Origin of the sequence: Streptomyces sp. McG3 (assembly GCF_018619185.1) — a bacterium.
In the GTDB taxonomy this organism is placed as follows: Bacteria; Actinomycetota; Actinomycetes; order Streptomycetales; family Streptomycetaceae; genus Streptomyces.
Window position 1 is genome coordinate 1 of record NZ_JAAXYC010000020.1, and the last position, 50,627, is coordinate 50,627.

Here is a 50,627-nt window from a genome sequence, read left to right on the forward strand (position 1 = left end):
GTCCACTCCGTATGCGCCGGGCCCTCGGCGTCTTCGGCGTCGTCTGGACCCTGGCGGGTGTGGTCGCCTTCGCCCTCGTCGACGAGCCCCGCTGGGCGGCGCTCTGCGCCGTCCTCTGGCTGGTCGCGGTCCTCGACCTCGTGGTCGTCACCCGCCGCATCCGCCACCACACCCAGCCGCCCCAGCTCGTCCCGGAACCGGCGCCCCGCCGACGTCGCCGGCACCACCCCGGACCCCACCTCGTTGGTCACCAGCACCACCGGCCGCCGGGTCCCGCGCACCGCGGCGACCAGCTCCACGACCCGCTCCCGCAACGCCGCCTCGCCGCCACCGTGCCACCGCTCGTCCTCCCAGGCCTCCACCCGGTCCATCGCGTCGGTCAGCCACAGCGACAGGCAGTCGATCAGCAGCGGCGGCCCGTCCGACCGCAGCAGCTCCGCGATCTCGCAGGTCTCCTCGGTCCGCCAGGCGCCGGGCCTGCGCTCCCGGTGCAGTCCGATCCGGGCCGCCCACTCCGGGTCCCCGTCGCGGCGGCCGCCGGTCGCCACGTACACCACCTCCGGAAACGTCTCCATGCGCTGCTCCGCCTCCAGCGACTTCCCCGACCGCGCGCCCCCCGTCACCAGCACCCGGCGCGGCACGTCCGGCACCGCGGGGTACTCGCCCACCACCAGCGTCGTCCCGTCCGGCACCGCCCGCGCACCGGCCGCCGCCAGCCGCCGCTGGAGCGCCGGTCCCGGCGGGGCGTCGTGGTCCAGGTGGACCGCGATCACCTCGGTGGCCGGCCCGACCGCTCCGGCCGCCCGCAGCCGGGCCACCGCTTCGGGCCGCCCGATGACATCGAGGACGACCATGTCCAGGGGCCGGTCCAGCCGCTCGGGCAGGCCGGAGGGGGCGGCCCCCGGCGGCAGGTACAGCAGCCGCTCGCCCTCCGGGCCGGTCACCTCGTACCCGGTCCCCGGGGAGTCCATCGCCATCGCCCGCACCCGGTGCCCGCTGATCAGCGTCAGGACCTGGCCGTCCGGAACCCGGCCGGCCTGCGGCAGCAGGGCGGGCAGCTCGACGGCCGGCCCGTCGTGCGGGTGCGTCAGCAGCACCTGCCGGACCGCGCCCAGCGAACGCCCCGCACGGGCGGCGGCGAACACCGCCCCGGGCGTGAGGTCCAGCAGCAGCGCGTCGTCGACCAGCAGCGCCGTCGCGGCCCGCGCCCACGGGCCGCGGGCCGAGGCGCAGGCCGCGCAGGGGCAGGAGGGGCGCGGCAGCCCGTCGGGGGCTCCGGTGCCGAGCAGAGTCAGTTCCACACCTTGATCCTCCCGTGTCCCCGCGCGAGGTGCGCGTCCGGCTACGCTTCGGGAAGCAACGTGACTCATGGAGGCTGGCATGGCGTGGACGTGGCGGTTCGAGAAGTCCGACGGTACGGAGACGGAGCCGGTGCTGCAGCCGGAGGAGTTCACCACCCAGGGCGACGCGGAGTCCTGGATCGGCGAGTTCTGGAAGGAGCTCCTGGAGGGCGGCGCCGCACAGGTGACGCTCTTCGAGGACACCACCAAGATCTACGGCCCGATGAGCCTGCAGGCCGACAGCGCCTGACCCACGGACCGAAGCGGGCAGCGGAAGGGCGGGTGGTACGGGAATCCTCCCGTACCACCCGCCCTTCGGCCGTACCGGGCTCTCGGATCCTCTCCCGAGCCCTCAGATCTCCCCGAGCGTGACCTCCGCCGTCCGGCTGTCGCCGTCGCGCGTGTACGTCACGGTCACCTTCTGGCCCGGCTCGTCGCCCGCCAGCGCCTCGGAGAGCGAGGTGATCGTGGTGACCTCGCTCTCCCCGATCTTCGTGATGGTGTCCCCGGGCCTCAGCCCCGCGTCGTCCGCCGCGCCGCCCCGGTCCACGCTGACCAGCGCCACCCCGGCGGGGCGGTAGTTGTCGTCGACGACCGTGCGGCCCGTGATGTTCAGCGCGGCCCGGCCCGAATCGGTGACCTTGCCGTCCTTGATGATCTGGTCGGCGACCGTCTTCACCATCGAGACGGGGATCGCGAAGCCGATGCCAGGCGCCGCGCTGTCGCCCATCTGCGGGTCGGTCGCCGCGAGGGTCGGAATGCCGATCACCTGGCTGTCGAGGTTGACGAGCGCCCCGCCGCTGTTGCCCGGGTTGATCGCGGCGGACGTCTGCACCATGTTGGCGATCGTCGCGCCCGTGCCGCCGCCCGCCCGGCTCTCGCTCACGGTCCGGCCGAGCGCCGAGACGATGCCCTGGGTGACGCTGCTGGACAGGCCGAGCGGTGAACCCATCGCCAGCACGATCTGCCCCACCTCGACCTTCTCCGCGTCGCCGAACCTCGCGGGCTTCAGCCCGTCCGGCACCTCGTCGAGCTTGATCACGGCCAGGTCCTGCTCCGGGTAGGAGGAGACCAGCGTGGCGCTCAGCACCGCCTCCCCGGTGGCGACGCTGACCTTGAACGTCTTCTCGTCGCCGACCACATGGGCGTTGGTGACGATGTGCCCCTTGCCGTCGTAGACGACCCCGGAACCGAGGCCCTCCGAGGCGTCGATCTGCACCACCGACGGCAGTACGTCGTTGATGACGTCCTGGTAGGCGTTCTCCAGGTCGTCGGGGGCGCGTTTCGCCGAACCCTGCGCCGTACCGGACGCACTGGCCTCGGGGGCCGGAGCCGCCGGACCCGCACCGGAGCAGCCGCCCGCCAGGGCGATGGCGCAGACGGCCGCGGACAGGGGAAGCAGCAGCCTGCGCGCCCGGCTGCGGGAGGGGGATACATCCATATCCGGAGTCTGGGGCCCGCCCCGTCCGGGTGCCCGAACTGATGAGCCGAACGGGCCCCGTGGGGCCCGTGCTCCAGATCCTCCCGTTCGGATCGGGCCTGGCTCGCTGGGGCCGGCCCGACCCGGACGAAAGAACTTAGCCGCGCACGCCGCACAGATGCAGCAGCGCCGCCACACCCCGGTAGGGGTCGGTTCGCCCGGCCCGGTCCTCCAGGGTCAGGACCCGCTCCAGCTCCTCGGCCGGCAGCTCGGTCCCGTCCGCCACGTTGTCCGTGAAGACCCGCACCCCGTACCAGGCGTGCAGCGGCGCGGCGATCCCCGCGAGCGTGGCCCGCAGCGCGTCGAGCCGGTCGGCCCGCACGGTGAGGCCGAGGCGGTTGGTGTAGGTGGCGGTGTCGAAGGCGGTCAGGGCCGCGCCGAAGTCACCGGCGAGCCCCGGACGCATCGCGAGCGCGTCCGCGTTCCGTACGAGCAGGGAGAGCAGCCCGCCCGGGGCCAGCATCCGGGCGAGCCCGGCCAGCATCGGGTCCGGCTCCTCGACGTACATCAGGACGCCGTGGCACAGCACCACGTCGAAGCTGCCGGGCAGGAAGTGCACACCGGTGTCCCGGCCGTCGCCCTCGATGAGCCTGACCCGCTCCCGGATCCCGTCCGGCTCGGTCGCCAGGGACTCGCGGGCCGCCGCCAGCATCTCGGCGTCCGACTCCAGGCCGGTCACCGAGTGACCGGCCCGCGCCAGGCGCAGGGCCTGGGTGCCCTGGCCCATGCCGACGTCCAGGACGCGCAGCCGCCGGCCCACCGGGAAACGCCCGGCTATCTGCTCGTCCAGCTGCCGCGCGACGAGCTCCTGACGGACCCGGTTGCGTACGCCGCCGAGACCTGCCAGCCACGCCGAGGAGACCCCGGTGAAGCCGGAGGCCTCCGTGCTCAGGGCCGCTCTCCGCGCTTGACCTGCGGCTTCGGAAGCCGCAGTCGGCGCATCTGGAGCGTGCGCATCAGGCCGTACGCCACGGCTCCGCGCTTCGGCGTGTCCGGGAAGCGCTCGCGCAGCTGCTTCTTCAGGCGCATCGACAGACCGATCGAGTCGATCACGATCAGGATGATCACGCCGAGCCAGAGCAGCAACGAGATGCTCTGGATGTTCTGCACCTGGATCACGCTCAGGATCAGGATGATCACGGCGAGCGGCAGGAACCACTCGGCGATGCAGAAGCGCGAGTCCACGTAATCGCGGACGAAGCGCCTGACCGGGCCCTTGTCGCGGACCGGGAGGTAGCGCTCGTCGCCCGAGGCGAGCGCCTCGCGCTGCCTGGCCAGGTCGGTGCGCCGAGCCTCGCGCTGGCGCTTCATGGCCGCCTTGCGATCGGTCGGCGCACTGGACGCGGCACGACGGCGCTGCGTCTGGGCCTCGCTGCGCTTGGGGGTGGGGCGACCCTTGGGAGCCTGTGGGTCGCGGGGCTGCTGGGAGAGGTCCGCCGTCACCTTGTCGGTGGGGGCCTTCTCTGTCTTGGCACGGCTACGGAACACAAAACCCAAGGGTACGGGGTCGCCGCGCGGGCCCGGAGACCCGGGCGGGAACGATCCGGCAACGGACGGCGTCCCCACAGGTGTCCCGACAGGGCGATACGGGTGTCAACCGCCCGTTCCCGCGCCCGTCACCAGAATGTCCCAGGGCCTCACCTACACCCTGGGCGGGAGTGTTCACGGGGCGCAGTCGTCCTTGGGGAGGAGCACATCGGGACTCGGACAGTGCGGTAATAGAGACAGGGCCCGTACTGTGGGTTCTATCGGGAGTGCTGGAGCTCAGTCCGTCAGAAGGGGGCGCGCGAAGCCCATGAGCGGTGTAATGAAGCGTATGGGGATGCTTTTCCGCGCGAAGGCAAACAAGGCCCTTGACCGGGCCGAGGATCCGCGCGAGACCCTCGACTACTCGTACCAGAAGCAGCTGGAGCTGCTTCAGAAGGTGCGCCGCGGCGTCGCCGACGTGGCGACGTCCCGCAAGCGCCTGGAGCTGCAGCTGAACCAGCTGCAGGGCCAGTCGTCCAAGCTGGAGGACCAGGGCCGCAAGGCGCTGGCGCTGGGCCGCGAGGACCTGGCGCGCGAAGCGCTGTCCCGGCGCGCCGCCCTCCAGCAGCAGGTCACCGACCTGGAGACGCAGCACACGACGCTGCAGGGCGAGGAGGAGAAGCTCACCCTCGCGGCCCAGCGCCTCCAGGCCAAGGTCGACGCCTTCCGCACGAAGAAGGAGACCATCAAGGCCACCTACACGGCGGCCCAGGCCCAGACCCGGATCGGCGAGGCCTTCTCCGGCATCTCCGAGGAGATGGGCGATGTGGGCCTCGCGATCCAGCGGGCCGAGGACAAGACGCAGCAGCTCCAGGCGCGGGCCGGCGCCATCGACGAGCTGCTCGCCTCCGGCGCCCTGGACGACCCGACCGGCACGGCGAAGGACGACATCGCCGCCGAGCTGGACCGGATCTCCGGCGGCAGCGATGTGGAGCTGGAGCTGCAGCGCATGAAGGCCGAGCTGGCCGGCGGCTCCTCGTCCTCGCAGCAGGCCATCGAAGGCGGCGCACAGGACGGTGCGCAGCCGTCGCAGCAGTCGTCCCCGCACAAGTTCGACAAGCAGTAAGGCAGCGTCATGATCGTACGGATCATGGGGGAGGGCCAGGTCAAGCTGGCCGACAGTCACCTCGTCGAACTGAACGAGCTCGACGACGTCCTGCTCAAGGAGATGGAGAGCGGCGACGGCCCCGGCTTTCGCACGACCCTCCACGCGCTCCTGGACAAGGTGCGCGAGCTCGGCACTCCGCTGCCGGACGACTCCCTGGAGCCGTCCGAGCTGATCCTGCCGGCGCCCGACGCCACCCTCGAAGACGTACGGGCCATGCTCAGCGACGACGGGCTCATCCCCAACTGAATCCCACGGGCCGGCCCCGGCGGGCCCATGGATCGCCGCACCAGCACCCCGCACCCCTGCCCTGCGCCCGGTCCGCCGGACGCGGGGCAGAGGTGCTCCGGGCCCACCGCGGGGAAGGCTCCCGCCCCCGACCGGGGGCCGCGTACCGTAGCTGGACGTGACCACCCTCTCGTCCGGCTTCGCGCGCGCCCGCCGCTGGCTCCGGGACCATCCCCTCGCGTTCGACGCGACCCTCGCCCTCGGCTCGCTCGTCGCGATGATCGCCGGCTCGTTCGCCGACCCGGGCACCGGACACGGGCCGACCTTCGGCACCCGCACCCCCGAGCCGTTCAGCGTGCTCCTGATGGTCCTCGCCGCCGTGGCCCTGGTCCTGCGGCGACGGCGTCCGATGGCGGTGCTCGCCGCCACCGGGGTCCTCTCGGCCACCGAGTACATCCTGATGGACCCGCCCGCCCCGGTCGTCATGAGCACGGTCATCGCCCTCTACACCGTCGCCTCGCGGACCGACCGCCCCACCACCTGGCGGGTCGGGCTGCTGACGATGGGGGCGCTCACGGCGGCCTCCATGTTCTTCGGCTCGACGCCCTGGTACAGCCAGGAGAACCTCGGTGTCTTCGCCTGGACCGGGATGGCCGGGGCCGCCGGGGACGCCGTACGCAGCAGACGCGCGTTCGTCGACGCCATCCGGGAACGCGCCGAGCGGGCCGAGCGCACCCGCGAGGAGGAGGCCCGCCGCCGGGTCGCCGAGGAGCGGCTGCGGATCGCGCGGGACCTCCACGACGTCGTCGCCCACCACATCGCCCTGGTCAACGTCCAGGCCGGGGTCGCCGCCCACGTCATGGACAAGCGCCCCGACCAGGCCAAGGAAGCACTCGCCCACGTCCGCGACGCCAGCCGCTCCGCGCTCAACGAACTCCGGGTCACCGTCGGCCTCCTGCGTCAGCAGGGCGACCCGGAGGCGCCCACCGAACCGGCCCCCGGGCTCGCCGTCCTCGGCGAGCTGGTCGACACCTTCCGCAACGCCGGGCTCCCCGTCGAGGTGGCCGGCTCCGACCACGGGAACCGGCTGCCCGCCGCCGTCGACCTGGCCGCCTACCGGGTCATCCAGGAGGCCCTGACCAACGTCCGCAAACACGCGGGCGCCGGGGCCAGGGCCGAGGTGAGCGTCGTACGCGTGGGCGCCACCGCCGAGGTCACCGTGCTCGACAACGGCCGGGGGTGCGGCGCCCGACGGCCCGGGGCCGACGACGATCTGGAGAGCGGCGGTCACGGCCTGGTCGGCATGCGCGAACGCGTCACCGCCCTCGGCGGGGCCCTCACCGCGGGCCCTCGGTACGGCGGCGGATTCCGGGTCCATGCGATCCTTCCGGTCGAGGCCCGCAAGGGTGAACCGGAGCGGCCGGGCACAGCGGGCGGAACGAGGCTCTGCCGATGACCCAGCCGACACCGGCACCGGAACCGACGACCGTGCCGCGGCAGGCTCCCATCAAGGTGCTGCTCGCCGACGACCAGGCGCTGCTGCGCAGCGCGTTCCGGGTGCTGGTGGACTCCGAGCCGGACATGGAAGTGGTCGGCGAGGCCGCCGACGGGGCCCAGGCCGTCGAGCTGGCCCGGGCCTCGGGCGCCGACGTGGTGCTCATGGACATCCGGATGCCGGGCACCGACGGACTCGCCGCCACCCGCATGATCAGCGCCGACCCGGAGCTGTCCGCGGTGCGGGTGGTCATGCTCACCACCTTCGAGGTCGACGAGTACGTGGTCCAGTCGCTGCGCGCCGGAGCCTCCGGCTTCCTCGGCAAGGGCGCGGAGCCGGAGGAGCTCCTCAACGCCATCCGGATCGCCGCGGCCGGCGAGGCGCTGCTCTCGCCCGCCGCGACCAAGGGGCTCATCGCCACCTTCCTGGCCCAGGGCGGCAGCTCGGGGGAGGGGCCTGACAGCGCGGAGTACGCGGAGCGGCTGGCGGCGCTCACCGGCCGCGAACGCGAGGTGCTGGTGCTGGTCGCGGGCGGCCACTCCAACGACCAGATCGCCGAGCGGCTCGCGGTCAGCCCGCTCACCGTCAAGACCCATGTGAACCGGGCGATGGCGAAGCTCGGAGCCCGGGACCGGGCTCAATTGGTGGTAATCGCCTATGAATCGGGCCTGGTGCGTCCCCGGGCGGACTGACCGGGTGGAGTTCCGGCGTACTGCGGCGTACTCCACCTGCGGTATGCGCGGCATAAGAAAGCAGCCCGGGGGGCGACGTTTCGGCGGCGCGGAGCGGAGATCGTAGGACTGGGCTGGAGGTGCAGGTCCCTGACGTTTTCCCCCTCCCCGCCCTCTGCCGCGTACGCCACAGAAGAGAGACCCACCCATGTCCTGGCTGTCCAGATTCAGCCTCGCGCAAAGGGCCCTGATCGGGCTGATCTCGATTGTCGCGCTGGTCTTCGGCGCGATAGCGATCCCGCAGCTCAAACAGCAGCTGCTGCCCACCATCGAACTGCCGATGGTCTCGGTGCTGGCGCCCTACCAGGGTGCGTCCCCCGATGTGGTCGAGAAGCAGGTCGTCGAGCCGCTGGAGAACTCCCTCAAGGCCGTCGACGGCGTCGAGGGCATCACCTCCACCGCCAGCGAGGGCAACGCCCTCATCATGGCGACCTTCGACTTCGGCGACGAGGGCACCAAGCAACTCGTCGCGGACATCCAGCAGGCGGTCAACCGGGCCCGCGCCCAGCTGCCCGACGGTGTCGACCCGCAGGTCGTCGCCGGTTCCACGGACGACATCCCGACCGTGGTCCTCGCCGTCACCTCCGACAAGGACCAGCAGGTCCTGGCCGACCAGCTCGACCGCACGGTCGTCCCGGCCCTCCAGGACATCGAGGGCGTCGGCCAGGTCACGGTGGACGGCGTGCGGGACCTCCAGGTCTCCGTCGTCCCCGACGACAAGAAGCTCGCCGAGGCCGGCCTGAACGCGGGCGCGCTCGCCCAGGCCCTCCAGGCGGGCGGCGCGACCCTGCCTGCCGGCTCCTTCTCCGAGTCCGGCAAGAGCCGCACCATCCAGGTCGGCGGCGCCTACACCTCGCTGAAGCAGATCGAGGACCTCCAGGTCGTCGCCAAGGACCCGGCGGGCGGCGCGCCCGGAAAGCCGGTGCGCGTCGGCGACGTCGCCGAGGTGAAGCAGGAGCCGTCCACGGCGGTCTCCATCACCCGCACCAACGGCAGGCCGAGCCTCGCCGTGATGGCGACCATGGACAAGGACGGCAGCGCCGTCGCCATCTCGGACGCCGTCAAGGACAAGCTCCCCGACCTCCGCGAGGACCTCGGCAAGGGCGCGGAGCTCACGGTCGTCTCCGACCAGGGCCCCGCCGTCTCCAAGTCGATCTCGGGCCTGACCACGGAGGGTGCGCTCGGCCTGGTCTTCGCGGTGATCGTGATCCTGGTCTTCCTCGCCTCGATCCGCTCGACGCTGGTCACGGCGGTCTCCATCCCGCTCTCGATCGTCCTCGCGCTGATCGTCCTCTGGACCCGCGACCTGTCCCTCAACATGCTCACGCTCGGCGCGCTCACCATCGCCATCGGCCGGGTCGTCGACGACTCGATCGTGGTCCTGGAGAACATCAAGCGTCACCTCGGCTACGGCGAGGAGCGCCACGCGGCGATCATCACCGCGGTCAAGGAGGTCGCCGGAGCGGTCACCTCCGCGACGCTCACCACCGTCGCGGTCTTCCTGCCCATCGGGCTGGTCGGCGGCATGGTCGGCCAGCTCTTCGGCTCGTTCTCGCTGACCATCACCGCGGCGCTGCTGGCCTCCCTGTTGGTCTCGCTGACCGTCGTTCCGGTGCTGTCGTACTGGTTCCTGCGCGCGCCCAAGGGCACCCCCGAGGACGCGGCGGAGGCCCGCCGCCTCGCCGAGGAGAAGGAAGCGGCGAGCAAGCTCCAGCGGATCTACGTCCCGGTCCTGCGCTTCGCGACCCGCCGCCGGGTCACCAGCCTCGTCATCGCCGTCGCCGTGCTCCTCGGCACCTTCGGGATGGTCCCGCTGCTCAAGACGAACTTCTTCGACGCCGGTGAGCAGGAAGTCCTGAGCGTCAAGCAGGAACTCACCCCCGGCACCAGCCTGGAAGCCGCCGACGAGGCGGCCCGCAAGGTCGAGAAGGTCCTCGCGCAGGACAAGGGCGTCAAGGACTACCAGGTCACCGTCGGCTCCTCCGGCTTCATGGCCGCCTTCGGCGGCGGCACCGGCGCCAACCAGGCCACCTACCAGGTCACCCTGAAGGACGCCGCGGACTACGAAAACGCCCAGGACCGCATCGACGAGGCCCTCGGCAAGCTCGACGGCATCGGCGACACCACCATCGCCGCGGGCGACGGCTTCGGCTCCCAGGACCTGAGCGTCGTGGTCAAGGCCTCCGACGGGGACACCCTGAAGAAGGCGGCCGAGGCGGTCCGCGCCGAGGTCGACACCATCAAGGACGTCACCGACGTCCAGAGCGACCTGGCGCAGAGCGTTCCGCGCATCTCGGTCACCGCCAACGACAAGGCGGCCGCCGCCGGATTCGACTCCGCCACGCTGGGTGGCATCGTCGCCGGAGCCGTACGCGGCACGCCCGCCGGCACCGCGACGCTGGACGACACCGAGCGCGACGTCGTCATCCGGACCTCCGCCCCGGCCGCCACCATGGCCGAGCTGAAGGCCCTGCCGCTCGGCCCGGTCAAGCTCGGCGACATCGCCGACGTGAAGGTCGTCCCCGGCCCGGTCTCGATGACCCGGATCGACGGACAGCGCTCGGCGACGATCACCGCCAAGCCCGTCGGCGACAACACCGGCGCGGTCAGCACCGATCTCGCCAAGAAGATCGACGCCCTGGACCTCCCGGACGGCGCCACCGCCACCATCGGCGGCGTCACCGAGGACCAGAACGAAGCCTTCGCGCAGCTCGGCCTCGCCATGCTGGCGGCCATCGCGATCGTCTTCATGCTGCTGGTGGCGACCTTCCGGTCGCTCGTCCAGCCGCTGATCCTGCTGGTCTCGGTCCCGTTCGCGGCGACCGGCGCGCTGGCCCTCCTGCTCATCACGGGCACCCCGCTGGGCGTCCCCGCGATGATCGGCATGCTGATGCTCATCGGCATCGTGGTCACCAACGCGATCGTGCTGATCGACCTGATCAACCAGTACCGGGCCCAGGGCCTCGGCATCGTGGAAGCCGTCATCGAGGGTGGTCGCCACCGCTTCCGCCCGATCCTGATGACGGCACTCGCGACCATCTTCGCCCTGCTCCCGATGGCGCTCGGCGTCACCGGCGAGGGCGGCTTCATCTCGCAGCCGCTGGGCGTCGTGGTGATCGGCGGCCTGATCAGCTCCACGCTGCTGACCCTGCTGCTGGTGCCGACGCTGTACGCGATGGTCGAGCTCCGCAAGGAGCGCCGCGCCAAGAAGAAGGCGGCCAAGCGCGCCGCGAAGACGGGCGCACCGCACCAGCCGGAGCCGGAGGAGGCCCGGGAGGCCGAGCCCGCTCAGGCCTGACCCGAGGCCATGGCACGCAGGCCCGGCGTAACGAACGCGCAGGCTTGAGCCATGGAAGGAAGGGGCCTGTCCCACGCACCCGCGTGGGACAGGCCCCTTCCGCGTACGGCAGCTCTCAGGCCTCCCCGCCCAGCGCCCGGATGATCCGGTGCCACGTCTTCCCCCGCTGCTCGGGGAGCCGGACGCTGAGGGCGGTGGTCTCCCGCACCAGCCGGGCGCGGGTCTCCTCGGAGGCCTTGTGCAGGAGCGCGGCCAGGTCGTCCGGCTCGAAGCCCTCGGTGGCCCCCGCGAGCACGAGGGCCACCTGTGCGTGGGTGAGCGAGGAGAGCCGGTCGCCGAAGACCTGGCCCTCGATGCCCCCGCCGTGCATCAGCGCGACACCGTCCCCGGCCTCCAACGCCCGGTCCACGTAAGCCTGGAGGGCCTCGCGGTCCTCGACCAGGCGGTACGCGGCGTCCAGACCCTCGGCGCGGCCGATGTCGAGCATCGCGACGTGGGCCAGCGGGGTGTCCTCGGGCGGCCGGACGGCCAGCAGACGCGGGTGCTCCTCCAGGTAGGCCCGTGACTCCGTCCAGTCCGCGCACTCCAGCCACTGCGCCAACTGCTCCTGGAGGATCAGCGGATCGTAGGCGGCGGTCACCCCGTGGACGAGGACGGCCTCACGGAGCAGGGCGTGCCGCCGCGCACCGTGCGGGTCCAGGACGGCCAGCTCGTCCAGGGCCGTCGCCGCCTCCTCGCCGCCGAGGGTTTCGGCGTGCTCGGACCAGAAGTCGCGTGACCGGGGCCAGTCGGGTGCGAACATCCACGCACCGACGAGGTCCAGCGTCCCCGGCGACAGGGCGAGCCAGTCCGGCACGGGCGTGAAGGTCTCGTCCTCCCAGGCCGTGTGCACCGCCGCGATGTCACCGTAGGCGCGCAGTGCCTGCCGGGCCCGTACGGTCACGGTGTCCGCACCGACGGTCCTCTCCGCGTCCTCGTCGAGCCAGTTCACCAGCTCGGTCACCCCGGTCGCGGGCCAGGGGGCCGGGCAGCGCAGCAGGAAGGCGCTCCGCTCCACACTCAGACGCCGGGCGGTAGCCGGTCCGGCCCCGGCGAACTCCTTGACGGTCTCGTCGAACTCCTCGATCGCCGCCGCGTGCTCGCCGGTACGGGCGAGCGCCCGGGTCAGGTCGTCGAGGGCGGAGACCAGGGCGGCATCGGGGGCGCCGGGAGCCTCCAGCGCCAGGGACCGGTGGAGGGCCACCGCTTCCCGGAACGCCTCCACCGCCCCCTCGGCGTCCCCGTTCAGCTCCACGTACGTGCCGAGCATCTGGAGGGAGTCGGCCAGATCGGCCAGGACGGCGTCCCCCTGTTCGCGCAGGAGGCCGACGGCCTCCCGCACCGGGGGCAGGGCCTCCTGCGGGTCACCGGTGCCGGCCAGGCTCCGGGCAAGGGTGCGCAGCGCGGCGGCGAGGCCGGGGCGGCGGGCCGCGGGGTGACGGGCGGCCGACTCGCGGCACAGCGCGACGGCTTCCTCCGCCACCCGGAGGCCCGCCCCCGCGTCACCGGCCTTGTCGAGGTGACCGGCCAGGCCGTCGAGCGCCGTCGCCAGCTCCGGGCGGAAGACCTCCGGTTGCCGTGCGGCGAGCGCGCGGAAGCGGCCGCACGCCTCCCGGGCCGCTTCGATCGCCCCGGAGGCGTCGCTCACGGCCGCGCGGTGGTGGCCGAGGGCGTGGAGAGCCGCGGCGAGCCGGGGGAGGAAGGCCTCCGGATCCTCCTCGGCGAGGCCCCGGAGGAGACCGACCGCCTCCTCGGCGTGGGGCACGGCCTCCACCACCTCCCCGGCGCCGCCCAGCCGCGTGGCGTAGTTCAGGAGATACGCGGCGAGCGCCGGGACGGACGCGCCCGGCTGCTCCTCCTCGACCAGCTCGCGCTGGAGCCGCACGGACTGCTTCGCGAACGGCACGGCCGCCGCCCGGTCCCCGGTGTCGGCGACGCGGTCGCCCAGGGAGCCCATGGCCAGGGCCAGCTCCGCCTGGAAGCCGCCGGGGCGCTTCATGCCGAGTTCGGCGTAGATCCGCGCGGCCTCCTTCGCCGGGGGCAGCGCGCCGGTGCGGTCCCCGGCGGCGGAGAGCAGGTCCGACAGCCGGTGCAGGGCCCCGGCCAGCGCGGGCAGCCCGCTGGCCGGGTCCTCCTCGGCGGCGGCCCGCCGGGCGCTCACCTCCTCCCGCGCCCGCGCCAGCTCCGCGCGCGCCGACACGTCGGAGGCGGGGTCGTCCTGCCGGACCTCGTGCCCCGCGCCCGCTCCGCCCTCCTCGTCGCCGACGCCCGTCCCGCGGTCCTCGTAACCCATGCCCGCCCCACCGTTCTCGCCGTTCGTTCCGGTCGGCCTCATCGGGCCTCATCGGTCCCGCCCGCGCGAAGAAGCGCTGCGGTGAGTAGCAGCGTAGTTACGCGGTGGTGTCATCGGCCGCCGTAGGGGCGAACCGGCCCGACCGGAACGTTTCTGCCCGCCCGTCCCGGGCTGAGCGTCCGGGCCGCTGCCTCCCGGGCGTACGGGAAAGCCCCGGTACGCCGATCTGTGGCGTACCGGGGCTCCGGCGGGGAACGGCGTCCGTTACGGCAGCGCCAGCATCCGCTCCAGCGCGAGCTTGGCGTACTTCTCCGTCTCCGGGTCGACCTCGATCCGGTTGACCAGCTTGCCCTCGGCCAGCGACTCCAGGGTCCAGACCAGGTGCGGCAGGTCGATGCGGTTCATCGTCGAGCAGAAGCAGACCGTCTTGTCGAGGAAGACGATCTCCTTGTCCTCCGCGGCGAAACGGTTCGCCAGCCGCTGGACCAGGTTCAGCTCCGTGCCGATGGCCCACTTCGAGCCGGGCGGGGCCGCCTCCAGGGCCTTGATGATGTACTCCGTCGAGCCCACGTAGTCCGCGGCGGCGACGACCTCGTGCTTGCACTCCGGGTGCACCAGCACGTTGACCCCGGGCATCCGGGCCCGGACGTCCTCGACCGACTCGACCGAGAAACGGCCGTGGACCGAGCAGTGCCCGCGCCACAGGATCATCTTCGCGTCGCGCAGCTGCTCGGCGGTGAGGCCGCCGCCCGGCTTGTGCGGGTTGTAGAGGACGCAGTCCTCCAGGGTCAGGCCCATGTCCCGCACGGCCGTGTTGCGGCCCAGGTGCTGGTCGGGGAGGAAGAGGATCTTCTCGCCCTGCTCGAAGGCCCACTCCAGGGCCCGCTTCGCGTTCGACGACGTACAGATCGTGCCGCCGTGCTTGCCGGTGAAGGCCTTGATGTCGGCGGAGGAGTTCATGTAGGAGACGGGCACCACCTGGTCGGCGACCCCGGCCTCCGTCAGCACGTCCCAGCACTCGGCGACCTGCTCGGCGGTGGCCATGTCGGCCATCGAGCAGCCGGCCGCCAGGTCGGGCAGGACGACCGCCTGGGAGTCCGTGGTCAGGATGTCCGCGGACTCCGCCATGAAGTGGACACCGCAGAAGACGATGTACTCGGCCTCCGGGCGCGCGGCCGCGTCGCGGGCCAGCTTGAACGAGTCGCCGGTGACGTCCGCGAACTGGATGACCTCGTCGCGCTGGTAGTGGTGGCCGAGGACGAACACCCTGTCCCCGAGCTTCTCCTTCGCGACGCGGGCGCGCTCCACCAGGTCCGGGTCGGACGGGGAGGGCAGGTCGCCGGGGCATTCGACGCCGCGCTCGCTCCTCGGGTCGGCCTCGCGGCCGAGCAGCAGCAGCGCGAGCGGTGTCGGCTGTACGTCCAGGGGCTGGGCCGTGGTCACGTCACGCACCCTTTCTAGTCTGCGAACTCAAGATCACTCCGCGAGTCATCCGCGAAGAGCTTCGGCGAACTCGCCTTTTCGTCTATTTGACGCTATCTATCATAGCCGCTTCGTGTCACTTTGACGATGCCGATAGCGTCGATGTGACGCATCCCCCGGGCGGCCCGGTGTGCGAGCATGAAAAGGAACAGACAAGCGCGTGGCCCGGAATGTTTCCGCGGCCGAGGCGGTTGAACCGTCGGCAAGCAGTCCGTACAACCCGGGAGAGAAGCAGATGTCCGTATCGGACGAGACCACCACCGTGAGCGACGGCATCCTCCTGTCCGACGCCGCCGCCGCCAAGGTCAAGGGCCTGCTGGAGCAGGAAGGCCGCGAGGACCTGGCGCTGCGCGTCGCCGTCCAGCCCGGCGGTTGCTCGGGCCTGCGCTACCAGCTCTTCTTCGACGAGCGTTCCCTCGACGGTGACGTCGTGAAGGACTTCGACGGCGTCAAGGTCGTCACCGACCGGATGAGCGCCCCGTACCTGGGCGGCGCCTCCATCGACTTCGTCGACACCATCGAGAAGCAGGGCTTCACGATCGACAACCCGAACGCCTCCGGCTCCTGCGCCTGCGGCGACTCCTTCAGCTAAGCGCTGAGAGCGGGAACACACAGCGCACGGAGGCGGCTCCGGGAATCATCCCGGGGCCGCCTCCGTGCGCATGTCCGCTCAGCCGCGCGGCACCGCACCGCCCGACGCCGCGTCGATCACCGTGCGGTCGCCCAGCGGCTTCTCCAGTGTCACCGTCCGGGTCAGCTCCTTGGCGATCATGATGCAGGCCTTCTTGCCCTCCTGCGGCTTCTCCGTCACGGAGATCGCCACCTGGCCCGCGCTCTCCTTCGCGCTCGCCGTGTACGTGCTGCACACGCCGCCCCAGAACGTCACCTCAAGGGTCCGCCCGTCCGCGCCGTACGACGTCACCTTCCGGTCCCCGGAGGGTGCGGGCGTCTCCGGCTTCTCGATGAACTCCGGGTCCACGGCGACCTGCGTGACCGTGTTCTCCGGGCCGCCCGGGGCCTGGCGGACCGTGAACAGCCAGGACGGCACCAGCGTCTGCCGGCCGTCCACGTGGTTCAGCGCGAGACCAAACACCGCGTCCTCGACCGTCTGCTCCACCGGCGCCCGCTTGCCGTTCGACGGCACGCACTGGGGGTCCGAGGGCTTCGGCTCGCCCTGGTGCGGTACGGGAGTGGCGCAGCCGCCGACGTCCCGGCCGGCGTCGCCCCCGCCCCGGCTCGCCGCGTTCAGCTGCTTCAGCGCCTCGTCCGCGCCGACCGCCGGGTAGGTGTCGCCCTTCTCCAGCGCCTTCAGATGTCCGCTGCCGCCGGTCACCTTGCCGTCCGGGCCCACCTGGACACCGGTCGACCAGCCGTAGGTCGGGAGCCCGTCGATCCTCGGATCGGCGTTCACCACGCGGACGTCGCCCATCAACTGGCCCGCGTTCAGCGCCGCGTCGTCCTGCCCGGCCGCCTTGAGCACCGGGACCGCGGCCGCCTTCGCCGCCTTCTCGCTCACCGGGTCGCCGCCCGGCTCCGAGGCCCCGTTCGCGCACATCGTCCCCGGCTCACAGGGCTTGGCCGGGGTGGTGCGGGCGAACGTCCAGGTGCCCGGGGCCTGCTTCGCCACCTTCAGGAGCGCCCCGGGGCCGTCGTCGTCGCCGACCACCCAGGACGTGCCCTCGGTGCGCGGCGAGCCCGGGATGCCCAGCGCCTTCGCCAGCCGGGCGACGTCGGCCGACGCGACCGTGCCCTTCGCATGGTGGACCGCCGCCTCGTCCGGGCCGTCCGGGAGGTCGCCCGCGGCCCGGTAGGTCACGGGCGGGCCGCCCGGGTCCGGTTCGCCGGGTGCGATGCCCGGGGGAGGGGTGTCCGAGGCCGAGGACGTGCCGCCCGGGCCGTCTCCGGCGGGAGCGTCCAGGGCCAGCGGCAGGGCCTCGCCCCGCGGCGACGAACCGCTGTCCGCCGCGCCGCCGTCGCCCGCGGCGGTCGAGGCCCAGTACGCCCCACCGCCCCCGGCCAGCAGCACGGCCGCGGCCACCGAGGCCACCGCGAGCGGCGGACGCCGCCGCCGGGGGCCGGTCACGTCGTTGTCGGGTCGCTCGGTGCTCACCGGATCGCTCCTTCGACTGCGTTGCCGTCGCGGTGCCTGCCGCGTGTCCCCGGACGGGGACACCGGTGGGACGGAGCGGAGGAGCGTGCGGTTCCCGCGACCGGGGCCGCCCGGACCCGGGCACCGTACGGTGCCCGTCGGAGGCCGTACGGAAAAGGCCGAAATATGATGTCGGCCGGTCCGGCCCGCCGTCCTCAGTCGCCGTACTCGGACATCGCGTCGATCAGCCGCGCCGACGAGGGCGGAACCGTCACCCCGTTGATCAGGGACGGCTTCACCGGGACGGGGGCGCTCTTCACGGCCGCCGTCCAGTGCGGCGCCATCCGCGCACAGTCACCGCGCAGTGCGGCCAGGCTCGATTCCGACTCGGGCAATGCGGTGTGCTTCGACATATCCGCACCGTAACCACGGTCGAGCTCAGGTAGAAAGACCTACTATCGGGTAGTTTTCCCTTTTCCTGGCCGTCGCCTCACCCGGTAGCGTGAACTGTCACGTCGTCCCGGAGGGCGCACTCACGGCCCTTCGCCTTCCGCAGGAGCAGCCTCCCCGTGCGTATTGCAGTCACCGGCTCGATCGCCACCGACCACCTCATGACCTTCCCCGGCCGCTTCGCCGACCAGCTGGTCGCGGATCAGCTGCACACGGTCTCCCTCTCCTTCCTGGTCGACAACCTCGATGTCCGCCGGGGCGGTGTCGCCGCCAACATCTGCTTCGGGATGGGCCTGCTCGGCACCCGCCCGATCCTGGTCGGCGCCGCGGGCTCGGACTTCGACGAGTACCGCGCCTGGCTCGACCGGCACGGCGTCGAGACCGGCTCGGTCCGCATCTCCGAGGTACTGCACACCGCCCGCTTCGTCTGTACCACCGACGCCGACCACAACCAGATCGGCTCCTTCTACACGGGCGCGATGAGCGAGGCCCGCCTCATCGAGCTGAAGAGCGTCGCCGACCGCGTCGGCGGCCTCGACCTCGTCTCCATCGGGGCCGACGACCCCGAGGCGATGCTCCGCCACACCGAGGAGTGCCGCTCCCGGAACATCCCCTTCGCAGCGGACTTCTCGCAGCAGATCGCGCGGATGGACGGCGAAGAGATCCGCATCCTCCTCGACGGCGCCACCTACCTCTTCTCCAACGAGTACGAGAAGGGGCTCATCGAGTCCAAGACCGGCTGGAGCGACGAGGAGATCCTCGCGAAGGTCGGCCACCGCGTCACCACCCTCGGCGCCCGCGGTGTCCGGATCGAGCGGGTCGGCGAGCCGGTCATCGAGGTCGGCTGCCCCGAGGAGGACACCAAGGCCGACCCCACCGGCGTCGGCGACGCCTTCCGGGCCGGCTTCCTCTCCGGCCTGGCCTGGGGCGTCGGTCTGGAGCGCGCCGCCCAGGTCGGCTGCATGCTCGCCACCCTGGTCATCGAGACGGTCGGCACCCAGGAGTACACCCTGCGCCGCACCGCCTTCATGGACCGCTTCACCAAGGCGTACGGCCACGAGGCCGCCACCGAGGTCCGGCAGCACCTGGCGTGATCAGCTGAGCCGGCGGACCACATAGGCCGAGCCGCGGTCCGCCGGCTCCTCGCCCACGTACTCCTGGCCCCGCATCTCGCACCAGGCCGGGATGTCCAGCCGCGCCGCCTCGTCGTCGGCGAGCACCGTCACCGTGGCGCCCACCGCTACCTCCCCGATCACCTTTGCGAGCTCGATCACCGGGATCGGGCAGCGACGGCCCAGCGCGTCGACCACCGGGGACGCGGCGGGACCGGGGGAGTGGGGTGCGGATACCGGGGCGCCGAACCGCTCGCGCACCTCGCCGACCACCCCGGGCAGGACCTCCAGGAAGCGGTCCACGTCCGCCCCTGCCGTGCCCGGCGGCAGCGACACCCGGACGTTCCCCTCCGAGAGCACCCCCATCGCCTTGAGCACATGGCTCGGAACCAGGGTGCTGCTCGTGCAGGACGAGCCGGACGACACCGAGAACTCCCTCCGGTCCAGCTCGTGCAGGAGAGTCTCCCCGTCGACATAGAGACAGGAGAAGGTGACCAGATGCGGCAGCCGCCGCTCCGGATCACCCACCACCTCGACATCGGGCACCCGCTCGGCCACGACGGTCCGGATCCGGTCCACCAGGGCCCGCAGCCGCCCCGACTCCGTCGCGGCCTCGCTCCGTACCGCGCGCAACGAGGCCGCCGCCGCCACGATCGCCGGCAGGTTCTCGAACCCCGCCGCCCGCCCCGACTCCCGCTCCCCGGCCGGGCCTTGAGGCGCGTAACGCACCCCCTTGCGGACCGCGAGCAGCCCGACCCCGGCCGGGCCGCCCCACTTGTGCGCGCTCGCCGTCAGCAGCGACCAGCCCGCCGGGACCGGCCCCCAGCCGAGCGACTGGGCCGCGTCCACCAGCAGCGGCACCCCGGCGTCCGCGCAGCGCGCGGCGACCTCGGCGACGGGCTGCTCGGTGCCCACCTCGTGGTTGGCCGACTGGAGGCAGGCCAGCGCGGTGTCCGCCCGCAGCGCCCCGCCGTACACCGCCGGGTCCACCGCCCCCGTGCGGTCCACCGGGACCTCGGTGAACGAGCCGCCCGCCGCCTCGTGGGCCGCCGCCGAATGGAGCACCGACGAGTGTTCGACCGCCGAGAGGGCCAGATGGCGGCCGACACGCCGACGCCCCGAAAGAGCCCCGGCAATTCCCGCGTGCACCGCCGTCGTCCCGGACGAGGTGAAGACCAGTTCGTCGGGGCGGCATCCGACGGCCTCCGCGGCGGCCTCCCGGGCCGCGTCCAGGAGCAGCCTGGCCCGCCGCCCCTCCCGGTACAGGCGGGCGGGATCGGCCCAGCCCTCGTCGAGCGCGGCAAGCAGCGCCTGGCGTGCGACGGGGTGCAGGGGGGCGGCGGAGGCGGCATCGAAGTAGGGCACCCCGCCACGCTAGCCCGCACCCGGCCCCACCTCGCCGGTGGCCGTTCCTCCCGGACGGGCGAGTGGCCGTCAGATGGGGGCCGGAGGCCCGGATTCCACCCCATGGGCGTGTCGGGCGGCGCGTTGGGCACCCTCCCCGCGCGACCCTAAATAGCGTCCAGTAGGGTTTGGTCCGCATAAACATCCAAACCCCTGCCCGCGTCAGGGCCGGCGACCGACCAGAGACATACGGGCGCGCCGACCGTGCGGGCGAGACTCTCGGGAAGGCGCTACGTGAGTCCCAACGGCTCCGACCGCTCGTCGCGGCGCCCGATGCGGCGGAAGCTGCCGCAGGTGCTGACTGCGGGCCTGGTCCTGGCGACGGCCTCCGGTTGTTCATACAACTGGGAGGATTTCCCCCGCCTCGGAATGCCCACTCCGGTTACGGAAGAGGCCCCTCGGATCCTCTCCCTCTGGCAAGGCTCGTGGGCGGCAGCGCTCGTCACGGGTGTCCTTGTCTGGGGACTGATCCTCTGGAGCGTCTTCTTCCACCGGCGTAGCCGGACCAAGGTGGAGGTACCTCCGCAGACCAGGTACAACATGCCCATCGAGGCGTTGTACACAGTGGTCCCCCTCATCATCGTCTCGGTGCTCTTCTACTTCACCGCGCGTGATGAGTCGAAGCTCCTCGAGCTCTCCGACAAGCCCGCCCACACCATCAACGTGGTCGGCTTCCAGTGGAGCTGGGGCTTCAACTACATCGAGAAGGTGGATGGCCAGCCCGCTGCGGGCCCCGAGATCCCCAAGGAACTCGACGCCATCCCCGACCGGTTCCACAAGGACTTCCCCGAAGGCGCCGGCGGCGTCTACGACGTGGGCATCCCCGGGACCCGCAACCCGCAGAACGGCAACCCGGGTCCGACCCTGTGGCTGCCGAAGGGTGAGAAGGTCCGCTTTGTCCTCACTTCGCGTGACGTCATCCACTCCTTCTGGGTGGTGCCGTTCCTCATGAAGCAGGACGTCATCCCGGGCCACACCAACGCGTTCGAGGTGACTCCCAACCGGGAGGGCACCTTCATGGGCAAGTGCGCCGAGCTCTGTGGCGCCGACCACTCCCGGATGCTCTTCAACGTCAAGGTCGTCTCCCCGGAGCGTTACCAGCAGCACCTCAAGGAGCTGGCTGAGAAGGGTCAGACGGGCTACGTGCCGGCAGGCATCGCGCAGACGGACCCGGCCAGGAATGCGGAGAAGAACCAACTGTGAGCATCCTCAACGAATCTCAGGGTGCCGCTCCGGCAGACGACTCGTACGAGGACGAGCTGCCCGTGCGGCGCAAGCAGCCGGGAAACATCGTCGTCACGTGGCTGACCACCACTGACCACAAGACGATCGGTACGCTCTACCTGGTCACGTCGTTCGTGTTCTTCTGCATCGGCGGACTCATGGCGCTCTTCATGCGCGCCGAGCTGGCCCGTCCGGGCACGCAGATCATGTCGAACGAGCAGTTCAACCAGGCGTTCACGATGCACGGCACGATCATGCTGCTGATGTTCGCGACGCCGCTGTTCGCCGGATTCGCGAACTGGATCATGCCGCTGCAGATCGGCGCGCCCGACGTGGCGTTCCCGCGGCTGAACATGTTCGCGTACTGGCTGTACCTCTTCGGCTCGCTCATCGCGGTGGCCGGCTTCCTCACCCCGCAGGGTGCGGCGGACTTCGGCTGGTTCGCCTACTCCCCGCTCTCGGACGCGGTCCGGTCGCCGGGCGTCGGCGCCGACATGTGGATCATGGGTCTGGCCTTCTCCGGCTTCGGCACGATCCTCGGCTCGGTCAACTTCATCACCACGATCATCTGCATGCGCGCACCCGGCATGACGATGTTCCGCATGCCGATCTTCACCTGGAACGTCCTGCTGACCGGTGTGCTGGTCCTGCTGGCCTTCCCGGTCCTCGCCGCCGCGCTCTTCGCGCTGGAGGCGGACCGAAAATTCGGTGCGCATATCTTCGACGCGGCCAATGGCGGCGCATTGCTCTGGCAACACCTCTTCTGGTTCTTCGGCCATCCAGAGGTGTACATCATCGCGTTGCCATTCTTCGGAATCATTTCCGAGGTCATCCCGGTATTCAGCCGCAAGCCGATGTTCGGCTACATCGGCCTGATCTCCGCGACGATCGCCATCGCCGGCCTTTCCGTGACGGTGTGGGCGCACCACATGTACGTCACGGGCGGTGTGCTGTTGCCGTTCTTCTCCTTCATGACGTTCCTCATCGCCGTGCCGACAGGCGTGAAGTTCTTCAACTGGATCGGCACGATGTGGAAGGGGTCGTTGTCCTTCGAGACACCGATGCTCTGGGCCGTCGGCTTCCTGATCACCTTCACCTTCGGTGGTCTGACCGGCGTCATCCTCGCCTCGCCCCCGATGGACTTCCACGTCTCGGACTCGTACTTCGTCGTCGCGCACTTCCACTACGTCATCTTCGGCACCGTGGTCTTCGCGATGTTCTCCGGATTCCACTTCTGGTGGCCGAAGTTCACCGGCAAGATGCTGGACGAGCGGCTCGGCAAGATCACGTTCTGGACGCTGTTCGTGGGCTTCCACGGCACGTTCCTGGTGCAGCACTGGCTCGGTGCCGAGGGCATGCCGCGTCGTTACGCGGACTATCTCGACGCCGACGGCTTCACCGCGCTGAACACGATCTCGACGATCTCCTCGTTCCTCCTCGGCCTGTCGATGCTGCCGTTCTTCTACAACGTCTGGAAGACCGCGAAGTACGGCAAGAAGATCGAGGTCGACGACCCGTGGGGTTACGGCCGTTCGCTGGAGTGGGCGACCTCCTGCCCGCCGCCGCGGCACAACTTCCTCACGCTGCCGCGGATCCGTTCCGAATCCCCGGCGTTCGACCTGCACCACCCGGAGATCACGGCGCTCGAACAGCTCGACCACCTCTCCGAGTCGGACAAGGCCCTCGCCGGCGGCAAGGAGGCAGGCAAGTGAAGATCCAGGGACAGATGTTCATCTGGCTGAGCGTCTTCATCCTCGCCATGGCCGTCGTGTACGGCGTGTGGTCCAAGGAGCCGGTCGGCACCACGGCCCTCTTCCTGGCCTTCGGGCTGTCCATCATGATCGGCTTCTACCTGGCCTTCACGGCCAACCGGGTCGACGCCATGGCCCAGGACAACAAGGAAGCGGACGTCGCCGACGAGGCGGGCGAGCTGGGGTTCTTCTCCCCGCACAGCTGGCAGCCGCTCTCCCTGGCGGTCGGCGGAGCCTTCGCCTTCATGGGCGTCATCTTCGGCTGGTGGCTGCTGTACTTCTCCGCCCCCCTGCTCCTGATCGGCCTCTTCGGCTGGGTCTTCGAGTACTACCGGGGCGAGAACCGCACCCAGTGACACCGCACCCCGTGACACCGCTCCCCGGGTGACACGCGCTACACCACGAAGGGCCCGCGTCGCCGACAGCGACGCGGGCCCTTCGCTCGTTTGCAGTCACTGAACGCGCTGGAACGGATGAATCTTCTTAGCGTGGACGGCATGAACCACACGCCGCGCATCCGCACCGTAGTGAGCTGCACCCTGCTGGTCGTGACCCTCGCCGCGGGTGCGACCGCCTGTGGCTCGCCCGACGGCCACCCGCTCTCCACGAAGCCTTACGACGCGGGCGACCAGGTCTCCTTCAACGGCCCCTCCAAGAAGGAGAAGGCCGACCCCGACAAGCCCCTGGAAGTCACCGTCAAGGGCGACGACGGGCGCATCACCGACGTCAGCGCCGTGGACACCGGCGGCCGGCACCTCGCGGGAGAGCTCTCCGCCGACGGGAAGCGCTGGCGCTCCACCGCCCCGCTCGCGGCCGGCACGGGATACACCGTCAGGGTCGCCACGGAGAACGGCGACGGCGCCCCAGGCGTCCGTACGCTCTCCTTCGACACCTCATCGCCCAAGCGGTTGCTGAAGGTCGCCTTCGGCCCGGAGGCGGGCACCTACGGCGTCGGACAGCCCATCACGGCGGAACTCAGCGCTCCGATCACCGACAAGGCGGCCAGGGCCACCGTCGAGCGCGCCCTGAAGGTCCGCTCCACCCCGGCGGTCACCGGCTCCTGGTACTGGGTCGACGACAAGAAGCTGCACTACCGCCCGAAGGAGTACTGGCCCGCGAACGCCACCGTCGAGGTCCGCTCCAACCTTGCGGGCATCAAGGTGACCAACGCGCTCTACGGGGCCGAGGCCAAGCCCCTGAAGCTCACCACCGGCGACCGGATCGAGGCCATCACCGACGCCGCGGACCACACCCTGACGGTGCTCCGCAACGGAGAAGTGATCAACACCATTCCGGTCACCACCGGCAAGCCCGGCTTCTCCACCCGCAACGGCGTCAAGGTGGTGCTCGCCAAGGAGCAGTTCGTCCGTATGCGCGGGGAGAGCATCGGCATCGCCGCCGGCTCGTCGGAGTCCTACGACCTGCCGGTCTACTGGGCCACCCGGGTGACCTGGAGCGGCGAGTACGTCCACGCCGCCCCCTGGTCCACCGGCTCCCAGGGCAACGCCAACGTCAGCCACGGCTGCACCGGCATGAGCACCGGCAACGCCGAGTGGTTCTTCGACACCGTGCGCGAGGGCGACATCGTCAAGGTCGTCGGCAGCCAGGGCGAGGAGATGGACCCGTTCGGCAACGGGTTCGGCGACTGGAACCTCTCCTGGGAGAAGTGGCAGAAGGGCAGCGCCCTCCACGAGGGGGCGCCGGACAGCCCGCAGACACTCCAGGCCGCCCGGCTGCGTCCCCACGTCTGATCCGGGCCGGGAAGGTGCCGTACGGCGCCGGAGGCCCCTCAGCGGGCCGTGGGGGCCTCTCAGGCCTCCACGGCGAGCCGCTGCCGCAGCAGCGCCGCCAGCGCGTCGGCGAACTCCACCGGGTCCACCGGGAGCGTCACGGCGGCCTCCGCCCGGCTCCAGGTGGCCAGCCACGCGTCCTGCGGGCGGCCGATCAGCAGGAGCACCGGCGGGCAGCGGAAGATCTCGTCCTTGATCTGGCGGCAGACCCCCATGCCGCCGATGGGGGCCGTCTCCCCGTCCAGCACGCAGACGTCGACGCCGCCGTTGTCCAGCGCCGCGAGGACGGCCGGGAGCGTCGCGCACTCCAGGAACTCCACCGGTGGAACGTCCGCGGCAGGCCTGCGACCGGCTGCCAGCCTCACCTGCTCGCGGATGTTGGCATCGTCGCTGTAGACCAGGACCGTGGCGGTCGCCTGCATTGTTCCTCCGTGACATCGACGTCGTCGGGGCTCTCGGGGCATGAACCGATGCGCGGATCGTACTCCGCCCGACCGGCCGTCAGCACCGGTAATGACGACCTTCCGATGGGCCGTTCGGCGCAGGGTGCGACCCCTGCAGACGGTACGGACACACCGAACGGCACCCCCCGGGGTGAGGGCGGGATAAGCGACCGACATAATGTCGGTCGTGGCGACAGCAACGACAGTAGAAACCGGGCACGCGCACCCGTCGGTCAATCGGCCGAACCTCACCAGCGTCGGAACCATCATCTGGTTGAGTTCCGAGCTGATGTTCTTCGCGGCCCTCTTCGCGATGTACTTCACCCTGCGATCGGTGATGGGACCCGATTACTGGAAGGAGATGTCCGATCATCTGAACTTCCCGTTCTCGGCGACGAACACCACGATCCTGGTGCTCTCCTCACTCACCTGCCAGCTCGGTGTTTTCGCAGCCGAGCGGGGCGATGTGAAGAAGCTCCGCACCTGGTTCATCATCACGTTCGTGATGGGTGCGATCTTCATCGGCGGCCAGGTCCTGGAGTACACCGAGCTGGTCAAGGACGCGGGGCTCTCCCTGTCGTCCGACCCGTACGGCTCGGTGTTCTACCTGACCACCGGCTTCCACGGTCTGCACGTGACAGGCGGTCTCATCGCCTTCCTGCTGGTCCTCGGCAGAACGTACGCGGCCAAGAGGTTCACCCACGATCAGGCCACCGCCGCCATCGTCGTGTCCTACTACTGGCACTTCGTCGATGTCGTATGGATCGGCCTGTTCGCAACGATCTACATGATCAAGTAACCGGGCTCGCACCCGCCCACCATCGACGCAGAAGATCCTGACACCGGGGTAATCCGTGAAAAAGCTCTCCGCACGACGACGCCATCCGCTGGCGGCGGTCGTCGTACTACTCCTCGCGCTGGCGGCTACCGGGGGGCTGTACGCCGCGTTCGCGCCTGCGGGCAAGGCGCAGGCCGATGAAACCGCCCAGTCCCTCGCCATCGAAGAGGGCAAGAAGCTCTACGCCGTAGGCTGCGCCAGCTGCCACGGAACCGGCGGTCAGGGCACCACCGACGGGCCGTCCCTCGTGGGCGTGGGCTCCGCCGCCGTCGACTTCCAGGTCGGTACGGGCCGTATGCCCGCGCAGCAGCCGGGCGCCCAGGTACCGAAGAAGAAGGTCATCTACACCCAGGCGGAGATCGACCAGCTCGCGGCGTACGTCGCGTCGCTCGGCGCCGGTCCCATCACGCCGACCGACAAGCAGGTCGACCCCGCGGGCGCGGACGTCGCCAACGGTGGCGAACTGTTCCGCACCAACTGCGCCCAGTGCCACAACTTCACCGGTAAGGGCGGAGCCCTGACGGAGGGCAAGTACGCCCCCGACCTCGAAGGCGTGAGCCCGAAGCACATCTACGAGGCCATGCAGACCGGCCCGCAGAGCATGCCCTCCTTCCCCGACACGACGATGCCGGAGCAGGAGAAGAAGGACATCATCGCGTACATCGAGACCGTGAACGGTGACGAGACGGAGAGCCCCGGCGGCCTGGCCCTCGGCGGTCTCGGTCCGGTCAGCGAAGGTCTGTTCGCGTGGGTCTTCGGACTCGGTGCGCTCGTCGCAGTCGCCGTTTGGGTCGCGGCCCACACCGCTAAGGCCAAGAAGTCATGAGTAGCCAACAGATTCCAGAAGACAACCTGCCTGTGGTGCAGGAGACCGCGCACGGCGCGGTGGAGCGTCACGACGACCCGTTCGCCGACCCGGGACTGCCGGCCCACCAGCCGCGCATCCAGGACCTCGACGAACGCGCCGCGAACCGCTCGGAACGCGCCGTCGCGTTCATGTTCACCCTCTCGATGCTGGCGACGGTGGGCTTCATCGCCTCCTACGTCATCTTCCCGGTGGACAAGATCGTCTACATCTGGCCCTTCGGCCATGTGAGCGCGCTCAACTTCTCCCTGGGGCTCACCCTGGGTGCGGCGCTCTTCTTCATCGGCGCGGGAGCCGTCCACTGGGCGCGCACCCTGATGTCCGACGTCGAGGTCGCCGCCGACCGCCACCCGATCGAGGCCCCGCCCGAGGTCAAGGCGCAGGTCCTGGCCGACTTCAAGGCCGGTGCCGAGGAGTCCGCGATCGGTCGGCGCAAGCTGATCCGCAACACCATGTTCGGTGCGCTGGCCCTGGTGCCGCTCTCCGGAGTGGTCCTGCTGCGCGACCTCGGTCCGCTGCCGGAGAAGAAGCTCCGCACCACCCTGTGGGCCGAGGGCAAGCAGCTCATCAACATGAACACGATGAAGCCGCTGCGCCCCGAGCACATCACCGTCGGGTCGCTGGCCTTCGCCATGCCCGAGGGGCTCGACCCGGAGTCGCACGACTTCCAGACGCAGATGGGCAAGGCCGCCCTGATGATCGTCCGCATCGAGCCGGACGACATCAAGGACAAGCGCCAGCGTGACTGGGCCCACGAGGGCATCGTCGCGTTCTCCAAGATCTGCACCCACGTCGGCTGCCCGATCAGCCTGTACGAGCAGCAGACGCACCACGTGCTCTGCCCGTGCCACCAGTCCACCTTCGACCTCTCCGACGGCGCTCGCGTCATCTTCGGTCCGGCCGGCCACCCCCTTCCGCAGCTGCGGATCGGTGTCAACAGCGAGGGCAACCTCGAGGCGCTCGGCGACTTCGACGAGCCCGTCGGTGCTGCCTTCTGGGAGCGCGGATGAGTACTCCGACAAAGAACCCCTCCGCCGCCGGACCGGCGAGCGGGCGCAAGGCTCCGGCCGGCGAGCGGGTGGCCGACTGGGCGGACGGCCGGCTGGGCATCTACGGCCTGGCCAAGGCCAACATGCGCAAGATCTTCCCGGACCACTGGTCCTTCATGCTCGGTGAGGTCGCGCTCTACAGCTTCATCATCATCATCCTCACGGGTGTGTATCTGACGCTGTTCTTCCAGCCGAGCATGGGCGAGATCGTCTACCACGGTCCGTACGAGCCCATGCAGGGCATCCGGATGTCCGAGGCCTACGCCTCGACCCTGAAGATCAGCTTCGAGGTCCGCGGTGGTCTGCTCGTCCGGCAGATCCACCACTGGGCCGCGCTGATCTTCCTGGCCGCCATGTTCGTGCACATGATGCGCGTCTTCTTCACGGGCGCGTTCCGCAAGCCGCGCGAGATCAACTGGCTCTTCGGCTTCCTGCTGTTCGTGCTCGGCATGTTCACCGGGTTCACCGGCTACTCCCTCCCGGACGACCTGCTCTCCGGTACGGGTGTCCGCTTCACCCAGGGCGCGATCCTGTCCGTGCCGATCGTCGGTACGTACATCTCGATGTTCCTGTTCGGCGGCGAGTTCCCCGGCCACGACTTCGTGGCCCGGTTCTACTCGATCCACATCCTGCTGCTGCCGGGCATCATGCTCGGCCTGCTGGTGGCGCACCTGATCCTGGTCTTCTACCACAAGCACACGCAGTTCGCGGGTCCCGGCCGGACCAACAAGAACGTCGTCGGCATGCCGCTGCTGCCCGTGTACATGGCGAAGGCCGGAGGGTTCTTCTTCCTCGTCTTCGGCGTCATCGCGGCCATCTCGGCCATCGCCACGATCAACCCGATCTGGGCCATCGGCCCGTACCGGGTCGACCAGGTGTCCACCGGCGCCCAGCCCGACTGGTACATGGGCTTCGCCGAGGGTCTGGTCCGTGTGATGCCGGGCTGGGAGATCAACCTGTGGGGCCACACGCTCGCGCTGGGTGTGTTCATCCCGCTGGTCGGCTTCGGCGTGGTCCTCACCGCGATCGCGGTGTACCCGTTCATCGAGTCCTGGGTCACCGGCGACAAGCGCGAGCACCACATCCTGGACCGCCCGCGCAACGCCCCGACCCGTACGGGCTTCGGCGTCGCCTGGATCACGGCCTACTTCATCGGCCTCGTCGGCGGTGGAAACGACCTGTGGGCCACGCACTTCCACCTGTCGATCAACTCGATCACCTGGTTCGTCCGGATCTTCTTCTTCGTCGGACCGGTCATCGCGTTCATCGTCACCAAGCGGATCTGCCTCGGCCTCCAGCGCCGCGACCGGGAGAAGGTGCTGCACGGTCGCGAGACCGGCATCATCAAGCGCCTGCCGCACGGTGAGTTCGTCGAGATCCACGAGCCGCTCAGCCCCGGGCAGCTGCACACGCTCACGGCGCACGAGCAGTACCAGCCGCTCGACCTCGGCCCCGCGGTCGACGAGAACGGCGTCAAGCGCAAGATCTCCCCGGTGCAGAAGCTGCGCGCCAAGCTCAGCAAGGGGTACTTCGCCGACGGGAACCAGATCCCCAAGGCCACCCCCGAGGAGTACAAGGAGATCAGCGAGGGCCACGGCCACCACTGATCACCTGAACCGATCGCCACCGTGAGAGCCCCGTCCATTCGATGGACGGGGCTCTTCGCGGTCCGCCCGGCTGGATAGGGTGGAGCCATCTTTCCTGACCGGCTGTGGACCCTGGAGCGGACCATGAACGTTGTGACCCCGAACGGCGGCGACAGCGTGGCGGACCGTTCCTGGCCCGGCCTCCTGAATCCCCTCCTGCGCGGCGAGAACCTCAGCTCCGAGGAGACCGCCTGGGCCATGGACCGGATCATGAGCGGCGAGGCCACCGACGCGCAGATCGCCGGGTTCGCCGTCGCGCTGCGGGCCAAGGGCGAGACCGTCGACGAGGTCACCGGGCTGGTCCGCGCGATGTACGCCCACGCCAACACCATCCAGGTGCCGGGCCGGACCGTCGACATCGTCGGCACCGGCGGCGACCTCGCCAAGACGGTCAACATCTCGACCATGTCCGCGATCGTCATCGCCGGCACCGGCGCCAAGGTCGTCAAGCACGGCAACCGGGCCGCCTCCTCCGCCAGCGGCTCCTCCGACGTACTGGAGAAGCTCGGCGTCAATCTGGAGCTGACCCCGCAGCGGGTCGTCGAGGTCGCCGAGGCGGCGGGCATCACCTTCTGCTTCGCCGTGAAGTTCCACCCCGCCCTGCGCTACGCCGCCAAGGCCCGCAAGGAGCTCGGCGCGCAGACCACGTTCAACATCCTGGGCCCCCTCACCAACCCGGCCCAGGTCCGCGCCCAGGCGGTCGGCGTCGCCGACGCCCGGATGGCGCCCATCGTCGCGGGCGTGCTGGCCGACCGGGGCAACTCGGCCCTGGTCTTCCGCGGTGACGACGGCCTCGACGAGCTGACCACCACCGCCACCTCCCGGGTCTGGGTGGTACGCGACGGGGCGGTCCGCGAGGAGCCCTTCGACCCGCGCGACGTGGGGCTGCCCATCGTCCCCGTCGAGGCACTGCGCGGCGCCGACGCCTCGTACAACGCCGATGTGGCCCGCCGGCTGCTGGACGGCGAGGGCGGCGCGGTACGGGAGGCGGTGCTGCTCAACTCGGCGGCGGCCCTGGTCGCCCTGGACCCGGGCCCCGGCACGCTGACCGAACAGCTCGCGGCGAAGATCCTCGTAGCGGCCGAGGCCATCGACTCCGGCGCCGCCAAGCGGGCCCTGGAGCGCTGGGTGGCGGCCAGCAACGCCTGAGCGCGTGACGGGACGCCTCCGGCCCCGCACGGTGTGACCCAGGGCGCAGTCCGGATGCCGGACTGCGCCCTTGCGCGTGTGCACACGTATGGCAAGATGCTGCGCAGGTCATGAGTGACAGCGACTACGGCCCCGGCCCGCTGTCCGGCAACCCTCCGTCCGTGGCGGGGTGCCCCGGGTGAAGACCAGGCCGCAGGCAGCGAGGTCTGCGGCAAGCGCGGGCCCCTCGGCATCCAGCGGATGCCAGCCCCCGGGGTCCTGGTCCCTAGGGAGTCTTCTGTGAGCAAGCGAATGCGCTAGGGCTGACCGCCCTCCTTCCGCGCACCCTTTTCCTTCCCCCTCCCTGCGCTGCCGCGTACTGCCGGCGCATGGATTTCGCCTGCCTTTTACGGGAGTTCGCCATGTCTGTCCCCACCGCTGCCCTCGACTCGTCGGTTTGTGCCCCGCTGCCCGTTCTGGGGCAGAACGTCACGGTCCCGCTCGTCACCGGCGGTGAGGTGACCTACGCCGCGCTCGACTACGCCGCCAGCGCCCCGGCCCTCCAGCGGGTCTGGGACGACGTCGCCGCGTACGCCCCGTACTACGGCAGCGTCCACCGCGGCGCGGGCTACCTCTCGCAGCTCTCCACCGACCTCTTCGAGAGCAGCCGCCGCACGGTCGCGGAGTTCCTCGGCTGCCGCGCCGAGGACCAGGTGGTCTTCACCCGCTCCACGACCGACTCCCTCAACCTGCTGGCCGCCGCGATCCCCGCCGACTGCCAGGTCTTCGTCTACGAGACCGAGCACCACGCGTCCCTGCTGCCCTGGCGCGACGCCCAGGTCACCTACCTCAACGCGCCCCGCACCCCGGCCCAGGCCGTCGAGACCCTGGAGCGCGCGCTCGCCGAGCGCGACCCCTACGGCCCCGCCCTCGTCTGCGTCACCGGCGCGTCCAACGTGACCGGCGAGCTGTGGCCGGTGAGGGAACTGGCCGCCGCCGCCCACGCGCACGGCGCCCGGATCGTCCTGGACGCCGCGCAGCTCGCCCCGCACCACCCCGTGGACATCGCCGAACTGGACGTCGACTGGGTCGCGTTCTCCGGCCACAAGCTGTACGCGCCCTTCGGCTCCGGCGTCCTGGCCGGCCGCGCCGACTGGCTCCAGGCCGCCGAGCCGTACCTCGCCGGCGGCGGCGCGTCCCGCAAGGTCGCCCGGCGCGCCGACGGCGGCGTGGACGTCGACTGGCACACCACGGCCGCCCGCCACGAGGCCGGTTCGCCCAACGTCATCGGCGTCTACTCCATCGCCTCCGCCTGCAAGGCCCTGTCCGAGGCCGGCTTCGAGAGCCTGGTCGCCCGGGAGCAGGGGCTCGTGGGCCGGGTCCGCGAGGGGCTCGCCGAGGTGCCCGAGGTGCAGGTGCTCTCGCTGTTCGGCGACGACGCCCCGCGGGTCGGCGTCATCTCCTTCGTGGTGCGCGGCTGGAACAGCTCGCACTTCGCCGCCGCCCTCTCCGCCGAGTACGGCATCGGCGTGCGCGACGGCCTCTTCTGCGCCCACCCGCTGGTGCGCACCTTGCTCGGCAGTGACCCGCAGGACCCGGGCGAGTGCGGCGCGCCGGAGGCCGAGCCGGGCGAGCGGTCCCTCAACGCGATCCGCGTCAGCTTCGGCGCCGGTACGCCCGACGAGCACATCGAGCGGTTCCTGCGCGCGGTCTCCGAGCTGGTGAGCGAGGGAGCCCAATGGAAGTACCGCACCGAGGACGGCCGTTGCGTCCCCGACCGGGGCGAAGCGGCCCAGGTCTGAGACACGTTCCGGTGAGACACCTCGGCCGGGGACGGGCAGCGCGCCCGTCCCCGGCCGAGGTGTCTCACCGGTGTGTCCCGGGTCCGTCGTCAGGCCTTCGTCAGGCCCTACGCGTCGAGCCCGATGGCGAAGGCCGCTTCCAGGTCGTGCTGGGAGTACGTACGGAACGCCACGTGGGTGTCGGTGCCCTCGACGCCCGGGATCTTGCTGATCCGGCCGGGAATGACATCGGCGAGGTCGTCGTGCCTGGCGACCCGGACCATGGCGATCAGGTCGTAGGTGCCGGTGACGGAGAAGACCTCGCTGACGCTGTCCAGCGCGGCGATGGCCTCGGCGATCTCCGGAATCCGGTCCACGCTGGTCTTGATGAGCACGATCGCGGTGATCACGGCTGGCTGTCTCCCTCGGTGGCTGGAACCTTCACTCTAGCCCTCCGCCCATGAACCACCCAGGCGTACAGGAACCCGGCCGCGAAGCCCGCCACATGGGCCAGGTACGCCACCCCGGGACCGCTGCCCGCCCCCTGTGCCGCCGCCCACTGGAGCCCGAACCAGAAGACCAGCACGATCCAGGCGGGGAAGCGCAGCGGCAGGAAGAAGAGGAACGGGAACAGGCTGGTCACCCGGGTCCTGGGGAACAGGTGGAGGAATGCGCCGAGCACCGCGGAGATCGCCCCCGACGCACCCACCAGCGTCTGCGCGGAGTCCGCGTGCGCCGCCGCGTAGCAGACCAGGGCCACATAGCCGCAGCCGACGTAGAACAGGGCGAACCGCACCCGGCCCATGCGCTCCTCGGCCATCGCGCCGAACACGTACAGGAACAGCAGGTTCCCCAGCAGGTGCAGCCAGCTGCCGTGCACGAACAGCGCGGTGAACGGTGTGATCAGCGCATGCGCGGAGCCCTCCCACAGCTCGGCGGGGATCACTCCCCACCGCTCGAAGTACGCGGCCTGCGCGGCGAGGAGCGCGTCCTCGCTCCGGTGGGCGGCGCCGCCGAATCCGGAGAGCGGGCTGATCAGGAAGATCACACCGCAGACGGCGATCAGCCCGTAGGTGACCGGGGCGCCGCTCGACGCCGCCGCGTCCCGGATCCTCCCCGCCGTGGTCCGCCAGTCGGCCTGCCGCCCATCGATCATGTTCAGAGCATGACGTACCGGTGGAGAACGGGACGGAGCGCCTCGCCGTGCCGATGCCTATACGCGAGGCCGTAGGGTTACGCCAGGACTTCCGCAGTTCGACGGCGCACCGCGAGATCCTTGACGTAGACAGGTGGAGACGCGGCGGCGCGCCCGGCGCGGGCTTCTGGCGACGACGAAAGAGGACCCAACGATGACGACGGTTCCCCTGCCGACCGACTCGACCCGCTGGCGCTGCACGTTGTGCGGCAATCTCACGCGCTTCGACGTGACCCGCTCCTCCAAGGTCGTGGAGTACGTGCACCTCGACCTGGCCGGTGAGTCGAGTGTCGAGGAGCGGGAGGTCGTCAGTGAGACCATCGAGTCGGTCCGCTGTCGTTGGTGCAACGCGGTGGACCAGATCGAACTGGTGGACAGGCCGGGTGCCGCTTCCTGAGGAAGCGCACCCATCACACATCTATGGGGTGACGGACGGTGGATCAGCCGACCAGCGGCGCCGGACCGGCCGATGAGGCCGACGGCGGCGCAGAGGCGCTCGGCCGTCCGCTGCCCGAGGGTGTGCGACGGCGGGTGATCGCGCTGGTCTCGGACGCCTTCGGCGGACTGACCGTCGCCGAACTGCCCGCCCAGCTACGACAGTACGCCCGGTTCACGCCGACCCGGCGGGCGAAGTTCGCCGGGAACGCGATGGCCGCCGCGCTGGAGAGCGACGCCCTCTTCCGGCAGCGCATCGGTGAGCGGCTCGCCCAGTCCCAGCCCGAACTGACCGGCGCCCTGGAGGCGGGTTCGCCGCCCGCCGCCGCCGATCCCCTCGATGTGGCCGCGGCCGCCTACGTGCTGCGCCCGGTCGGCTGGGTCAAGCTGGTCGAATCGGCCGGCGAGGAGGTCCAGCGCGCCGACGCGGAGCGGGCCGACGAGGAGACGCGGCGGGAACTGGATCACCTGCGCGAGGAGCTGGAGCGGGCCCGCGCCCATACCCGCGCCGAGACCGAGCGGCTGCGCACCGAGCTGGAGGCGGCCCGCAAGGAGGCCGAGTCGCTGCACCGCAAGCTGCGCAGCGCCCTGAGCGAGGTCAAGCGCGGCGAGGCCGCCCTGCGCCGCGGCGCCGCCGAGGCCGACACCGTACGCGCCGAGTCGGCGGCCCAGCTCTCCGCCGCGGAGAGCGAGTCGCGCCGGCTCAAGGGGCGGCTGGGGGAGGCCGAGGCGGCCCTGGAGGCGAGCCGCCGGGCCGCGCGCGAGGGCCGCTCGGTGGAGGACATGCGGCTGCGGCTGCTCCTGGACACCGTGCTGGACGCGGCCTCGGGGCTGCGGCGGGAGCTGGCGCTTCCCCCGGCGACGACGCGTCCCGCCGACACCGTGGACGCGGTGGAGCCCGGCCGGATGTCACCCAAGGACATTGCGGCCAGGGCCCTTTCGGAGACCGATCCGGCGCTGCTGGACCAACTGCTGGCGCTGCCGCAGGCCCACCTCATCGTGGACGGCTACAACGTCACCAAGACCGGCTATCCCCAGATGCCGCTGGAGAAGCAGCGGTTGCGGCTGCTGGGCGGGCTCTCGGTGCTCGCCGCGCAGACCGGCGCCGAGATGACCTGTGTCTTCGACGGGGCCGAACTGGCCGCCCCGGTGCTGCTGGCCCCGCCCCGGGGCGTACGGGTGCTGTTCAGCAAGGCCGGGGTCACGGCGGACGAGCTGATCCGTCAACTGGCCCGCGCGGAACCGCCGGGGCGGCCCGTGGTGGTCGTCTCCACCGACCGGGAGGTGGCGGACGGCGTGGCCAAGGCCGGTGCGCGACCGGTCGCGTCCGTCTTGCTCCTCAAGCGCCTTTCGCGCGTCTAGCGGGATATGCGCGACATGTGTGGCATGCCGGATTTCTGGGAACGTACCGTCAAGTCACCGCTACACGCGGTGGGGTGAGAGTAAAGAAGTGCCTGGTGTGACGAGAAAAATCCTGTGAGGATTTGAACTGATCACAAGATGGTCACTAGGGTCATGCCTCGAACCTTCGCACGGTTGATCACCCATTGGGGGTGACGGCGAAGGAACCGCCGAGTCCGTCATGTGCACGGAGCCGGGGAATCTTTCCCCCACAGCCCGGTAGGCGGCTCTGAGGAAGAAGGAGCTCGCCTTCGTGGCGTCCCACCGTCGTCCCAAGCAGCCGAGCCGCACCCGTGTGACCGTGCTCACCGCGACCGCCGCCGCGGCCGTGGCCCTGACCTCCCAGGCCGCCCACGCCGACCCCAAGCCGAGCAAGAGCGAAGTCAAGGCGAAGGTCGACAAGCTCTACCACGAGGCCGAGGCGGCCACCGAGAAGTACAACGGGGCCAAGGAGCAGCAGGACAACCTGAAGAAGGAAGTCGACGCGCTCCAGGACAAGGTCGCCCGCGGCCAGGCCGAGCTCAACACGCTGCGCACCGAACTCGGTTCGATCGCCACCGCGCAGTACCGCTCCGGTGGCATCGACCCCTCCGTGGCCCTCTTCCTCGCCTCGGACCCGGACAGCTTCCTCGACCAGGCCTCCGCGCTCGACCAGCTGACGGTCAAGCAGACGGAGTCGCTGCAGAAGATCCAGTCCAAGCAGCGCACCCTCGCCCAGCAGCGCAAGGAAGCCCAGGACAAGCTCGGCGACCTCGCCGACGTCCGCAAGGCGCTCGGCGAGAACAAGAAGAAGTACCAGGGCAAACTGGCCGACGCCCAGCAGCTGCTCAACACGCTGACCCAGGCCGAGCGCGCCAAGATGCAGAAGGACGAGCAGCGCGCCAGCCGCGCCGCCAGTGACCGGGTCGAGCTCGGCAACGAGTCCCCCGCGTCCGGTCGTGGAGCCGCCGCCCTGGCCGCCGCCGCCACGCAGATCGGCAAGCCGTACGTCTCCGGCGGCTCGGGCCCCAACTCCTACGACTGCTCCGGGCTGACCCAGTGGGCCTTCGCCCAGGCCGGCGTCTCCATCACCCGGACCACGTTCACCCAGCACAACGACGGCACGAAGATCGGCCGCAGCCAGCTCAAGCCGGGCGACCTGGTCTTCTTCAACAACCTGGCGCACGTCGGCTTCTACGCCGGCAACAACCAGATCCTGCACGCCCCGAAGCCGGGCACCGTCGTCCGCTACGAGTCGATGGACTACATGGGCACCTTCCAGTTCGGCGTCCGCATCTGACGTCACGGCACGCCCGCGCGGCACGCCCGAACGAGGGAATCACCGCGCACCACACTGACGCCCCGCCCCGCCGGAGACCAAGGTCACCGGCGGGGCGGCGGCGTCTGCCCCCTCTGCCGCCACCGGCGCGGTCTTTTGCCGGTGCGTAGTCGCACGATTACTGTCTGGCTGCCGCGCAGCTCCCGGTCTCCGTCCGCCCGTCCCGGGCGGCAGGGGCTGCGCACTACCGCGTCAGCGGAAGGGAGTGCGGCTACCTGTGGTGTCCCATCGCCGTTCCACACAGTCCGGCTTCACCAGAGGCGTCCGGGTCACGGTCATCTCGGCGGCCGCCGCCACCGCGGCCGCGACGCTGACCGGGGCCCCGGCGAGCGCCGACCCGAAGGACACCCGGGAGAGCGCCAAGGCAGCCGTCGACCGCCTCTACGGGGAGGCCGAGCAGGCAACCGAGCGCTACAACGAGGCCGGGGAACGCGTGGACCGGCTGCGCGGCGAGGCGGACCGCTCCCAGGACGCCACGGCCCGGGGTCAGGAACGCGTCAACCGGATGCGCGACGCGCTCGGCGCGATGGCGGGCGCGCAGTACCGCACCGGCTCCATCGACCCGGCGCTCGCCCTGCTGCTCTCCGCCGACCCGGACACCTACCTGGAGCGGGCCGCCGCCCTCGACCGGGCCGGCGCCCGCCAGGCGATGACCCTGGACAAGCTGCGGCACGCGCAGCGGGGGCTCGCCCAGACCCGCGCGGAGACGACCCGCGCCCTGACCGAGCTGGAGCGCAACCGGGCCGCCGTCACCCGTCACAAGAAGGCCGTCGAGTCCAAGCTCCGCGAGGCCCGCCGGCTGCTGGACTCGCTGCCGCCCGAGGAGCGCGCCACCTTCGACCGGGCCTCCCGCTCCGGCCGCGAGGGAGCGCCCGACCTCTCCGGCGTCGCCCCCGGCTCGGCCCGCGCGATGTCCGCCGTGGCCGCCGCCCACCAGGCGCTCGGGAGACCCTACGTCTGGGGCGCCAACGGGCCCTCCGGATTCGACTGTTCCGGCCTGATGCAGTGGGCCTATGCCCAGGCCGGAGTGAGCCTGCCCCGCACCTCCCAGGCCCAGCGCCACGCGGGCCGCATCGTGCCCCTCTCCCAGGCGCAGCCGGGGGACCTGGTCGCCTACCGCGCGGACGCCAGTCACATCGGCATGTACGTCGGCAACGGCCAGGTCATCCACGCCCCCTACCCGGGCGCCCCGGTCCGCTACGATCCGGTCGGCATGATGCCCGTCTCCTCGGTGACCCGGATCTGACCGTACGATCGGCAGGGTGGCCGTACGAGGACGTGACGCGCGAGGGGGACGCCCCCGGGGACGACGGCGTGCGGCGGGCAGTCTGCTCGCCGTGCTCCTGACCGCGTCCGCCTGCACGGCCCCCGCCGACACGGACACCCACCTCACCACCGGCGCCCTCGACGCCACCCTGGAACGCCGCGCGGCCGCCGTCCTCGCCCACGACCCGGCGGGCTACGTCGAGGGCCTCGCGCCGGACGCCGCGAAGCTGCGGGCCGCCCAGCGCACCGAGCTGGACCGGCTCGCCGACGTGCCCCTGAAGTCCTGGACCTACGACGTCAAGGACATCACCCAGCAGGACGGGCAGTGGGCCACCGCCGACGTCGAGCTGCGCTACCGCATCGACGGGTACGACACCGCCCCCGTCGCCACCCGCCGCGTCCTGGAGCTGATGCGCGACGGCGAGCGCTGGTACATCACCGCCGACCGGCCCGCCAAGGGCGCCTCCGGGCAGCTGTGGCAGCAGGGGGACGTCGAGGTCGTCGAGGGCGAGCACAGCATCGTCCTGGGCGTCGGACGGCCGGAGAGCGAGCTGCGCCAGGTCGCCGACACCGTGGACCTCGCCGTGCCGGCCGTCTCGGACGCCTGGCCGGGGCCCTGGACCCGCCGGGTGGTCGTCCTCGTCCCGGACTCCGTCGAGGACATGGCGGGGCTGCTGGGCTCGCCGGAGGCCAGCTACCGGGGCATCGCCGCCGTCACCACCGGCGAGGTCGGCGGCACCGGCGAGCGCCCGGCCATCGCCGACCGGGTGATCGTCAACCCGCAGGCGTACGCCACCCTGGGCAGCTTCGGGCAGCGGATCGTCCTGACCCATGAGACGACCCATGTCGCCACCCGGACCAGCACCTCCACCGCCACCCCGGTCTGGCTCTCCGAGGGCTTCGCCGACTGGACCGCCTACCGGGGCGAGGACCGTGCCGCCGACACGATCGCCCCCGAGCTGGCCGAGGCCGTCCGCAGCGGCCGCACCCCCGCCGGACTCCCCGCCGACCCGGACTTCGGCTTCGACGGCGACCCGGCGAAGCTCGCGGGGGCCTACGAGGGCGGCTGGCTGGCCTGCGAGCTGATCGCGGAGCGCTGGGGCAAGGAGAAGCTCATCGCCTTCTACGAGGCCGTCGGCGCGCACGACGGGCGCGAGGGGGCGGTGGAGCAGGCGCTGAACGCTGTGCTCGACACCACCCCCGAACAGTTCACCGCCGACTGGCGCGACTACCTCGCCACCCGGCTCGGCTGACCCCTGCCCGCGAGAAGGCCGCCCCGGGCGCGCGGCCTCCCCGGCACCGTCGACCGCCACAGCCGCCGCGCCGCGATCAGCGAGGCCGCGACCAGCAGCCCGTTCCGTACGAGAAGGAGCGTCACGCCCCACGCGTCGCCGGCCACCACATGGCCGAAGCCGACCGGGAACTCCAGCAGCGTCACCCCCGCCGCCACCAGCACCAGCACGGCCGGGAGCGTCATCGCCGCCCCCCGGAAGACCAGGCACACCGCCGCGAGCCCGACCAGCCACACCAGGTACTGCGGGCTGATCACCCGGCTGGTGACCGTGAACAGCAGCACCGCGGTGAACGCCGCCTCGGCCGGGGTGTGCGCGGCGAACGTCCGGGCCCGCAGCCGCCACAGCAGCAGCCAGCCCAGCGCCAGGACGCCGAGCCCCAGCGCCAGCGTCGACACCAGCTCCACGTACGGGCCGAGGAACTCCAGCGAGCCGTAGCGCAGCTCCACCCGCCCCTCCCAGCCGAACCGCCGCGCGACGTGGAAGACCAGCGCCCCCAGGGACTCGATCTCGGTGCCCCGGTCACGCTGGAAGGCCAGGAACGCGAACGCCCCCGGCATCCACAGCGCGAACGCCGCCGCGAGTCCCGCCGCCGTCAGCGCCGCCGACGTCCACGCGGCCCGCGTCGGAGGCCCCTTGCGCACCCCGACCAGCAGCAGTGCCGGCCATCCCTTCAGCAGCGCCCCGAACGCCGCCAGCGCCCCCAGCGCACGGGGCCGGCGCACCCCCGCCAGCAGCGCCGCCACCGCGACCGCCGTCACCATCAGGTCGTACCGGGCGTAGACGGTGGGCCCCAGCAGCGCCACCCCCGCGATCCACACCCAGGCGCCCGCCTCCCCAGGGGGTGTCCCCGGCCACCGCCCCGCGTACAGCAGCAGCCCCAGCACCAGCGCGTCGCAGAGCAGCACCAGCACGAAGAAGGCGGTCGCGTACTCCAGGAACGGCAGCAGGGCGGGGGAGAGGATCGCCAGGGCGGCCCCGGGCGGGTACTGCCAGGTGACGTCGTCCAGCGGATACGTGCCGGTCAGCAGCACCTCGTACCAGCTCCGGTAGATCACCGACACATCCACCGTGACGTCCGGGCCGGGCACGGTGACCACCTTGAACACGCAGGCCAGCAGCCATGCCCGGGTCAGCGCCCACAGCGCGTACGGCCACGGTCCGGCGCCGATGGGTCCTCGTCCCGTCATCGACGTCATCGCCGCCTCTTCGTCGCTCGTGTCCGGCCGGGTTCCCGGCGGCTCATGATGCCGTCGGGAGAGTGCGTCAGCGGTGAAGCGCGGCCGTTCGGTACTGTCGGCGACGATGGACAAGACCTTGATCGTGACCAACGACTTCCCGCCCCGCCCCGGTGGCATCCAGGCGTTCCTGCACAACATGGCGCTGCGCCTGGATCCCGACCGGGTCGTCGTCTACGCCTCCACCTGGAAGCGCGGCGAGGAGGGCGCGGCGGCCACCGCCGCCTTCGACGCCGAGCAGCCGTTCCCCGTGGTCCGCGACCGGACGACGATGCTGCTGCCGACCCCGCGCGTCACCGGCCGGGCGACCGGTCTGCTGCGCGAACACGGGTGCACCTCCGTCTGGTTCGGAGCCGCCGCCCCGCTCGGCCTGATGGCCCCCGCGCTGCGCCGCGCGGGCGCCCGGCGGCTCGTCGCCACCACCCACGGCCACGAGGCCGGCTGGGCGCAACTGCCCGCCTCCCGACAGCTGCTGCGCCGGATCGGCGATGCCACGGACACGATCACCTACCTCGGTGAGTACACCCGCTCCCGGATCGCCGGGGCCCTCACCCCCGAGGCCGCCGGGCGCATGGTCCAACTGCCGCCCGGCGTCGACGAGAAGACCTTCCACCCGGCGTCCGGCGGGGACCGGGTCCGGGCCCGTCTCGGGCTCTCCGACCGCCCCGTGGTCGTCTGCGTCTCCCGCCTGGTGCCGCGCAAGGGTCAGGACACACTGATCCTGGCCATGCCCGCGATCCTCGCGCAGGTCCCGGACGCCGTGCTGCTGATCGTCGGCGGCGGACCGTACGCCAAGGACCTGGAGCGCCTCGCGGCGGAGACGGGGGTCCAGGACTCGGTGCGCTTCACCGGCCCGGTGCCCTGGGCCGAACTGCCCGCGCACTACGGGGCCGGGGACGTCTTCGCGATGCCCTGCCGCACCCGGCGGCGGGGGCTCGACGTGGAGGGCCTCGGGATCGTCTACCTGGAGGCGTCCGCGACCGGGCTGCCCGTGGTGGCCGGCGACTCGGGCGGCGCCCCGGACGCGGTGCTCGACGGCGAGACCGGGTGGGTGGTGCGCGGCGGCAGCGCCGAGGAGTCGGCGGACCGGATCGTGACGCTGCTCGGCGACCCGGAACTGCGGCAGCGGATGGGGGAGCGGGGCCGGGCCTGGGTCGAGGAGAAGTGGCGCTGGGACCTGCTGGCGGAGAAGCTCACGACCCTGCTGTGAACACGCCGTACGACTCAGGGGCCCGCACCGGCTTCCGGTGCGGGCCCCTCCGTACGCGTAACACCGCTCAGGCGCGGTAGATCGACTCCACCTCGTCCGCGAAGTCCTTCGCCACCACGTTCCGCTTCAGCTTCAGCGACGGCGTGATGTGGCCCGCCTCCTCGGTGAACTGGGCGGGCAGGATACGGAACTTGCGCACCGACTCGGCCTTGGAGACCGCCGCGTTCCCGTCGTCCACCGCCCGCTGGACCTCGGCCACCAGCTCCGCGTCCTCGCGCAGCGACAGGGCCGTCGAGCCGGCCGGCTTGCCGTGCTCCTCGGCCCAGCGGCTCAGGAACTCCTCGTCCAGCGTGACCAGCGCGCCGATGAACGGACGGCCGTCGCCGACCACCATGCACTCCGCGACCAGGGCGTGCGCGCGGATGCGGTCCTCGATCACCGCGGGGGCGACGTTCTTGCCGCCCGCCGTCACGATGATCTCCTTCTTGCGGCCGGTGATCGCGAGGTAGCCGTCCTCGTCGAGCGTGCCGATGTCCCCGGTGTGGAACCAGCCGTCGGCCAGCGCCTCGGCCGAGGCCGACTCGTTCTTCCAGTAACCGGTGAACAGGTGCTCGCCGTGCAGCAGCACCTCGCCGTCGTCCGCGATCCGCACGACCGAGCCGGGCAGCGGCTGGCCGACCGTGCCGATCTTCGGCCGGTCCCACGGGTTGAACGCGGTCGCCGCGCAGGTCTCGGTCAGGCCGTAGCCCTCCAGGACCGTGAAGCCGATGCCCCGGTAGAAGTGGCCGAGCCGCTCGCCCAGCGGCGCGCCGCCCGAGATCGCGTACTCGCCCCGGCCGCCGAGGACGGCGCGGAGCTTGCCGAAGACCAGCTTGTCGAAGAGCCGGTGCTTGAGCTTCAGCCCCAGCGCGGGGCCCTGCGGGGTGCTCAGCGCCCGGCTGTAGGCGATCGCCGTGTCGGCGGCCCGGTCGAAGATCTTGCCCTTGCCGTCGGCCTGCGCCTTGGCGCGGGCCGCGTTGTAGACCTTCTCGAAGACCCGGGGCACGCCCAGGATCAGCGTCGGCCGGAACGACGCCAGCTCGTCCGTGAGGTTCTTGATGTCCGGCACACAGCCGAGCTTGATCGGGGCCATCACCGAGGCCACCTCGACCAGCCGGCCGAAGACGTGCGCGGCGGGCAGGAACAGCAGCACCGAGCACTCGCCCGTACGGAAGAGGGGCTTCAGCCGCTCCACCACGTTGCCGCACTCCGCGAAGAAGCTGCGGTGGGTCAGCACACAGCCCTTGGGGCGGCCCGTGGTGCCCGAGGTGTAGACGATCGTCGCCGGGTCGTCGGCCTTGGCGCTGCGCGTGCGCAGGTCCATGGTCTCCTCCGAGACCTCGGCCCCCGCCCTGCCCAGCGCGTCCACCGCGCCCGCGTCGATCTGCCAGACGTGCTCCAGCTCCGGGAGCGCGTCCCGTACGGAGGCCACGGAGGCGGCGTGCGCGTCGCTCTCCACGAGCACCGCCACCGCCCCGGAGTCACCGAGGATCCACTGCACCTGCTCGGCGGAGCTGGTCTCGTACACCGGCACGGTCACCGCGCCCGCGCTCCAGATCGCGAAGTCCAGCAGCACCCACTCGAAACGGGTGCGCGACATCAGGGCGACCCGGTCGCCGGGCTGCACGCCCGAGGCGATCAGACCTTTGGCGGCGGCTCTCACCTCGGCCAGGAACTGCGTGGCGCTGACGTCCGTCCAGACGCCGGCCACCTTGCGGCTCATCACCGCGACTTCGGGATGCTGAGCGGCATTGCGGCGGATGAGATCCGTCAGGTTGCCGTCCGTCGGGACCTCGTACAGGGCCGGAAGGCTGAACTCGCGCAAGACTGCTGCTCCTCATCGGGCTCCGGTGCCACGGCTCTGTGTGACGCACCGGCTGCGGTCCAAGATTGGCGGGTGCTCAGTGGGGTGAGCACGACTGGACTGCCCGGACGTTACCCACCGGTACTCGGTTCCGGATAGGGGGTTCCGGCCAGATGTCTTATGCATCACACATATAAATGGCCCTTTCGCGCACAGTAGTCCACTGTCATCCCGACGTGGAAGTAACCGCAGGTCCGGACGGTCTACCAGCAGCGGAAGCGGCACCCTAGGGTGATCCCATGCGAGGCAGCGAACCGGACAGCCGGGGCCGGGCCGGGGGATCGACCCGGATTCACGTCGTCAGCGACGTACACGGGAACACCGAGGCCCTGGCCCGCGCCGGGGACGGCGCGGACGCCCTGATCTGCCTCGGTGACCTGGTGCTCTTCCTCGACTACGCCGACCACTCGCGCGGCATCTTCCCCGACCTGTTCGGCAGGGAGAACGCCGACCGCATCGTCGCCCTGCGCACCGCCCGCCGCTACGACGAGGCCCGCGCCTTCGGCCGCGAGCTGTGGGCGGGCCGCGACCGCAACACCGAGATCCTCGGCGCGGTGCGCAAGCAGTACGCCGAACTCTTCGCCGCCTTCCCCACTCCGACGTACGCCACCTACGGCAACGTCGACGTCCCCGACCTCTGGCCCGAGTACGCCCGCCCCGGCACCACCGTGCTCGACGGCGAACGCGTCGAGATCGGCGGCCGGGTCTTCGGCTTCGTCGGCGGCGGCCTGAAGACCCCGATGAACACCCCGTACGAGATCAGCGACGAGGAGTACGCCGCCAAGGTCGAGGCGCTCGGCCCGGTCGACGTCCTCTGCTCGCACATCCCGCCCGAGGTCCCCGAGCTGACGTACGACACCGTCGCCCGCCGCTTCGAACGCGGCAGCCGCGCCCTGCTGGAGGCGATCCGCACCACCCGCCCCCGGTACGCGCTTTTCGGCCATGTTCACCAGCCGTTGGTCCGCCGGATGCGGATCGGGACCACCGAGTGCGTCAACGTCGGCCACTTCGCCTCGACCGGAACACCCTGGGCGCTGAGCTGGTGACCGCGGGCGGCCGGGGCGTGGACCGGAGCGCCCCGGGCACGCGATAGCCTGCACAGCGGCAGGCTCCTGCCGAACGCGACCGGTTACACCGCACTGGAGGGCCACGGCGATGGCTGAACACACCAGCTCGAGCATCACGATCGAGGCGGCACCGGCCGACGTCATGAGCGTGATCGCGGACTTCGCCCGCTACCCGGAGTGGACCGGCGAGGTCAAGGAGGCCGAAGTCCTCTCCACCGACGACCAGGGCCGCGCCGAGCAGGTCCGCCTCGTCCTGGACGCCGGAGCGATCAAGGACGACCACGTCCTCTCCTACACCTGGACCGGCGCGAACGAGGTCAGCTGGAGCCTCGTCAAGTCCCAGATGCTGCGCTCCCTGGACGGCACGTACGCCCTCGCCCCGCTCGGCGGCGGCGAGCGCACCGAGGTCACCTACAAGCTCGCCGTCGACGTCAAGATCCCGCTGCTCGGCATGATCAAGCGCAAGGCCGAGAAGGTCATCATCGACCGCGCCCTCGCCGGTCTGAAGAAGCGCGTCGAGTCCGCACCGGGGAACTGAGGGCCGTGCGTACGGTCCTGGTCACCGGCCCCGGCGGCGCGGGCCGCACCACCGTCGCCGCGGCCACCGCGCTGGCCGCGGCCGCGAGCGGCAGCCGGACCCTGCTGATCTCCGCCGAGGCCGCACCCGGCTTCCCGGCCGCGTCGGAACCGACCAGGGCCGCCGACGGCCTCGACCACGCCCGCGTCGACTCCGGCGAGCACTTCCGCGCCGAACTCACCGAGCTCCAGCAGCGCGCCTCCGGCGTCCTGGACCTGCTCGGCGCCGGCCGGCTCGACGGCGAGGAGCTCACCGAACTCCCCGGCTCCCCGCAGCTCGCCCTGCTGCACACCCTGCGCCGGGCCGCCGAGGGCGACTGGTCCGGCTACGACACCCTCGTCGTCGACCTCCCGCCGCTCGCCGAAGCCCTGGCCCTGCTCGCCCTGCCGGAACAGCTGCGCCGCTACCTGCGCCGGCTGCTCCCCGCCGAACGCCAGGCCGCCCGCGCCCTGCGCCCGGTCCTCGCCCAGCTCGCCGGGGTCCCGATGCCCGCGCAGTGGCTGTACGAGGCCGCCGCCCGCAAGGACGCCGAGCTGGCCGCCGTCCAGGCCCTGATCGAGGACGGGGCCACCACGCTCCGCCTGGTCGCGGAGCCGGGACCCGCCGGCGAGGACGCCCTGCGCGCCGCCCGTACCGGCCTCGCCCTGCACGGACTGCGCGCCGACCTGCTGGTCGCCTCCCGGGTGCTGCCCCGGCACTCGCCCGACCCCTGGTTCGCCGCGCTCGCCGCCCAGCAGGAGAAGTGCCTGGACCACTGGCACCAGGAGATGGCGCCGGACCTCCCCGTGCACGAGGCCGCCCACCTGGGCCGCGACCCGCAGGGCCCGGACGACCTGGCCGCGCTGGAGATACCCGCCCCCGACGACCGGACGCCCGGCCGGGCCGAGGACCCCTGGTGGATCGAGGAGGACCCGGCCGCCGAGGACGGGACCCTCACCCTCACCTGGTGCCTGCCCCTGCCCGGGGCCGCCAAGGAGAACCTGCGCCTGGTCCGCCGGGGCGACGAACTGCTCCTGACCGTCGGCCCCTTCCACCGGATCGTGCGGATCGCCTCCGCGCTGCGCCGCTGCACCGTCTCCGGCGCGGCCCTGGCCGACGGGGTGCTGCGCGTGCGGTTCACGCCGGATCCGGCCCTGTGGCCGCGCACCTCCTGAACGGTCCGCGGCCATTCGGGTAACGTCGGTAGTACGTGTACCGCAGGCCGACCGTCGGCCGCCCCGCGTCGCAGGAGTCCGCCATGAGTGAAGCCACCGATCGTCCCGTCGACGGCGACGCGTGGGCCGACGCCTGCGCCGAGGACCTCGCGGCCGAGAAGGCCCGCCGCCGAGCCCAGTACGGCCCCCAGCCCGGATCCGCCGCCGAGGAACTGCGCAAGCTGGTCGACGCGGTCGCCGACAAGGTCTCCTCGCTCCAGACCCCGCTGCTGGGCACCGCCGCCCAGGGCGCCGTGCAGCAGGCCATCCGGCAGGCGAAGTCCGCCGTCGAACCGGTCATCGAACGCAATCCCCAGCTCTTCGACCACCTCGCAGCCGCGGGCAGCGAACTGCTGGCCGCCTATCGCTCCGCGGTCGAGGGCCAGGAGAGCCGCTGGACCCGCACCACGGAGGGAGCGTCGGGCGCCGCACGTCCCGCGGACCCCTCGAAGAAGGCCGCCGACGACCCGTCCGACCCCCGCGACGAAGGCCCTTCCGGCACCGAACGCATCGACCTGGACTGACCGGACGACCGGCCTGGACCGACCGGACGACCAGCCGGTACCGACCGGACACATCGGCCGGGACCGACCGGCCCCGGCCGGGCCGGGCCACGCCTCGGGTACGGTTGCCCCTAGCGGGGCTCGACCGAAACTGAGGGATTCATGGGACTCACCATCGGCGTCGATATCGGCGGCACGAAGATCGCGGCTGGAGTGGTCGACGAAGAGGGCCGGATCCTCTCGACGTTCAAGGTGGCGACCCCGCCGACGGCCGAAGGCATCGTCGACGCGATCTGCGCGGCGGTGGCCGGCGCGAGCGAGGGACACGAGGTGGAGGCCGTCGGTATCGGCGCCGCCGGCTACGTCGACGACAAGCGCGCCACCGTGCTCTTCGCACCGAACATCAACTGGCGTCACGAGCCGCTCAAGGACAAGGTCGAGCAGCGCGTCGGCCTGCCCGTCGTCGTCGAGAACGACGCCAACGCCGCGGCCTGGGGCGAGTATCGGTTCGGGGCCGGCCAGGGTCACGACGACGTCATCTGCATCACGCTCGGCACCGGCCTCGGCGGCGGCATCATCATCGGCAACAAGCTGCGCCGCGGACGCTTCGGCGTGGCCGCCGAGTTCGGCCACATCCGGGTCGTCCCGGACGGACTGCTCTGCGGCTGCGGCAGCCAGGGCTGCTGGGAGCAGTACGCCTCCGGCCGCGCGCTCGTCCGGTACGCGAAGCAGCGCGCCAACGCCACCCCCGAGAACGCCGCCGTGCTGCTCGGCCTCGGCGACGGCTCGGTGGACGGCATCGAGGGCAAGCACATCAGCGAGGCCGCCCGTCAGGGCGACCCGGTGGCCGTCGACTCGTTCCGTGAGCTGGCCCGCTGGGCCGGCGCCGGACTGGCGGACCTGGCCTCGCTGTTCGACCCGTCCGCGTTCATCGTCGGCGGCGGCGTGTCGGACGAGGGCGAGCTCGTCCTCGACCCGATCCGCAAGTCGTTCCGGCGCTGGCTGATCGGCGGCGAATGGCGCCCGCACGCCCAGGTGCTCGCCGCCCAACTCGGCGGCAAGGCAGGGCTCGTGGGCGCGGCCGACCTGGCCCGCCAAGGCTGAGCCACCCGGCTCCGTCCGTACACGACGCACGCCCGTCGCCGCCCTCCGGGGCAGCGGCGGGCGTCCGTCGTATCGTGGCCCGCATGGTCCTGACGCCACTGCCCGTCTCCCGTACCGAGCCGGACGGTTCAGCCGTCATCAGAGTGCTGAGCTACAACGTCCGGTCGATGCACGACGACACCGCCGCGCTGGCCCGCGTCATCCGCGCCTGCGCACCCGACCTGGTCCTCGTCCAGGAGGCCCCGCGCTTCTTCCGCTGGCGCAAGGCCGCGGCCAGGCTCGCGAAGAGCAGCGGCCTGGTGGTGCTGAGCGGCGGGGCCACCGCCGCCGGACCGCTGCTGCTGTGTTCGCTCCGGGTGAGTGTCGAGCGCACCGAGGACGTCCTGCTGCCGCTCACCCCCGGTCTGCACCGCAGGGGCTTCGCCACCGCCGTGGTGCGGATCGCCGGGGCCAGGCTCGGGGTGCTGAGCTGCCATCTGAGCCTCCAGCGCGACGAACGCCTCGCCCAGGCCGGCCTGTTGCTGGAACGGCTGGCGGCGATGGGCGTGGACCACGCCGTGGCGGGCGGCGACCTCAACGACGTACCGACCGGGAAGGCGTTCCGGCACCTGGCCGGGCCCCTCCAGGACTGCCGGGCCGTCGCCCCGTGGGGCGGCGAGCTGACCTTCCCGCCCGACGAACCCCGCAAGCGCATCGACGCCGTCTTCGCGACCCCGGGGATCGAGGTGCTCGGCTGCGGTGTGCCGAGCGGGCTGGACGGCGTGAGCGAGGACGACATGAGGGCGGCCACGGACCATCTGCCGGTCCTGGCCGCCCTCAGAGTGCCTGGCGCCTGACGATCGCGCCCTACACCACCGCGCCGCGCCCCGGATCGCCGTAGGTGTCGTCATCGTCGTCGTGCGGCATCCGGGCCACCAGGGTGGCGAAGCCGCCGAGGAAGCCGCCGACGCAGAGCGTGGTGAGCCACCACGTCATCTCCCAGCGGAACATCACCGCGATCAGCATCAGGACCGGCCCGCCGATCACCGCGAGCCAGGCGAACTTCGCCGTGACGTCGGCCTCCGGCAGCGGAGGCGGCTCCGGGGGCACGAAATGGCCCTCGTCCCCGTCGTCCGGCTCGCCGACGCCGTCGTCCTTGGACTCGGGCACCTCGTAGTCGCGGGGGCCGGCGACACCGGGCGCGAAGACCACGGAGCTGCCGAGCGGCTTCTTCTCCGGCGGCTTCGGGGGCGTCTTGCCCGACCCCTTGTCCGCCGGATCACCGGCGGAGCCGTCCTTCGGCCCCACCACATTGCGCTGATCGTCCTCCAGCAGGGCCAGGTCCTCGATGGACTTGAACGGCTTGGCGCCCGGCGGGTCCGGCGGCTCCTCCCCGTACCCCTCGACGATCGCGGCCCACGCCGCGTCCTCGTCGATCGCCCGCTCCTGCTCCGCTCCCTCCGCCCCCGCCGGCTTCGTCCCCTCCGGGACGGCCGCGGGCTCCGTGGGGCGCGGTTCGCGCTCCTCGTCGCTGCCTGTGCGTTCCGCGTCGTGCTCAGCCACCGGACGTGCTCCCCTTCATCCCGACGCTCGGTGCGAGACGGCCGATGAACCGGTAGCTCTCATCGAAGATCCGCTCCGCATCATGGTCCAACGTCGCCACGTGGTAGCTCTGTTCCAAGAGGATCTCCGAGACGTCCGTGGAGGAGATCCGGCTCAGGATCCGCGCGCTGTCCGCGGGCGGCACGACATGGTCCTGCGGGCTGTGCAGCAGGACCACCGGCTGGGTCACCTGGGGCAGCTCCCCGTCGACCAGCCGGAAGAACTTCCGCACCGAGTGCGCGGCGTGCAGCGGCACCTTGTCGTAGCCCACCTCGTGCGAACCCGGCAGCGCGATGTCGTCGGCCAGGCCCTTGGTCGTCCGCACCAGATGACGGGCCACCGGCAGGGCGTACGCCGAGAGGCCGTGCACCTTGTTGGCCGGGTTGACCAGCACCAGACCGCTGATCGCGTCCCCGTGCTTGGCCGCGAGCCGCAGGCTCAGCGCGCCGCCCATGGACAGACCGAAGACGAAGACCCGCTCGCACCTCTCCCGCAGCAGACGAAGCTCCCGGTCCACCTCCGCGTACCAGTCCTGCCAGCCGGTGACCGCCATGTCCTCCCAGCGGGTGCCGTGGCCCGGCAGCAGCGGCAGCGAGACCGTCAGCCCGCGCTCGGCGAGATAGTCCGCCCAGGGGCGCAGCGACTGCGGCGATCCGGTGAAGCCATGACAGAGGAGGACGCCGACCTCTCCGCCCTCGTGGCGGAACGGCTCGGCTCCAGGGAGGACCGGCACCAGGGTCTCCTGTTCGTGGGACG

At 71.5% G+C, this 50,627-nt stretch carries 45 protein-coding genes, 2 pseudogenes and 1 riboswitch; of the genes and pseudogenes, 31 read left to right on the plus strand and 16 right to left on the minus strand.

The window, feature by feature from the left end:
• Nucleotides 1-11: 11 nt before the first annotated feature.
• Nucleotides 12-134: pseudogene (locus HET64_RS38740) on the plus strand (DUF6343 family protein); the annotation flags it as partial.
• Between the two features lie 21 nt (nt 135-155).
• On the opposite strand, the pseudogene HET64_RS05565 reads toward HET64_RS38740, so the two are convergent.
• Nucleotides 156-1,301, minus strand: a pseudogene (locus HET64_RS05565) (bifunctional adenosylcobinamide kinase/adenosylcobinamide-phosphate guanylyltransferase); the annotation flags it as partial.
• A gap of 79 nt (nt 1,302-1,380) precedes the next feature.
• Between HET64_RS05565 and HET64_RS05570 the strand changes: the two are divergent.
• The gene (locus tag HET64_RS05570; protein WP_215102922.1) at nt 1,381-1,590 is read left to right on the plus strand and encodes a hypothetical protein; all 210 of its coding nucleotides are present in this window, start codon (nt 1,381-1,383) and stop codon (nt 1,588-1,590) included.
• Between the two features lie 102 nt (nt 1,591-1,692).
• Here the strand turns inward: HET64_RS05570 and HET64_RS05575 are convergent, their stop codons facing one another.
• The 3 genes from HET64_RS05575 to HET64_RS05585 form a co-directional block, all read right to left on the minus strand.
• On the minus strand, nt 1,693-2,781 hold the full coding sequence (locus HET64_RS05575; RefSeq protein ID WP_215102924.1) for a S1C family serine protease: 1,089 nt from the start codon (nt 2,779-2,781) through the stop codon (nt 1,693-1,695).
• 136 nt (nt 2,782-2,917) lie between these two features.
• Nucleotides 2,918-3,610, minus strand: coding sequence for a bifunctional 2-polyprenyl-6-hydroxyphenol methylase/3-demethylubiquinol 3-O-methyltransferase UbiG (locus tag HET64_RS05580; protein ID WP_215102965.1), 693 nt, complete (start codon nt 3,608-3,610; stop codon nt 2,918-2,920).
• 98 nt (nt 3,611-3,708) lie between these two features.
• Entirely contained in the window at nt 3,709-4,308 is a 600-nt protein-coding gene (locus HET64_RS05585; RefSeq protein ID WP_007451204.1) for a DUF3043 domain-containing protein, read from the minus strand.
• A 319-nt stretch (nt 4,309-4,627) separates the two neighbouring features.
• Here HET64_RS05585 and HET64_RS05590 point away from each other — a divergent pair, with 319 nt between their 5' ends.
• The 5 genes from HET64_RS05590 to HET64_RS05610 all read left to right on the plus strand — a co-directional run bounded on the left by HET64_RS05590 (nt 4,628) and on the right by HET64_RS05610 (nt 11,204).
• Nucleotides 4,628-5,413 carry a PspA/IM30 family protein gene (locus tag HET64_RS05590; protein WP_215102926.1) on the plus strand — a complete coding sequence of 262 codons (786 nt, stop codon included), beginning with the start codon at nt 4,628-4,630 and terminating at the stop codon, nt 5,411-5,413.
• Nucleotides 5,414-5,422: 9 nt separating this feature from the next.
• Nucleotides 5,423-5,701 carry a hypothetical protein gene (locus tag HET64_RS05595; protein WP_215102928.1) on the plus strand — a complete coding sequence of 93 codons (279 nt, stop codon included), beginning with the start codon at nt 5,423-5,425 and terminating at the stop codon, nt 5,699-5,701.
• A gap of 157 nt (nt 5,702-5,858) precedes the next feature.
• Complete coding sequence (locus tag HET64_RS05600; protein WP_215102930.1) at nt 5,859-7,136, plus strand: sensor histidine kinase; 1,278 nt, start codon at nt 5,859-5,861, stop codon at nt 7,134-7,136.
• Nucleotides 7,133-7,867 (plus strand): response regulator transcription factor, encoded by a 735-nt coding sequence (locus HET64_RS05605; RefSeq protein WP_215102932.1) that lies wholly within the window; start codon nt 7,133-7,135, stop codon nt 7,865-7,867. Before HET64_RS05600 ends, HET64_RS05605 begins: the two co-directional genes overlap by 4 nt.
• 187 nt (nt 7,868-8,054) lie before the next feature.
• On the plus strand, nt 8,055-11,204 hold the full coding sequence (locus tag HET64_RS05610; protein ID WP_215102934.1) for an efflux RND transporter permease subunit: 3,150 nt from the start codon (nt 8,055-8,057) through the stop codon (nt 11,202-11,204).
• 115 nt (nt 11,205-11,319) lie between these two features.
• Here the strand turns inward: HET64_RS05610 and HET64_RS05615 are convergent, their stop codons facing one another.
• Complete coding sequence (locus HET64_RS05615; protein ID WP_215102966.1) at nt 11,320-13,536, minus strand: tetratricopeptide repeat protein; 2,217 nt, start codon at nt 13,534-13,536, stop codon at nt 11,320-11,322.
• 264 nt (nt 13,537-13,800) lie between these two features.
• Complete coding sequence (gene nadA / locus HET64_RS05620) at nt 13,801-14,988, minus strand: quinolinate synthase NadA (protein ID WP_215102936.1); 1,188 nt, start codon at nt 14,986-14,988, stop codon at nt 13,801-13,803.
• A gap of 265 nt (nt 14,989-15,253) precedes the next feature.
• Between nadA and HET64_RS05625 the strand changes: the two genes are divergently transcribed.
• Nucleotides 15,254-15,610: an iron-sulfur cluster assembly accessory protein gene (locus HET64_RS05625; protein WP_007451212.1), complete on the plus strand. Its 357-nt coding sequence runs from the start codon at nt 15,254-15,256 to the stop codon at nt 15,608-15,610.
• A gap of 78 nt (nt 15,611-15,688) precedes the next feature.
• On the opposite strand, the gene HET64_RS05630 is transcribed toward HET64_RS05625, so the two are convergent.
• Together HET64_RS05630 and HET64_RS05635 are read right to left on the minus strand one after the other, a co-directional pair.
• A complete protein-coding gene (locus tag HET64_RS05630; RefSeq protein WP_215102938.1) occupies nt 15,689-17,128 on the minus strand; it encodes a hypothetical protein in 1,440 nt (479 codons plus the stop codon).
• Between the two features lie 194 nt (nt 17,129-17,322).
• Entirely contained in the window at nt 17,323-17,520 is a 198-nt protein-coding gene (locus HET64_RS05635; protein ID WP_215102939.1) for a hypothetical protein, read from the minus strand.
• A gap of 156 nt (nt 17,521-17,676) precedes the next feature.
• Here HET64_RS05635 and HET64_RS05640 point away from each other — a divergent pair, with 156 nt between their 5' ends.
• A complete protein-coding gene (locus tag HET64_RS05640; protein ID WP_215102940.1) occupies nt 17,677-18,651 on the plus strand; it encodes a carbohydrate kinase family protein in 975 nt (324 codons plus the stop codon).
• Here the strand turns inward: HET64_RS05640 and HET64_RS05645 are convergent, their stop codons facing one another.
• Nucleotides 18,652-20,034 carry a cysteine desulfurase/sulfurtransferase TusA family protein gene (locus tag HET64_RS05645; protein ID WP_215102941.1) on the minus strand — a complete coding sequence of 461 codons (1,383 nt, stop codon included), beginning with the start codon at nt 20,032-20,034 and terminating at the stop codon, nt 18,652-18,654. It abuts the gene before it with no gap.
• 273 nt (nt 20,035-20,307) lie between these two features.
• Between HET64_RS05645 and coxB the strand changes: the two genes are divergently transcribed.
• The 4 genes from coxB to HET64_RS05665 all read left to right on the plus strand — a co-directional run bounded on the left by coxB (nt 20,308) and on the right by HET64_RS05665 (nt 24,799).
• On the plus strand, nt 20,308-21,276 hold the full coding sequence (gene coxB / locus HET64_RS05650; protein ID WP_215102967.1) for a cytochrome c oxidase subunit II: 969 nt from the start codon (nt 20,308-20,310) through the stop codon (nt 21,274-21,276).
• Nucleotides 21,273-23,009 (plus strand): cytochrome c oxidase subunit I, encoded by a 1,737-nt coding sequence (gene ctaD / locus HET64_RS05655; protein ID WP_215102942.1) that lies wholly within the window; start codon nt 21,273-21,275, stop codon nt 23,007-23,009. Before coxB ends, ctaD begins: the two co-directional genes overlap by 4 nt.
• Nucleotides 23,006-23,404 (plus strand): cytochrome c oxidase subunit 4, encoded by a 399-nt coding sequence (locus tag HET64_RS05660; RefSeq protein WP_215102943.1) that lies wholly within the window; start codon nt 23,006-23,008, stop codon nt 23,402-23,404. The genes ctaD and HET64_RS05660 overlap by 4 nt, the downstream gene beginning before the upstream one ends.
• A gap of 141 nt (nt 23,405-23,545) precedes the next feature.
• Complete coding sequence (locus tag HET64_RS05665) at nt 23,546-24,799, plus strand: Ig-like domain-containing protein (protein WP_215102944.1); 1,254 nt, start codon at nt 23,546-23,548, stop codon at nt 24,797-24,799.
• 59 nt (nt 24,800-24,858) lie between these two features.
• Here the strand turns inward: HET64_RS05665 and HET64_RS05670 are convergent, their stop codons facing one another.
• Nucleotides 24,859-25,260, minus strand: coding sequence for a hypothetical protein (locus HET64_RS05670; protein ID WP_215102945.1), 402 nt, complete (start codon nt 25,258-25,260; stop codon nt 24,859-24,861).
• Nucleotides 25,261-25,459: 199 nt separating this feature from the next.
• On the opposite strand from HET64_RS05670, the gene HET64_RS05675 reads away from it, so the two are divergent.
• The 6 genes from HET64_RS05675 to HET64_RS05700 all read left to right on the plus strand — a co-directional run bounded on the left by HET64_RS05675 (nt 25,460) and on the right by HET64_RS05700 (nt 32,609).
• Complete coding sequence (locus HET64_RS05675; RefSeq protein ID WP_003969635.1) at nt 25,460-26,080, plus strand: heme-copper oxidase subunit III; 621 nt, start codon at nt 25,460-25,462, stop codon at nt 26,078-26,080.
• Between the two features lie 55 nt (nt 26,081-26,135).
• The gene (locus tag HET64_RS05680; protein ID WP_215102946.1) at nt 26,136-26,945 is read left to right on the plus strand and encodes a c-type cytochrome; all 810 of its coding nucleotides are present in this window, start codon (nt 26,136-26,138) and stop codon (nt 26,943-26,945) included.
• The gene (locus tag HET64_RS05685) at nt 26,942-27,994 is read left to right on the plus strand and encodes a ubiquinol-cytochrome c reductase iron-sulfur subunit (RefSeq protein WP_215102947.1); all 1,053 of its coding nucleotides are present in this window, start codon (nt 26,942-26,944) and stop codon (nt 27,992-27,994) included. Before HET64_RS05680 ends, HET64_RS05685 begins: the two co-directional genes overlap by 4 nt.
• The gene (locus tag HET64_RS05690; protein ID WP_215102948.1) at nt 27,991-29,640 is read left to right on the plus strand and encodes a cytochrome bc complex cytochrome b subunit; all 1,650 of its coding nucleotides are present in this window, start codon (nt 27,991-27,993) and stop codon (nt 29,638-29,640) included. The genes HET64_RS05685 and HET64_RS05690 overlap by 4 nt, the downstream gene beginning before the upstream one ends.
• A 123-nt stretch (nt 29,641-29,763) precedes the next feature.
• Entirely contained in the window at nt 29,764-30,828 is a 1,065-nt protein-coding gene (gene trpD / locus HET64_RS05695; protein ID WP_215102949.1) for an anthranilate phosphoribosyltransferase, read from the plus strand.
• Between the two features lie 106 nt (nt 30,829-30,934).
• Nucleotides 30,935-31,052: riboswitch (SAM riboswitch) on the plus strand.
• Between the two features lie 177 nt (nt 31,053-31,229).
• Nucleotides 31,230-32,609, plus strand: a complete 1,380-nt coding sequence (locus tag HET64_RS05700) for an aminotransferase class V-fold PLP-dependent enzyme (RefSeq protein ID WP_215102950.1) — start codon at nt 31,230-31,232, stop codon at nt 32,607-32,609.
• A 107-nt stretch (nt 32,610-32,716) separates the two neighbouring features.
• On the opposite strand, the gene HET64_RS05705 is transcribed toward HET64_RS05700, so the two are convergent.
• Both HET64_RS05705 and HET64_RS05710 read right to left on the minus strand, forming a co-directional pair.
• The gene (locus HET64_RS05705; protein WP_003969641.1) at nt 32,717-32,998 is read right to left on the minus strand and encodes an Lrp/AsnC family transcriptional regulator; all 282 of its coding nucleotides are present in this window, start codon (nt 32,996-32,998) and stop codon (nt 32,717-32,719) included.
• A complete protein-coding gene (locus HET64_RS05710) occupies nt 32,995-33,744 on the minus strand; it encodes a rhomboid family intramembrane serine protease (protein WP_215102951.1) in 750 nt (249 codons plus the stop codon). Before HET64_RS05710 ends, HET64_RS05705 begins: the two co-directional genes overlap by 4 nt.
• A 193-nt stretch (nt 33,745-33,937) precedes the next feature.
• Between HET64_RS05710 and HET64_RS05715 the strand changes: the two genes are divergently transcribed.
• The 5 genes from HET64_RS05715 to HET64_RS05735 all read left to right on the plus strand — a co-directional run bounded on the left by HET64_RS05715 (nt 33,938) and on the right by HET64_RS05735 (nt 39,456).
• Nucleotides 33,938-34,180 (plus strand): hypothetical protein, encoded by a 243-nt coding sequence (locus tag HET64_RS05715; RefSeq protein ID WP_003969643.1) that lies wholly within the window; start codon nt 33,938-33,940, stop codon nt 34,178-34,180.
• 38 nt (nt 34,181-34,218) lie between these two features.
• On the plus strand, nt 34,219-35,580 hold the full coding sequence (locus tag HET64_RS05720) for an NYN domain-containing protein (RefSeq protein ID WP_215102952.1): 1,362 nt from the start codon (nt 34,219-34,221) through the stop codon (nt 35,578-35,580).
• A 292-nt stretch (nt 35,581-35,872) separates the two neighbouring features.
• Nucleotides 35,873-36,898, plus strand: coding sequence for an NlpC/P60 family protein (locus HET64_RS05725; protein ID WP_215102953.1), 1,026 nt, complete (start codon nt 35,873-35,875; stop codon nt 36,896-36,898).
• A gap of 256 nt (nt 36,899-37,154) precedes the next feature.
• A complete protein-coding gene (locus HET64_RS05730) occupies nt 37,155-38,183 on the plus strand; it encodes a C40 family peptidase (RefSeq protein ID WP_215102954.1) in 1,029 nt (342 codons plus the stop codon).
• 16 nt (nt 38,184-38,199) lie between these two features.
• Nucleotides 38,200-39,456 carry a hypothetical protein gene (locus HET64_RS05735; protein WP_215102955.1) on the plus strand — a complete coding sequence of 419 codons (1,257 nt, stop codon included), beginning with the start codon at nt 38,200-38,202 and terminating at the stop codon, nt 39,454-39,456.
• Here the strand turns inward: HET64_RS05735 and HET64_RS05740 are convergent.
• Entirely contained in the window at nt 39,432-40,694 is a 1,263-nt protein-coding gene (locus HET64_RS05740) for a glycosyltransferase 87 family protein (RefSeq protein ID WP_215102956.1), read from the minus strand. The genes HET64_RS05735 and HET64_RS05740 overlap by 25 nt on opposite strands.
• Nucleotides 40,695-40,800: 106 nt before the next feature.
• On the opposite strand from HET64_RS05740, the gene HET64_RS05745 reads away from it, so the two are divergent.
• The gene (locus HET64_RS05745; protein WP_215102957.1) at nt 40,801-41,943 is read left to right on the plus strand and encodes a glycosyltransferase family 4 protein; all 1,143 of its coding nucleotides are present in this window, start codon (nt 40,801-40,803) and stop codon (nt 41,941-41,943) included.
• Nucleotides 41,944-42,010: 67 nt separating this feature from the next.
• Here HET64_RS05745 and HET64_RS05750 read toward each other — a convergent pair whose 3' ends face one another.
• Nucleotides 42,011-43,807 (minus strand): long-chain fatty acid--CoA ligase, encoded by a 1,797-nt coding sequence (locus HET64_RS05750; RefSeq protein WP_215102958.1) that lies wholly within the window; start codon nt 43,805-43,807, stop codon nt 42,011-42,013.
• Between the two features lie 278 nt (nt 43,808-44,085).
• Here HET64_RS05750 and HET64_RS05755 point away from each other — a divergent pair, with 278 nt between their 5' ends.
• From HET64_RS05755 to HET64_RS05780, 6 genes are all read left to right on the plus strand, one after another.
• Entirely contained in the window at nt 44,086-44,892 is an 807-nt protein-coding gene (locus HET64_RS05755; RefSeq protein WP_215102959.1) for a metallophosphoesterase, read from the plus strand.
• A 109-nt stretch (nt 44,893-45,001) separates the two neighbouring features.
• Nucleotides 45,002-45,451, plus strand: a complete 450-nt coding sequence (locus HET64_RS05760) for an SRPBCC family protein (protein WP_215102960.1) — start codon at nt 45,002-45,004, stop codon at nt 45,449-45,451.
• Nucleotides 45,452-45,456: 5 nt separating this feature from the next.
• Nucleotides 45,457-46,644: an ArsA-related P-loop ATPase gene (locus HET64_RS05765; RefSeq protein WP_215102961.1), complete on the plus strand. Its 1,188-nt coding sequence runs from the start codon at nt 45,457-45,459 to the stop codon at nt 46,642-46,644.
• 83 nt (nt 46,645-46,727) lie between these two features.
• Nucleotides 46,728-47,207 (plus strand): DUF5304 domain-containing protein, encoded by a 480-nt coding sequence (locus tag HET64_RS05770; RefSeq protein ID WP_215102962.1) that lies wholly within the window; start codon nt 46,728-46,730, stop codon nt 47,205-47,207.
• 141 nt (nt 47,208-47,348) lie between these two features.
• Nucleotides 47,349-48,290, plus strand: coding sequence for an ROK family glucokinase (locus HET64_RS05775; RefSeq protein ID WP_018957442.1), 942 nt, complete (start codon nt 47,349-47,351; stop codon nt 48,288-48,290).
• 83 nt (nt 48,291-48,373) lie between these two features.
• The gene (locus HET64_RS05780) at nt 48,374-49,126 is read left to right on the plus strand and encodes an endonuclease/exonuclease/phosphatase family protein (RefSeq protein WP_215102963.1); all 753 of its coding nucleotides are present in this window, start codon (nt 48,374-48,376) and stop codon (nt 49,124-49,126) included.
• 10 nt (nt 49,127-49,136) lie between these two features.
• Here the strand turns inward: HET64_RS05780 and HET64_RS05785 are convergent, their stop codons facing one another.
• Together HET64_RS05785 and HET64_RS05790 are read right to left on the minus strand one after the other, a co-directional pair.
• Nucleotides 49,137-49,832: a hypothetical protein gene (locus HET64_RS05785; RefSeq protein WP_215102964.1), complete on the minus strand. Its 696-nt coding sequence runs from the start codon at nt 49,830-49,832 to the stop codon at nt 49,137-49,139.
• The gene (locus tag HET64_RS05790) at nt 49,825-50,604 is read right to left on the minus strand and encodes a carboxylesterase (RefSeq protein ID WP_215102968.1); all 780 of its coding nucleotides are present in this window, start codon (nt 50,602-50,604) and stop codon (nt 49,825-49,827) included. Before HET64_RS05790 ends, HET64_RS05785 begins: the two co-directional genes overlap by 8 nt.
• Between the last annotated feature and the right edge of the window lie 23 nt (nt 50,605-50,627).

Excerpts from the sequence above, each read along its gene's own strand:
- HET64_RS05690 (WP_215102948.1), top strand. The coding sequence starts at position 27,991 with ATGAGTACTCCGACAAAGAACCCCTCCGCCGCCGGACCGGCGAGCGGG.
- HET64_RS05760 (WP_215102960.1), top strand. The coding sequence starts at position 45,002 with ATGGCTGAACACACCAGCTCGAGCATCACGATCGAGGCGGCACCGGCC.
- HET64_RS05780 (WP_215102963.1), top strand. The coding sequence starts at position 48,374 with ATGGTCCTGACGCCACTGCCCGTCTCCCGTACCGAGCCGGACGGTTCA.
- HET64_RS05685 (WP_215102947.1), top strand. The coding sequence starts at position 26,942 with ATGAGTAGCCAACAGATTCCAGAAGACAACCTGCCTGTGGTGCAGGAG.
- HET64_RS05710 (WP_215102951.1), bottom strand. The coding sequence starts at position 33,744 with ATGATCGATGGGCGGCAGGCCGACTGGCGGACCACGGCGGGGAGGATC.
- HET64_RS05770 (WP_215102962.1), top strand. The coding sequence starts at position 46,728 with ATGAGTGAAGCCACCGATCGTCCCGTCGACGGCGACGCGTGGGCCGAC.
- HET64_RS05595 (WP_215102928.1), top strand. The coding sequence starts at position 5,423 with ATGATCGTACGGATCATGGGGGAGGGCCAGGTCAAGCTGGCCGACAGT.
- HET64_RS05570 (WP_215102922.1), top strand. The coding sequence starts at position 1,381 with ATGGCGTGGACGTGGCGGTTCGAGAAGTCCGACGGTACGGAGACGGAG.
- HET64_RS05635 (WP_215102939.1), bottom strand. The coding sequence starts at position 17,520 with ATGTCGAAGCACACCGCATTGCCCGAGTCGGAATCGAGCCTGGCCGCA.
- HET64_RS05775 (WP_018957442.1), top strand. The coding sequence starts at position 47,349 with ATGGGACTCACCATCGGCGTCGATATCGGCGGCACGAAGATCGCGGCT.
- HET64_RS05670 (WP_215102945.1), bottom strand. The coding sequence starts at position 25,260 with ATGCAGGCGACCGCCACGGTCCTGGTCTACAGCGACGATGCCAACATC.
- HET64_RS05700 (WP_215102950.1), top strand. The coding sequence starts at position 31,230 with ATGTCTGTCCCCACCGCTGCCCTCGACTCGTCGGTTTGTGCCCCGCTG.
- HET64_RS05615 (WP_215102966.1), bottom strand. The coding sequence starts at position 13,536 with ATGGGTTACGAGGACCGCGGGACGGGCGTCGGCGACGAGGAGGGCGGA.
- HET64_RS05625 (WP_007451212.1), top strand. The coding sequence starts at position 15,254 with ATGTCCGTATCGGACGAGACCACCACCGTGAGCGACGGCATCCTCCTG.
- HET64_RS05675 (WP_003969635.1), top strand. The coding sequence starts at position 25,460 with ATGTCGGTCGTGGCGACAGCAACGACAGTAGAAACCGGGCACGCGCAC.
- HET64_RS05665 (WP_215102944.1), top strand. The coding sequence starts at position 23,546 with ATGAACCACACGCCGCGCATCCGCACCGTAGTGAGCTGCACCCTGCTG.
- trpD (WP_215102949.1), top strand. The coding sequence starts at position 29,764 with ATGAACGTTGTGACCCCGAACGGCGGCGACAGCGTGGCGGACCGTTCC.
- HET64_RS05575 (WP_215102924.1), bottom strand. The coding sequence starts at position 2,781 with ATGGATGTATCCCCCTCCCGCAGCCGGGCGCGCAGGCTGCTGCTTCCC.
- HET64_RS05605 (WP_215102932.1), top strand. The coding sequence starts at position 7,133 with ATGACCCAGCCGACACCGGCACCGGAACCGACGACCGTGCCGCGGCAG.
- HET64_RS05755 (WP_215102959.1), top strand. The coding sequence starts at position 44,086 with ATGCGAGGCAGCGAACCGGACAGCCGGGGCCGGGCCGGGGGATCGACC.
- HET64_RS05745 (WP_215102957.1), top strand. The coding sequence starts at position 40,801 with ATGGACAAGACCTTGATCGTGACCAACGACTTCCCGCCCCGCCCCGGT.
- HET64_RS05590 (WP_215102926.1), top strand. The coding sequence starts at position 4,628 with ATGAAGCGTATGGGGATGCTTTTCCGCGCGAAGGCAAACAAGGCCCTT.
- HET64_RS05715 (WP_003969643.1), top strand. The coding sequence starts at position 33,938 with ATGACGACGGTTCCCCTGCCGACCGACTCGACCCGCTGGCGCTGCACG.
- HET64_RS05610 (WP_215102934.1), top strand. The coding sequence starts at position 8,055 with ATGTCCTGGCTGTCCAGATTCAGCCTCGCGCAAAGGGCCCTGATCGGG.
- HET64_RS05740 (WP_215102956.1), bottom strand. The coding sequence starts at position 40,694 with ATGACGTCGATGACGGGACGAGGACCCATCGGCGCCGGACCGTGGCCG.